General features: G+C 67.4%; 48 protein-coding genes and 3 pseudogenes (1 of these 51 running past the window's edge). 23 read left to right on the forward strand and 28 right to left on the reverse strand.

Translation table 11 applies throughout. The features are described from left to right. Together OC373_RS00005 and OC373_RS00010 are read right to left on the reverse strand one after the other, a co-directional pair. Nucleotides 1–232: pseudogene (locus OC373_RS00005) on the reverse strand (efflux transporter periplasmic adaptor subunit); the annotation flags it as partial. Nucleotides 233–245: 13 nt separating this feature from the next. After that, on the reverse strand, nt 246–392 hold the full coding sequence (locus OC373_RS00010; protein WP_261996690.1) for a hypothetical protein: 147 nt from the start codon (nt 390–392) through the stop codon (nt 246–248). Between the two features lie 80 nt (nt 393–472). Here OC373_RS00010 and pip point away from each other — a divergent pair, with 80 nt between their 5' ends. Beyond that, a complete protein-coding gene (gene pip / locus OC373_RS00015) occupies nt 473–1420 on the forward strand; it encodes a prolyl aminopeptidase (RefSeq protein ID WP_261996691.1) in 948 nt (315 codons plus the stop codon). A 9-nt stretch (nt 1421–1429) separates the two neighbouring features. Beyond that, nucleotides 1430–2182, forward strand: a complete 753-nt coding sequence (locus OC373_RS00020; protein WP_070474045.1) for a sulfite exporter TauE/SafE family protein — start codon at nt 1430–1432, stop codon at nt 2180–2182. A 10-nt stretch (nt 2183–2192) separates the two neighbouring features. Here OC373_RS00020 and OC373_RS00025 read toward each other — a convergent pair whose 3' ends face one another. Continuing rightward, nucleotides 2193–2726 (reverse strand): serine hydrolase domain-containing protein, encoded by a 534-nt coding sequence (locus OC373_RS00025; protein WP_261996692.1) that lies wholly within the window; start codon nt 2724–2726, stop codon nt 2193–2195. A gap of 357 nt (nt 2727–3083) precedes the next feature. On the opposite strand from OC373_RS00025, the gene OC373_RS00030 reads away from it, so the two are divergent. Further along, nucleotides 3084–4307 carry an MFS transporter gene (locus tag OC373_RS00030; RefSeq protein ID WP_261996693.1) on the forward strand — a complete coding sequence of 408 codons (1224 nt, stop codon included), beginning with the start codon at nt 3084–3086 and terminating at the stop codon, nt 4305–4307. Between the two features lie 10 nt (nt 4308–4317). Here OC373_RS00030 and OC373_RS00035 read toward each other — a convergent pair whose 3' ends face one another. Together OC373_RS00035 and xth are read right to left on the reverse strand one after the other, a co-directional pair. Next, nucleotides 4318–5115 (reverse strand): helix-turn-helix transcriptional regulator, encoded by a 798-nt coding sequence (locus OC373_RS00035; RefSeq protein WP_261996694.1) that lies wholly within the window; start codon nt 5113–5115, stop codon nt 4318–4320. A 101-nt stretch (nt 5116–5216) separates the two neighbouring features. After that, nucleotides 5217–5993 (reverse strand): annotated as a pseudogene (gene xth, locus OC373_RS00040) (exodeoxyribonuclease III); the annotation flags it as partial. A 181-nt stretch (nt 5994–6174) separates the two neighbouring features. Between xth and OC373_RS00045 the strand changes: the two are divergent. From OC373_RS00045 to OC373_RS00060, 4 genes are all read left to right on the forward strand, one after another. Next, nucleotides 6175–6795, forward strand: coding sequence for a DNA-3-methyladenine glycosylase (locus tag OC373_RS00045; RefSeq protein WP_261996696.1), 621 nt, complete (start codon nt 6175–6177; stop codon nt 6793–6795). Further along, nucleotides 6792–7370: a M23 family metallopeptidase gene (locus tag OC373_RS00050; protein WP_070425193.1), complete on the forward strand. Its 579-nt coding sequence runs from the start codon at nt 6792–6794 to the stop codon at nt 7368–7370. Before OC373_RS00045 ends, OC373_RS00050 begins: the two co-directional genes overlap by 4 nt. A 90-nt stretch (nt 7371–7460) precedes the next feature. After that, complete coding sequence (locus OC373_RS00055; protein ID WP_261996697.1) at nt 7461–7955, forward strand: ferritin-like domain-containing protein; 495 nt, start codon at nt 7461–7463, stop codon at nt 7953–7955. A gap of 111 nt (nt 7956–8066) precedes the next feature. Then, nucleotides 8067–9146: a catalase family protein gene (locus tag OC373_RS00060; protein ID WP_261996698.1), complete on the forward strand. Its 1080-nt coding sequence runs from the start codon at nt 8067–8069 to the stop codon at nt 9144–9146. 41 nt (nt 9147–9187) lie between these two features. Here the strand turns inward: OC373_RS00060 and OC373_RS00065 are convergent, their stop codons facing one another. From OC373_RS00065 to OC373_RS00100, 8 genes are all read right to left on the reverse strand, one after another. After that, nucleotides 9188–9811 (reverse strand): hypothetical protein, encoded by a 624-nt coding sequence (locus OC373_RS00065; RefSeq protein ID WP_261996699.1) that lies wholly within the window; start codon nt 9809–9811, stop codon nt 9188–9190. 3 nt (nt 9812–9814) lie between these two features. Further along, nucleotides 9815–10156 carry a type II toxin-antitoxin system prevent-host-death family antitoxin gene (locus tag OC373_RS00070; RefSeq protein ID WP_261996700.1) on the reverse strand — a complete coding sequence of 114 codons (342 nt, stop codon included), beginning with the start codon at nt 10154–10156 and terminating at the stop codon, nt 9815–9817. Nucleotides 10157–10249: 93 nt separating this feature from the next. After that, a complete protein-coding gene (locus tag OC373_RS00075) occupies nt 10250–12544 on the reverse strand; it encodes a GH92 family glycosyl hydrolase (protein ID WP_261996701.1) in 2295 nt (764 codons plus the stop codon). Nucleotides 12545–12734: 190 nt separating this feature from the next. Next, entirely contained in the window at nt 12735–14222 is a 1488-nt protein-coding gene (gene proP / locus OC373_RS00080; RefSeq protein ID WP_261996702.1) for a glycine betaine/L-proline transporter ProP, read from the reverse strand. A 392-nt stretch (nt 14223–14614) separates the two neighbouring features. Continuing rightward, complete coding sequence (locus OC373_RS00085; protein WP_070425199.1) at nt 14615–14944, reverse strand: thioredoxin family protein; 330 nt, start codon at nt 14942–14944, stop codon at nt 14615–14617. 10 nt (nt 14945–14954) lie between these two features. Beyond that, complete coding sequence (locus OC373_RS00090) at nt 14955–15368, reverse strand: host attachment family protein (protein ID WP_019184575.1); 414 nt, start codon at nt 15366–15368, stop codon at nt 14955–14957. Between the two features lie 116 nt (nt 15369–15484). Then, nucleotides 15485–16570, reverse strand: coding sequence for an alpha/beta hydrolase (locus tag OC373_RS00095; RefSeq protein ID WP_261997321.1), 1086 nt, complete (start codon nt 16568–16570; stop codon nt 15485–15487). Nucleotides 16571–16740: 170 nt separating this feature from the next. Continuing rightward, nucleotides 16741–17460: a hypothetical protein gene (locus OC373_RS00100; RefSeq protein ID WP_261996703.1), complete on the reverse strand. Its 720-nt coding sequence runs from the start codon at nt 17458–17460 to the stop codon at nt 16741–16743. Between the two features lie 419 nt (nt 17461–17879). Between OC373_RS00100 and OC373_RS00105 the strand changes: the two genes are divergently transcribed. From OC373_RS00105 to OC373_RS00170, 14 genes are all read left to right on the forward strand, one after another. Next, complete coding sequence (locus OC373_RS00105; RefSeq protein ID WP_261996704.1) at nt 17880–18878, forward strand: aldo/keto reductase; 999 nt, start codon at nt 17880–17882, stop codon at nt 18876–18878. 153 nt (nt 18879–19031) lie between these two features. Next, complete coding sequence (locus tag OC373_RS00110) at nt 19032–19709, forward strand: DUF3348 domain-containing protein (protein WP_261997322.1); 678 nt, start codon at nt 19032–19034, stop codon at nt 19707–19709. 10 nt (nt 19710–19719) lie between these two features. After that, on the forward strand, nt 19720–22125 hold the full coding sequence (locus tag OC373_RS00115) for a DUF802 domain-containing protein (protein ID WP_261996705.1): 2406 nt from the start codon (nt 19720–19722) through the stop codon (nt 22123–22125). Beyond that, nucleotides 22122–22769, forward strand: coding sequence for an OmpA family protein (locus OC373_RS00120; RefSeq protein WP_261996706.1), 648 nt, complete (start codon nt 22122–22124; stop codon nt 22767–22769). Before OC373_RS00115 ends, OC373_RS00120 begins: the two co-directional genes overlap by 4 nt. A gap of 19 nt (nt 22770–22788) precedes the next feature. Continuing rightward, nucleotides 22789–23364 (forward strand): DUF2894 domain-containing protein, encoded by a 576-nt coding sequence (locus tag OC373_RS00125; RefSeq protein ID WP_261996707.1) that lies wholly within the window; start codon nt 22789–22791, stop codon nt 23362–23364. 295 nt (nt 23365–23659) lie between these two features. Further along, on the forward strand, nt 23660–25303 hold the full coding sequence (gene mdcA / locus OC373_RS00130; protein WP_261996708.1) for a malonate decarboxylase subunit alpha: 1644 nt from the start codon (nt 23660–23662) through the stop codon (nt 25301–25303). Between the two features lie 10 nt (nt 25304–25313). Then, nucleotides 25314–25634, forward strand: a complete 321-nt coding sequence (gene mdcC / locus OC373_RS00135; RefSeq protein WP_070425209.1) for a malonate decarboxylase acyl carrier protein — start codon at nt 25314–25316, stop codon at nt 25632–25634. Then, a complete protein-coding gene (locus tag OC373_RS00140; RefSeq protein ID WP_261996709.1) occupies nt 25631–26527 on the forward strand; it encodes a biotin-independent malonate decarboxylase subunit beta in 897 nt (298 codons plus the stop codon). Before mdcC ends, OC373_RS00140 begins: the two co-directional genes overlap by 4 nt. After that, nucleotides 26518–27222 carry a biotin-independent malonate decarboxylase subunit gamma gene (gene mdcE, locus OC373_RS00145; protein ID WP_261996710.1) on the forward strand — a complete coding sequence of 235 codons (705 nt, stop codon included), beginning with the start codon at nt 26518–26520 and terminating at the stop codon, nt 27220–27222. Before OC373_RS00140 ends, mdcE begins: the two co-directional genes overlap by 10 nt. Before the next feature lie 3 nt (nt 27223–27225). Then, nucleotides 27226–27864, forward strand: a complete 639-nt coding sequence (gene mdcG, locus OC373_RS00150; RefSeq protein ID WP_261996711.1) for a malonate decarboxylase holo-[acyl-carrier-protein] synthase — start codon at nt 27226–27228, stop codon at nt 27862–27864. Beyond that, nucleotides 27861–28724, forward strand: coding sequence for a triphosphoribosyl-dephospho-CoA synthase MdcB (gene mdcB / locus OC373_RS00155; RefSeq protein ID WP_261996712.1), 864 nt, complete (start codon nt 27861–27863; stop codon nt 28722–28724). The genes mdcG and mdcB overlap by 4 nt, the downstream gene beginning before the upstream one ends. Continuing rightward, a complete protein-coding gene (gene mdcH, locus OC373_RS00160) occupies nt 28721–29638 on the forward strand; it encodes a malonate decarboxylase subunit epsilon (protein ID WP_261996713.1) in 918 nt (305 codons plus the stop codon). The genes mdcB and mdcH overlap by 4 nt, the downstream gene beginning before the upstream one ends. 87 nt (nt 29639–29725) lie before the next feature. Continuing rightward, nucleotides 29726–31069 carry an SLC13 family permease gene (locus OC373_RS00165; RefSeq protein WP_019184589.1) on the forward strand — a complete coding sequence of 448 codons (1344 nt, stop codon included), beginning with the start codon at nt 29726–29728 and terminating at the stop codon, nt 31067–31069. Nucleotides 31070–31144: 75 nt separating this feature from the next. Further along, the gene (locus OC373_RS00170; protein WP_261996714.1) at nt 31145–31864 is read left to right on the forward strand and encodes a GntR family transcriptional regulator; all 720 of its coding nucleotides are present in this window, start codon (nt 31145–31147) and stop codon (nt 31862–31864) included. A gap of 4 nt (nt 31865–31868) precedes the next feature. Here OC373_RS00170 and OC373_RS00175 read toward each other — a convergent pair whose 3' ends face one another. After that, complete coding sequence (locus tag OC373_RS00175; protein WP_070425216.1) at nt 31869–32114, reverse strand: hypothetical protein; 246 nt, start codon at nt 32112–32114, stop codon at nt 31869–31871. Nucleotides 32115–32503: 389 nt separating this feature from the next. On the opposite strand from OC373_RS00175, the gene OC373_RS00180 reads away from it, so the two are divergent. Further along, nucleotides 32504–34843: an ATP-binding protein gene (locus tag OC373_RS00180; RefSeq protein ID WP_261996715.1), complete on the forward strand. Its 2340-nt coding sequence runs from the start codon at nt 32504–32506 to the stop codon at nt 34841–34843. A 120-nt stretch (nt 34844–34963) separates the two neighbouring features. Here OC373_RS00180 and OC373_RS00185 read toward each other — a convergent pair whose 3' ends face one another. From OC373_RS00185 to OC373_RS00250, 14 genes are all read right to left on the reverse strand, one after another. Further along, entirely contained in the window at nt 34964–35623 is a 660-nt protein-coding gene (locus tag OC373_RS00185) for a YadA-like family protein (RefSeq protein ID WP_261996716.1), read from the reverse strand. A gap of 211 nt (nt 35624–35834) precedes the next feature. Next, the gene (locus OC373_RS00190; RefSeq protein ID WP_261996717.1) at nt 35835–39218 is read right to left on the reverse strand and encodes an ESPR-type extended signal peptide-containing protein; all 3384 of its coding nucleotides are present in this window, start codon (nt 39216–39218) and stop codon (nt 35835–35837) included. Between the two features lie 69 nt (nt 39219–39287). Next, on the reverse strand, nt 39288–39983 hold the full coding sequence (locus tag OC373_RS00195; protein WP_261996718.1) for a pilus assembly protein: 696 nt from the start codon (nt 39981–39983) through the stop codon (nt 39288–39290). Nucleotides 39984–40000: 17 nt separating this feature from the next. Continuing rightward, nucleotides 40001–41131 (reverse strand): CfaE/CblD family pilus tip adhesin, encoded by a 1131-nt coding sequence (locus OC373_RS00200; RefSeq protein ID WP_261996719.1) that lies wholly within the window; start codon nt 41129–41131, stop codon nt 40001–40003. Beyond that, on the reverse strand, nt 41128–43851 hold the full coding sequence (locus OC373_RS00205; protein ID WP_261996720.1) for a TcfC E-set like domain-containing protein: 2724 nt from the start codon (nt 43849–43851) through the stop codon (nt 41128–41130). The genes OC373_RS00200 and OC373_RS00205 overlap by 4 nt, the downstream gene beginning before the upstream one ends. A gap of 49 nt (nt 43852–43900) precedes the next feature. Further along, on the reverse strand, nt 43901–44404 hold the full coding sequence (locus tag OC373_RS00210; protein WP_261996721.1) for a fimbrial protein: 504 nt from the start codon (nt 44402–44404) through the stop codon (nt 43901–43903). 264 nt (nt 44405–44668) lie between these two features. Further along, complete coding sequence (locus tag OC373_RS00215) at nt 44669–45298, reverse strand: response regulator transcription factor (RefSeq protein ID WP_261996722.1); 630 nt, start codon at nt 45296–45298, stop codon at nt 44669–44671. A gap of 222 nt (nt 45299–45520) precedes the next feature. Then, nucleotides 45521–46291 (reverse strand): 2,3-dihydro-2,3-dihydroxybenzoate dehydrogenase, encoded by a 771-nt coding sequence (locus OC373_RS00220; RefSeq protein WP_261996723.1) that lies wholly within the window; start codon nt 46289–46291, stop codon nt 45521–45523. Then, nucleotides 46288–50199, reverse strand: a complete 3912-nt coding sequence (locus OC373_RS00225; protein WP_261996724.1) for an amino acid adenylation domain-containing protein — start codon at nt 50197–50199, stop codon at nt 46288–46290. Before OC373_RS00225 ends, OC373_RS00220 begins: the two co-directional genes overlap by 4 nt. Beyond that, nucleotides 50196–50447, reverse strand: a complete 252-nt coding sequence (locus OC373_RS00230) for a phosphopantetheine-binding protein (RefSeq protein WP_070425225.1) — start codon at nt 50445–50447, stop codon at nt 50196–50198. The genes OC373_RS00225 and OC373_RS00230 overlap by 4 nt, the downstream gene beginning before the upstream one ends. Continuing rightward, a complete protein-coding gene (locus OC373_RS00235) occupies nt 50444–51079 on the reverse strand; it encodes an isochorismatase family protein (RefSeq protein WP_070425226.1) in 636 nt (211 codons plus the stop codon). Before OC373_RS00235 ends, OC373_RS00230 begins: the two co-directional genes overlap by 4 nt. After that, nucleotides 51079–52731, reverse strand: coding sequence for an AMP-binding protein (locus OC373_RS00240; protein ID WP_261996725.1), 1653 nt, complete (start codon nt 52729–52731; stop codon nt 51079–51081). The genes OC373_RS00235 and OC373_RS00240 overlap by 1 nt, the downstream gene beginning before the upstream one ends. Before the next feature lie 16 nt (nt 52732–52747). Continuing rightward, on the reverse strand, nt 52748–53926 hold the full coding sequence (locus OC373_RS00245; protein WP_261996726.1) for an isochorismate synthase: 1179 nt from the start codon (nt 53924–53926) through the stop codon (nt 52748–52750). Continuing rightward, a complete protein-coding gene (locus tag OC373_RS00250; RefSeq protein ID WP_261996727.1) occupies nt 53923–55122 on the reverse strand; it encodes an MFS transporter in 1200 nt (399 codons plus the stop codon). Before OC373_RS00250 ends, OC373_RS00245 begins: the two co-directional genes overlap by 4 nt. 550 nt (nt 55123–55672) lie before the next feature. Here OC373_RS00250 and OC373_RS00255 point away from each other — a divergent pair. Next, nucleotides 55673–57671: pseudogene (locus OC373_RS00255) on the forward strand (ribonucleoside-diphosphate reductase subunit alpha) (its annotated part continues 302 nt past the right edge of the window); the annotation flags it as partial.

A 57671-nucleotide genomic window follows, 5' to 3' on the forward strand; every position in this document is an offset into this window, starting at 1 on the left:
CTTCGGTGAACAGCCGCTTGGCCACGATGCCGTTGACCTGCGGGCGCACTTCGGCGACCAGGAAGGCGTTGGTCCGGCCCGGCAGTTCACGGGTCAGCGAAACACTGGTGCGATCCAGCCTGCTGTAGTGGACCGCTGGCGGTTCGCGTGGATCCCCCACACCGGGCGAGCCGCATCCCGAGAGAATCAGCAGCATCAGTCCACAAAGCGCATGGCAGTGATGTTTCGTCATACATCGGTTCCTTTCATTCAATAGCTCTCCTGAACGTCGAACGGCGCATCTCCGGCGTCGATGCATCGCCTGCCCAAGGCAACGGTGCATGGAACGGCAAGCGCAGGCGAAATGCCATGCGAGACGTCGCATTGAGCACGCTCAGGAACTTGCGATTCATGGGTCGCTCAGGCCTGCCACGCCGATCCGCATACGCTGCAGCGGTATCATTGTTGTTGGACTCTTCGAGTGACCCACTCCATGCGCAGCCTCTATCCCGCGATCACCCCGTTCCGCACGCATCACGTGCCCGTGGACGAGTTGCACACCCTGTTCGTGGAGGAGTGCGGAACTCCGGACGGCATCCCGGTGGTGTTCCTGCATGGCGGACCGGGTGCCGGCGTCTCCCCGGTGCACCGTCGTTTCTTCGACCCGGCGCGCTATCGCATCGTATTGATCGACCAGCGTGGCAGCGGCCGCTCCACGCCATTCGGCGAGCTGCGCGACAACACGACGCAGCACCTGGTCGCGGACGTGGAGCTCATCCGCGAGCTGCTGGGTATCGACCGCTGGCTGGTGTTCGGGGGATCGTGGGGCTCCACGCTGGCACTGGCCTACGCCCAGGCACATCCGGAACGCGCAACCGGTGTCATCGTGCGCGGCGTGTACCTCGGCCGCGCCGAGGAGAACCGCTGGTTCGCCGAAGCCGACGGCGGTGCGCGCTGGGTCTTCCCGGAGCGCTGGGCGCGCTACGAGGCATACATCCCTGAAGAAGAGCGCGGCGACATGATCGCCGCCTACTGGCGGCGCCTGGACGGCCCGGACGAAGCGACCCGCATCGCGGCGGCGCAGGCCTGGCTGGGGTGGGAGGATCACGCCGCCACGCTGGATCACGATGTGGATGCGGTGTCCGCTGATGATCCGCTGCATACGCTGGCCAAGGCGCGCATCGAGGCGCACTACTTCCGCAACCACGCCTTCCTCGAACCTGGGCAGCTGCTGCGGGATATCGACCGCATCCGGCACCTGCCGGGGGTGATCGTGCAGGGCCGCTACGACATCATCTGCCCGGCGCGCAGCGCGTGGGATCTGGCCTGCGCCTGGCCTGAAGCATCGCTGCAGATGGTCGTGTCGGGCCACAGTGCAACGGAACCTGCGACCGCAGATGCGCTGGTGCGCGCCACCGATGCCTTCGCCGGCAGGCAGTAAGGAGCGGCAGTGGATTCGATTTACCTGGTTGTCGCGCTGGGCGCCATCGTCGCCGGCTTTGTGCAGGGTCTTTCCGGCTTCGCCTTCGGGCTGGTGGCGCTGTCCTTCTGGGCCTGGGTGCTGGACCCCAGGCTCGCGGCGACGCTCTCGGTGTTCGGTGCCCTCACCGGCCAGCTGCTGGCGGCCTTCACCGTGCGCCGCGGCTTCAACCTGAAGACCCTGCTGCCTTTCGTTCTGGGTGGGTTGGCCGGCATCCCGCTGGGCGTCTACCTGCTGCCCCTGCTCGACATGAACTGGCTCAAGGCGATCCTGGGCACCTTGCTGGTGCTGTGGTGTCCGGCCATGCTGCTGTCACGCCAGCTGCCGCGGGTCACCGCCGGCGGGCGCGCGGCGGATGGCGTGGTGGGGTTCGCCGGCGGCATCATGGGTGGACTGGGTGGCTTCACCGGCACGCTGCCGACGCTGTGGTGCACGCTGCGCGGCTACGAGCGCGATGTGCAGCGCTCCGTCGTGCAGAACTTCAACCTGTCGATGCTGCTGGTCACCATGGGCACCTACGTGGGGACGGGCATCGTCACCCGTGACATGCTGCCGATGTTCGCCATCGTTGCGCCGGCCATGTTGATCCCGACCCTGCTCGGCACCCGTGTGTACATCGGCATCAGTGATCTGCGCTTCCGCCAGATCGTGCTGAGCCTGCTCACCGTTTCCGGGATCGCGTTGCTGGCGTCTTCGCTGCCGGCACTGCTGGGCTGGCGCTGAGCCGAGCCGGTTACAGCGGCAGGCGATTGCCGACGAAGTTGACCACGTTCTCCATCGCATCGGGATCGACATTGCTCAGCCCGATCACCACATAGCCCTGGCTGGGCAGCACGATGAGCGCGGCATTCGCGCCGGGCGCCCCGCCCTCGTGGCCATACTGGCGCTGCTCGTCCTCGCCACTCACCATGAAGCCGTAGCCGTACCAGCCCTTGGTGTTCTGCGGCGAGGTGGCTGCCTGCACCGCCGCGGCCGGGATCAGCCTGCCAGCGCGCAGCGCTTCGGCGAAGCGGAGCAGATCCCGGGCGGTGCTGTAGCCGCCGCCCGCCGACGTGCCTCGCAGCGGCAGGGTCCGCAGTGTCTTGAGGGAGGCTTTGCGGGTCTCGAACGCGTCGTCGAAAATCTCGCCCAGGCCGCTGGTGTGGTTGAGCAGCTGGCGGATCGTGACTGCCGTGGCTACCGCCTGGTTGGGGTAGTCCTCCAGGTGGCTGGCAACCGTATCGTCCAGCGAAAGCCTGCCAGCCTCGGCCAGCTGCAGGATGCCCACTTAGGCCGCCAGCCAGCGAGTGAAGATCTGCTCGGCCTGCGCAGGGTCGATGGGCGCCCCGGCCCAGCTCGAGGTGCTGAAGAGCAGCAGCACCACCATGAGTGTTCTGATCGGCAACATCCTGTCCTCCTTTCCGCTGGGCTGCCGTCCGGCAGTCGGAGGGAGTATGCCGCGTCGCGGGACCACCTGGGCCGTACCGCCTGCTTTTCAGAGGGTCTGCCCTGATTGCGACGACCACCGCCCATATCGCGAGAGACGGGGCCCGAGTCGCGGTCTACGCTTGTCGCCTATCCGCTTCCGGGTGCCAACGCCGCTGATACCCAGGCATCGGCACCCTCCCGCTCCTGATCCCGGCCCATGACCACTGAAACCGCTGCCCCGCCCGTCATCCCCACCGAACCGATCACCCCGGCCCCCCAACAGGGTTTCGCGATCCGCATCGTCGGCGCTGCCGCCTTCGCGCACCTGCTCAACGACATGATCCAGGCCGTGCTGCCGGCGGTGTATCCGATGTTCAAGAGCGAGTTTTCGCTCACCTTCGGCCAGATCGGCATCATCGCCCTGGTGTACCAGGTCACCGCCTCGCTGTTGCAGCCGTGGGTGGGCATGTACACCGACAAACGGCCGCTGCCGTACCTGCTGCCGTCGGGCATGATCGCCACCTTCGTCGGCATCGCCCTGATGGCGGTGGCGACCCGCTACGAAATGCTGCTGGTTGCTGCGGCGATCGTCGGCATCGGTTCGGCCACCTTCCATCCCGAAGCCTCGCGCGTGGCGCGCATGGCCTCGGGCGGCCGCTTCGGCACCGCGCAGTCCACCTTCCAGGTCGGTGGCAATACCGGCTCGGCGATCGGGCCGCTGCTGGCGGCCTTGATCGTGATCCCGCACGGGCAACGTGCCATTGCATGGTTCATGCTGGCGGCTGCGTTGGCCATCACCGTGCTGTTCCGTCTCACCGGCTGGACCGTGCAGCACGGCCAGGCAAAGATGAAGAGCCTGGCCAAGAGCCATGGCGTCGGGTTGAGCCGCGGCAAGGTGATCCAGGCCATCGCAGTGATCGCGGTGTTGATGTTCGCCAAGTTCGTCTACATCGCCTCGTTCACCAACTACTTCACCTTCTACCTGATCGAGCGCTTTGGCCTGAGCGTGCAGCAGAGCCAGATGTACCTCTTCATCTTCCTGGCCTCGGTCGCGCTGGGTACCTTCATCGGTGGTCCGGTCGGGGACCGGATCGGGCGCAAGGCGGTGATCTGGATCTCCTTCCTCGGCGTTGCTCCGTTTGCGCTCGCCCTGCCGTACGCCAACCTGATGGGCACCGCAGTGTTGGCGGTGGCGGTCGGGCTGGTGATGTCCTCGGCCTTCGCGGCGTTGGTGGTGTACGCGCAGGAAGCGGTACCGGGCCGCGTCGGCATGGTGTCGGGGCTGATGTTCGGTTTGATGTTCGGCATCGGTGGCATCGGCGCGGCCGGGCTCGGGAAGCTGGCCGACGTGCACGGCATCGTGTGGGTCTACCACTTCACCTCGTATCTGCCGCTGCTGGGGCTGGCGACAGCGTTCCTTCCGAAGACCACGATGCGCTGAGGCGCGCGCCTCAATGGAAGGACTGGCTCGGCAGCTGGCCGAAGCGTTTCTTGAACATGGCAGTGAAGGCGCTCGGACTGGCGTAGCCCAGCGAGAGCGCCACGTCGATCACCTTCTCACCGTGCGCCAGCTGCTCCAGCGCACGCAGCAGTCGCGCCTGCTGGCGCCATTGCCCGAAGGTCATGCCCAGCTCGCGTGCGCACAGGCGCTGGATGGTCTTGACGTCCACGCCCAGCCGGCGCGCCCAGTCCTGCAGGGTGGAGGGATCGTCCGGCGTGGATTCCAGCTGCTGGCCAATGGTGCGCAGCCGAGGGTCGGTCGGCTGCGGCAGATGCAGCGGCAGCACCGGCAACAGCTGCAGCTCATCCAGGATCAACTGCATCAGCCGCCCGTCGCGGGAATCGGCTTGATACGGCGGCGCGACGTCCATCGCCGCATGGATCAGGGCGGCCAGCAAAGGCGTGACCGAGACCGTCGAGGCGCTGGCTGGTGGCTGGGCGATCGCCTGCGGCAGGATGTACAGGCTGCGCATGCCGACCGCGCCGATGCAGCTGACCTTGTGGCCCATGCCAGCGGGAATCCAGATCGCGCGTGTGCTGGGCACCACCCAGCGCCCTGCCCCGGCCTGCACCACCAGCACGCCGGATTCGGCGTAGACCAACTGGTGCCGGTCCGGATGGTGATGCAACGCGATGATCGTGCCAGCCGGATACTCACGCGCCCGGCAGAACACCGGGGTCTCCGGGCCGGCCGGCAGCCGCTTGCCCTCGCCGACGCCCGGGGCGATGTCCTTTCTCCGATATGGCATGGCAATACCCTCGCAAACGGCCTGCCCGAGGACTCTACAGCGTCGGCGGTGTTTTCGACATCCCGCTGCGGCTATCGGGGCTTGGGTGGCGCCACGACCTCGACCCAGGTGGGTGCATGGTCGCTGGGTTTTTCCAGCGCCCGCACCCAGCGGTCCACCCCCGCATCTTTCAGGCGGGGCGCGAGCACGGGATTGAGCAGAAGATGGTCGATCCGCAGCCCGCGGTCGCGCGCGAAGTGCTCACGGAAGTAGTCCCAGAACGTGAAGATCTGTGCATCGCCATGCACCGCGCGCAGGCTGTCGGTCCAGCCTTGGTCGAGCAGCGCCTGGTAGGCCTGGCGGACCTCGGGCTGCAGCAGCGCGTCCTTGCGCCACGATTTGGGATCGTAGATATCCGCATCCGTGGGCACGACGTTGAAGTCGCCGATCAGCGCGACCGGATGCGGCAATGCGACCAGCGTTTTGGCGTGCCTGTGGAGCCGCTGCATCCACTTCAGCTTGTAATCGAACTTCGGGCCCGGCTGCGGATTGCCATTGGGCAGATACAGACCCGCCACGATCACGCCATGCGCGGCCGCTTCCAGATAGCGGCTCTGGTCGTCTTTCGGGTCGCCGGGCAGCCCGCGGCGGCTTTCGATCGGGTCCTGGCCGCGCGCAAGCAGCGCGACCCCGTTCCAGGATCGTTGTCCCTGCCAGATGCAGCCGTACCCCGCCTCGCGGATCGCTGCCTCCGGAAACGCCTCTTGGGTGGCCTTGAGTTCCTGCAGTGCCACGATATCGGGCTGTTCGCGCGCGAGCCACGTCAGCAGATGCGGCAGCCGTGTCAGCACACCATTGACGTTGAAGGTGGCGATTTTCAGGCGCTTTCTGGCAGGCATGGCGCGTGGCTGGCGGTGGCGGTGTCTGCCATCGAGGATTGCCCTGTTTCGATCAACCTGCCGCGAATGTGGGGCGAGCGTGGCGTGACGATGGCGGCGCGTTGATCGCGCATTGACCCGCGGCGCGTCACAGTAAGCGCTGGTTCCACACTGGCAAGGTGCATCCATTGCGCGGAAGGTCATGAAGACGTGGAAGGTTCTGCCGCGGCGTTTCTATCAGCGGCACCCGGCCGAGGTAGCGCCGGAACTGTTGAACAAGCTGCTGGTGCGCGATGACGGTCGCGCCGGGCGGATCGTGGAGGTGGAGGCGTACGCGGGTGACCAGGATCCGGCAGCGCACTCCTATCGCGGGATGACCGCGCGCACCGCCACGATGTTCGGCCAAGCCGGCCATCTCTACGTGTATTTCAGCTACGGCATGCACTGGGGCTCGAACGCGGTGTGTGGGGACGTCGGCCAAGGCTGGGGCGTGCTGCTGCGCGCACTGGAACCGGTGGCGGGGCTGGAGCTGATCCGCGAGGCGCGTCCGGCGATCAAGCGCGAGCGTGACCTGGCCAGTGGCCCGGGCCGCCTGTCGCAGGCGATGGGCATCACCAAGGCCTTGGATGGCGCGGATCTGGTCCGTAACGACCGAGGCATCCGCATCGTGTCCGATGGGATGGCGCCCCCCGTCGCACCGGTGATCGGGCCGCGGATCGGGATCAGCAAGGCGATCGAGTTTCCATGGCGCTGGCATGTGCCCGAGCACCTGCATGTCTCCGGGCGCACGGGTACACGCAAGACCGGGAGGACGGTGTCATGAGCGCTTCGCCGCCCGCCGCCTCCCCTGCACGCCGCCTGCGGCGCGGGTTGCTGCGGCTGTTCGTGCTTGTCGTCTGCATCGTGGTGGCCGGCGTGCTCTGGAACAGCCCCATCGCGGAATCACCGCGGGCACTCTGGCGCCTGTCACAGATGCCTGCACCGACCGCGCTGCCCGTCCCCGTGGCGGGCGTGGCCGCACGCCAGGTCGCCGACACGTTCGGCGCACCGCGTGGACGCGACCGCACGCATGCCGGCGTGGACATTTTCGCCAAGCGCGGCACCGAGGTGCGCAGCGCCACCCCGGGGATCGTCGCCGACATCCGTGAAAGCGGCCTGGGCGGTCGCCAGGTGTGGGTGATGGGGCCCGCGCGCGAGCGCTATTACTACGCGCATCTGGATGATTGGCGCGAGGGCCTGGCACGTGGCGATGTCATCGAACAGGGCACCGTCCTGGGCTACGTCGGTGATACCGGCAATGCCAAAGGCACTCCGCCGCATCTGCACTGGGGCATCTACGGAGCCGAGGGTGCCTACGATCCGCTGCCGCTGCTCAAGGCCTGGCCGGACGCGCCCTGAGGTGCGTGCAGAGCGCCTTCACAACAAAGCGCGCTGGACTAACACCCACGCGCCTAGCGTCGGATGCTCAAACCCAACGGCAGTACCTCCATGGCGATCAAGACCGCAGAAGACCTGTTCATCCACGAGCTCTCGGATATCTACAGTGCAGAGAAGCAGCTGACCAAGGCGCTGCCCCGACTGGCGCGCGCCGCCTCCAATCCCGACCTGGCCGCCGCATTCACCACGCACCTGGAAGAGACGCAGGGCCAGATCGAGCGCATCGACCAGGTGGTGGAGCTGCTGGGGATCCGGCTCAAGCGCATCAAATGCGCCGCGATGGAGGGGCTGGTCGAGGAAGGCAAAGAGGCGATCGACAGTATCGAGGAGGGCCCGGTCCGCGATGCCGCACTGATTGGTGGCGCGCAGAAGGTGGAGCATTACGAAATCGCCTCCTACGGCACGATTGCCGCGCTGGCCAAACAGCTGGGCTACAAGGCAGCCGTGCCGCTGCTGCTGGAAACGCTCAAGGAAGAAAAAGATACGGACGAGAAGCTGACCCTGCTGGCCCTGGCCGGCGGCGGCAATGCCAAGGCCGCCGCCTGACCGTTCCGTTTCTCCTCCGGCATTGTGTTGTGCGGGGGGGCTGGCCTCCCCGCGCAGCGCGTTTCGCTTTCCACGCTTGATCGCCGCCCTTGATCACAAACAGGAGCCTGCATGTCACTGCCCCCGCCCGTTCTTTACCACGCCTCGCTCGAGCATGCCGACGAAGAGGAGGCCACGCATATCCGCGAACTGACCGAGGTGTTCGCGCGCATGGCGCTGACCGTCGCCGAGCAGGAAGGCCACGCCCACCGTGCGGTGCACGCCAAGGGCCAAGGGTTGTTGAAGGGCCGGCTACGTGTATTGGACGGGTTGCCGGCCGAGTTGCGACACGGCCTGTTTGCGCGGCCGGGCAGCTACGACGCACTGGTCCGGCTGTCTTCGCCACCGGCCGAGCAGTTGCCAGACTCGGTTTCCACCCCGCGCGCGATGGCGCTCAAGGTGATCGGCGTGGAAGGCCCGCGCGCCGAGGGTGCGGAGGAGCAGCACACCCAGGATTTCCTGATGGTCAACGGTCCGGCGTTCAACACGCCCGGCGTCGCCGGCTTCCTGCGTTCGGCCAAGCTGCTGGCCGCCACTACCGAGCGGATGCCGCGTACCAAACGCATGATCTCAGCCACGCTGCGCGGCGCGGAGGCGGCGCTGGAAGCCGTCGGCGGGGAAAGTGCCACGCTGAAAGGCATGGGCGGCGAGCCGCAACACCACCCGCTGGGCGAAACCTTCTTCAGCCAGGTGCCCTTCCTCTATGGCCCCTACATGGCCAAGTTTTCGCTGGCCCCGATCTCACCGGCGCTGCTTGCGCTGACCGGCGACAAGATCGGCTCGGACGAAGATGCCCAGCGCGAGGCAGTGGTGTCCTTCTTCACCGACCTGCCCAATCCGGTCGAATGGGAGCTGCGGGTGCAGCTGTGCCGCGACGTCGAACGCATGCCGATCGAGGATGCGTCGGTCGCGTGGCCGGAAGCAGACAGTCCGTTCCTGCCGGTTGCACGCCTGAGCGTTGCGCAGCAGGAAGCGTGGCAGCCTGCCAGCTCGCCGGGCATCGAGGACACACTGGCGTTCGCCCCGTGGCACGCGCTGGCCGAGCATCGCCCGCTCGGTGGCTTGAACCGTGCGCGTCGCGTGGTGATGGCCGCTTCGCGTCAGTTCCGTTCGCGGTTCAATGGGTGTCCGATCCACGAACCGGTGGGATGACACTGAGCCTGTTGTTGCTGCTCAGGCCATTGCAGTAACGCTCACGCCAGAGTATGCAGCTCCATCGCGCGCATCACGATCGGCTTGGCCCAGTCCGGCGTCTGCAGCAGCTCGATCGCCGAGGCCGGGTAGTGCAGCCCGTTGCGATCCAGCTGCAGCACCGGCAGCGGTTCGGCGCCGTCGGCATCGGCCGGGGCGCTGTTGTCGTAGACATGCAGCTCGGCCAGGTGCGGCAGCAGGGCCAGCAGATTCTCGCGCGAGGAATCGTAACGGGCGCGGATCTTGTCGGCGGGGATGTCATGCCCGCCCCGGCTGACCCGGGCGGCGACGCGTTGCATGTGCAGCTCCACGCTCTGCAGGCCACAGAACCAGACTGCCACGTGGTGACGGTCGCAGGCCTCGCGCAGCAGGCGCGGGATGGTGTTGCCGCCCAGGGTGGTTTCGAAGGCGAAGTCGCTGCCCTCGTCGATGGCCTGCCGCAAGCGGCGCGCGCCCTCGTTCCACGCGGCGGCATTGGCATCCCCCAGCGCCCAGCCGGCCTCCACCAGGCGGCGGGTGAACGTATCCGGGTTGAACCAGGTCAGGCCTTCTTCTTCCAGCCACATGCCCAGCAGCGAACTTTTGCCGGCGCCATTGACGCCGGCCAGGACCAGAATCCGCCCCATCGGTCAGAGCGGACTGCCGAGGGCGACCTTGCGGCCGCGGCGGATCGGCTGGCCCAGCACCTTGCCCAGCCCGCCATCGCGGCCGAGGCTGGCCAGGGTGGTATCGAACGCGGCGCGCAGGCGTTCCAGCTCGCCCATGCGCTCATCAAGGTCGCCGCCGGCCGCCTTGGCCAGCAGTTCCTGGTAGGTCTTGATGTCCACGATCACCGCTTCGGGATGATTGTGGTTGGTGATCACCAGTGCCTGCTTCTCGCGGACGGTCCGCATCAGGCTGGGCCAGCCGCGGGTTTTGACCGAGGAGGCAGTGGCCTTCTCAAGGCCGGGCAGATCCAGTGGCAGGGTCATGGCACGCTCCAGGACGGGATGGGCCCACTATACCCCTTCTGGCCAAATTGGACATAAATCCCATTTTGGCCAGAAGGAGGCCGCGGCCACCCGTCAGCGGGACATCGAGTACGGCTGCTCGGCGCCCTGCCCCGGCCAGGCCTTGTTCGGCTCGGCCTGCAGGGTGAAGCGCAGTTCGCCGCCGGCCAGTATCTCGTCGTGGCGCAGGAAGGTGCGCTGCAGCGGTTGGCCGTTGAGGGTGACCGAGCCGACGTAGTCGTGGCCCTTGCCCAGCCTTTCGGTGACGATGGTGAAGGTCTTGCCGTTGGGCAGGTGCAGCGCCGCCCTGGGCAGGAACGGACGGCCGATGATGTACTCGCCGCTGCCCGGGGCCACCGGGTAGAAGCCCAGTGCAGTGAACACATACCAGGCCGACATCTGGCCGAGATCGTCATTGCCCGCCAGGCCATCGGGCCGGTCGGCGTACTGGGTGTCCATGATCTGCTTCAGCCGCGCCTGGGTGCGCCATGGCTGGCCGGCATGGGCATACAGGTACGCCACGTGGTGGCTGGGCTCATTGCCATGCGCATACCAGCCGATCAGGCCGGTGATGTCTTCCATGTGCTCGAAGATCGACGGGTCGACCTTGGCCTCGAACACCTCGTCCAGCCTGGCGAGCAGTTTGTCGCTGCCCCCATGCGCGGCGGCCAGACCGGCCACGTCGTGCGGCACATACCAGGAGTACTGCCAGGCATTGCCTTCGGTGTAATCGGTGCCGTAGCCGCTGGCGCTCGGGTCGAACGGCGTGCGGAAGCTGCCATCGCGCTTGCGCGCGCGCATGAAGCCGGTGTCCTTGTCGAACGCATTGCGCCAGTTCGTGGCGCGCTTCTCGAACTCGCCGGCGACCTTCGTGTTGCCCATGGCCTTGGCCATGCGCGCGATGGTCCAATCGTCGAAGGCGTATTCCAGCGTCTTGCTGGCGGCCTCGCCTTCTTCATCGATCGGCACCCAGCCCAGTTCGCGATACTGCGCGATGCCGTCGTACGGACCGTAGTTGGCGGTCGCCACCATGGCGGCCAGTGCCTTGTTCTCATCGAAACCACGGATGCCCTTGAGGTAGGCATCGGCGATCACCGGCACCGCGTGGTAGCCGATCATGCACCACGTTTCCTGGCCGTGGAATGCCCACACCGGCAGCATCCCGTAGGCACTGTTGTGCTGGTGTGCGAGCAGCGAATTGATGAAATCGCTGTTGCGCTTTTCCGGCTGCACCAGGGTCAGCAGCGGATGCAGGGCGCGGTAGGTATCCCACAGCGAGAAGGTCGAATAGTTGGTGTAGCCCTCGGCGCGATGCACGGCATTGTCCGAACCGCGGTAGTGGCCATCGCTGTCCATGAACACGGTCGGCCCGAGCAGGCTGTGGTACAGCGCGGTGTAAGCACTGCGGCGGTCATGCTCGGGGCCGTCGATATCCAGCACCGACAGCGCCTGCGTCCACTGCGTTTTTGCCTCGGCGCGGACACGGTCGAAATCGAAACCGGGCACTTCGCTTTCCAGGTTGGCGATCGCACCGGCCTCGCTGACCGAGGAAATCGCCACCGTCACCACCAGCGGTGTATCCAGCTTGCCGAAATCGAAGGTGCCGACCAGCTGGCGCCCTTCAATCTGCGCACGCTGCGCGGGGCTCTGGTGCCCCGGCGGCGGGAAGCCCTTGTAGGCGATGTCGGTCTCGGTGTTGTGGAACTCGTGACCGGTCAGCGGCCGGGAGAAACGCATCGCGAAGTACAGCTGCCGGCCCGGCGCCCAGCCGCGGGTCTCGCGGAACCCGGTGATGGTGCCGTCCTCGCGGGCGCGCAGGCGCGACCACAGGATCTTGCCGGGGTAATCGTAGAGGCTGGTGCGCAGGTCCAGCAGCACACGCGCCGGCTGGTTGGCCGGGTAGGTATAGCGGTGCACGCCGACGCGGGTGCTGGTGGTCAGCTCCGCGCGCACCTTCGGATCATCCAAAGTGACCGCGTAGTAGCCCGGTTCGGCGCGCTCGTCGTCGTGGCGGAAGCGCGAGGTGTAGCCGCTGCCGGGCTTGTCGGGGTCGCCCCGCTCCAGGCTGGCATCGGTGCGCACCGGCATCAGCAGCACATCGCCAAGATCGGAATGGCCGCTGCCGGAGAAGTGCGTATGCGAGAAGCCGACGATGCTGGTGTCGTCATGCCGATACCCTGCGGCCCAGCCATAGGCCTTCTCGCGCGGCTGGATGCGGGTATCCGGGCTCAGCTGGACCATGCCGAACGGCACCGTGGCACCGGGATAGGTATGGCCCTCGCCCGCCGTGCCGATGAACGGATCCACCGCCGCGTACGCGCGCTCGCCGACCTTCGCCGCTGCCGCCGTGGCGGTCCCGGCCACCAACATCGCCCCTACCGCGAGCCCCAACCACCGTACCGTCCCCGTTTTTGTCATGGCGTTGAATTTAGATCGATTCAGGTGAGGTTGATCCTAGCACTGGCCGATCGGGCTGACATGTTGCGGTGCGGGTGTTACCGGCGCCGGCCCTCCTGGCCGGCGCCATGGCGGCGCAGTGGGTGACCGGACCGGACCGGCGTTACGCCGGGCGCGCATCTTCCGGCACCGCTGCCACCGGCAGCGTCGGCTGGGTCGCATCCACCGTGACCGGCTCATCGCTGCGCATAAGGGCACGGGCTTCGGCTTCGCTGGCCACCGCCGGCGGCGAACCCCGCAGCGGCATGCCGGCGGTCTCGCGCACGAACAGCATGGTGATCACACCGATCACCGCCGCCCCCATCAAGTAATACGCCGGCACGAGCGGATCACCGGTGCGCTCCACCAGCCACGCAGTGACCAGCGGCGTGGTGCCACCAAACAGCGAGACCGACACATTGAAGGCGATCGACAGCGCGCTGTAGCGCACCGGGGTATAGAACAGTGCCGGCAGCGTGGACGGCATCGAGCTGGTGAAGCACACCAGCGCCACGCCCAGCAGCATCAGGCCCAGGAAGATCAACCAGTCATTGCCGCTGCCGACCAGCTTCAGGCAGGGGATCGCCAGCAGGAACAAGGCGATGCAGGCACCGATGATCATCGGGCGGCGGCCCAGGCGATCACTGAACAACCCGCCCAGCACATTGAGCGGCATCATCACCAGCATCACGATGATGATCAGCAGCAGCCCCTTGCTCTCGGCATAGCCCATCGTCACGCTGAGGTAGCTGGGCATGTAGGTCAGCAGCATGTAATCGGTGACGTTGAACACCAGCACCAGGCCAACGCAGATCAGCAGCTGCGCCCAATGCACGCGGAACAGCGCACCCAGGCCGGGGCGTTCGTGATCGCGCTTCTCGGCCTCTTCGGCGTACGCACGGAACGCCGGCGTCTCTTCCAGCTTCATGCGCATGTACAGGCCGAGCAGGCCCAGCGGACCGGCCACCAGGAACGGGATGCGCCAGCCCCAGTCCAGCATCTGCGTGCTGCTCAGCGCCATGTGCAGCGCGGTGACCGTGCCCGCGCCGGCGATGTAGCCGCCCAGCGTGCCGAACTCCAGCCAGCTGCCCATCAGGCCGCGGTTGCGGTCGGTCGAATACTCGGCGATGAAGGTCGCCGCACCCCCGTACTCACCACCGGTGGAGAAGCCCTGCACGATCCGGGCGAGCAGCAGCAGTGCCGGGGCCCAGATGCCGATGCGGTCATAGGAGGGAATCAAGCCGATGCTGAAGGTGCCCAGCGCCATCAGGATCATGGTGAAGGCCAGCACTTTCTGGCGGCCGTACTTGTCGCCGAGTGGCCCGAACACCAGCCCGCCCAGTGGACGCACCAGGAAGGCCACGGTGAAGGTGGCGAAGGTAGCGATCAGCTGCGCGGTCGGGCTGCTGTCGGGGAAGAACACGTGACCCAGCGTGACGGCAAGATAGCCATAGACACCGAAATCAAACCACTCCATCGCGTTGCCGAGTGCGGCCGCACCCACGGCCTTCTTGAGCATCGGGCGATCAACGACGGTGACTTCGTCGACGTGCATCTGGCGGCGGCGTTTGAACCAGCCGAAATGGGCATGTGCGGCATGCAGGTCCTGCATCTGCTTTCTCCTGGAAGCAGGCCATCACGGCGCCCGAGGTCCCGCGCACGGCACAGGAAATACCGCCTCTGATGACACAGCGCGACGCGCGAAGAGGGGTTGCAACAGACGATCCCGGACGGCCGCGTGGACTCAGCGACGCTGCGGGATGGATGACCAGGAAGCGGGCAATGGCCCGGGGGTGATCAAGCGGGCCATGATACTACAAATGCCGCCGACGTTCCCCTCGCCGCTCGTCCGGAGCGCGTGGAACAGCCTGTTTCAGGCATTCTCAGCGGTCTTGCACGTGATGAACGCACGCAGGCGCAGCAGGTCGGAATCGCGGCGTACTGCGCGCCAATGCACGTATCGCACGACGCATCCTGTTGGCCTGCGCGACCCGCATTCTTCCGTTACTGACCGCGTTCGAGCGCATCGATCAGCGGCGCCAGATCCTCGCGCTCATGCGGCCGTACCGCGCGGGCGATCTCCTGGCCATCGCGCAGCAGGATCACGGTCGGCCAGAGTTTCACGGCAAAGGAGCGGCCCAGTGGCCGCCCCTTCCCGTCCTCGACCTTCAGGTGCGTCGCGTCATAGCCACCGAGAAACTTCTGCAGCAGTGGCTGGGCGGCGCTGCAATGGCCGCACCAACCGGTGCCGAACTCCAGCAGCATCCATCCGCTGCCCGCATCGATGTCGGCACGGGTGATGTCGGAGGGGCTGTACTCGCGGGCGAAGGCCATGGGCGGTGTCTCAGGACAGGGCGCGCTGGATATCCTCCAGCGGCGCATTGGTGAAGTCCTTGGCGAGATCCTTGAGCAGGCGTTCCTGCGTTTCCTTGTGCAGCAGCGGACGGATACGGCCCAGGGTCTGCGGATCGGCGATCAGGATCAGGTGCGCGTAGCGGTTCTTCAACGCGTCTTCATTCAACTGTGCCGCCACCTGCTTGGCAAACGTGGCCTCGTTGAGCTGGGAGATGGTCATCTCCTGCGGCACCGAGCCGGACGGGCCCTGCCCGGACGCGCCCGTATCGCTCACGGCCTGCAGCTGCAGTTCCCCCTCCTGCTTGAGCTGCAGCTTGTGCGCGGTGCCGACGTTGGTGAACACGCGGGCCGAGCCGCCATCGGCTACAACGACCAGGGTACCTTCGGGAATCTGCTGACTCATCATCTACTCCTTATGGGGAAAACCGAGCGCGGGTGCACTCGGGTTCCACCGTAGGCAACCGAATGTATGCGCAGTGCATACGGATGTATGCATGGTGTATGCAGCCCCGTCGCGCCCTACTCCGCGGGCGGTCCGGGCAGGGCCATGCCCAGGTGCCGGGCGAAGAAGCGCGCCATCACCCGGTACGCCTGCTGGCTTTCCGGCAGCCGGGCGTCGAGGTGGAAGGCGTGGCCCAGCCCGTCCCAGACGTGCAGGTCCGACTCGCGCCCCAGGTCCACCAGCCGCGAATGGGTATAGGAAACGTTGCTCAGCTCGGCTGCCCGGGTTGCAGTGATGAACAGCGTCGGCGGAAACTGCGCGAGCACCGCATCGGAGAAGACCGGCGACACCAGCGGGTCACGGAAGTCCACCGGGCCGTAGTAGAGGTCTTCCATGATCGGCAGGCTGCCATCGGCGTGCGGCAGCAGTGCATCGGTGACGGCAGCGGCCACGTAGCGCGAATCGCCGCCGTAACGCGCATCGCCACCGGCGCAGAACAGCCCGGCCGCTGCTGGCATCGGCAGCTTTTCCTTGGCGAACCACGCCAGCGATTCGCCGGTCAGCACGCCGCCAGCCGAGCAGCCGAACACGCCGATATGCGCTGCGGGCCGCGTTTCCAGTGCCGCGCGGTAGACCGCCGCCACGTCCTCACTGGCGGCGGGAAACCGATGCTCCGGTCCCTGCCGATACTCTACGGCGACAACCGTGGCACCGGTCATCGCCGCGACCGGGATCGCCTCAAGCAGACCGATGCTGTCGGCGCGGCCGAACACGAATGCACCACCGTGCAGCTCGATCAGCAGGCGATGCTGCGCCGGGTCGGCCGGTGCGCTGCGCGGCTCGACCCGCACCACCGGCACCCCGTTCCAGGTTTCGTGGTGCAGCTCGACCGGATAGCGCTCGCGCAGCGCCTTGATCTCGCCGTAGGCCCAGTCATCGGCGCCCTTGCGGATGTTCGCCAGCTCTTTGAGCACGGTGGCGTTATCCATCTTCGCGACCGGATCACCGTTGACGACGGCGCTGCGCATGGCTGCCTGTGCTTCCGGACTCAGATACGGGGACAGCGGCAGCGCGAATGCCGACACGCTGCGTACGCCTTCCGCTGCAGGAGGTACGGCCGCTTGCGCAATGCCAGTCCCACTGACAGCCAGCAACAGCGCCATCGGCGCGAATACCCTGGTCCCCACCATCTGCTGAATTTCCATGCTGAATCTGGAAACAGGATAGCCGTTATCCCGCCCAGTTTCGGCGGGATTCTTAAGCGCGCTCCGCGAGCTGGGGGCTTCCCTGCTTGCCCCGCTACCAGTTGGCTGAATGCATCAGAGCGCAGTGCTCACTTACGCTCTCCCCGCGTCTGCAGCCATCGCCATGCCAGCACAGCAGTAAGCACGAGCAGCACCAGCACAGCCAATGGATTCCAAGACGTTTCCGAGAGCGCCAGCAGCTGCTCTGGAGACTGCTCAGCGATCATCATCATGCCAAACCCGCCGATACACAGCGATCCGACCCCGAGCGCGATGTCCCGCTGACCAACCCTGTCTCCATGCGGCGCGACCTCTTTCAGTTCACGGATTCCTTCAATACGCCCATGCACGTGGTGGCCCTTGTAACCCGCCACGACGACACCGACAGAGATCATGTCGTCCGGATTGAGCATGCACGGTGAGATGTGGACGCGGTCGTCCACTACGCTGACAGCGACCTCGTTGCGCAGCGACTCAGGGCTGACCTTCTCAAGATGACAGCTGATGATTTCCTGGGCATCAGGAAAACGGATCCCTAGCGGCGTGGTGATTTCAGCCGCCCGGATGGCCGAGTTGCCAACATTTTTGACGGTCAACCACAGCATGGCCACATCGGGCACTCTCTTGCCGTGAAAGAACACCTCGACCGCGGCGGAGGCGTTCTCGTTGATTGAAACCAAGTGATTTACGGGACTGACCTCGTAACGAATCGCCGGCCTGCGGCGATTGAGAAACTGATATACCTGCACCAAGCCCAACGTAAGCGCGATGTACACAGCGATCCAGCCTGAATCCAAATACTTATCCACCCGCCATCCTTGAACGCGCCTGATTGAGCGGAATCGTAGCCGATATCTGCCCAAGCGCAGATGGTTCACCCTCCATGACGCGCCTGACTGCACTGCCGGCACCCGCATTCGTTCGCGCCGCCTGCCCCCCCGTGCTGCAGGACTATGCAGTCCGATCTTCCCGCCCATGTGGCGCGCTCACGCAATGGCGCCCAACTACAGCGACACGCAGCGCACGGGATCTGCCACGCCGCCTGTTCCTGTATCGCCCGTTCCTGCAGGCCAAGCGCATTGTCGACGCGCGCATCCGGGCGAGGCCACAATGCGCAAGCCAGGCTGATCCTTGCCCGCCGCGCAACACTCTTTCGCCCATCGACGGCTGTTTGAGCCAGAGCGCTCCGCGCAGACTGGGCGGCCTTCCGCTTCGTACCTACCCCCACATGAGCATTCACCTTCCCGGCCGTGTCGGCTTCGGCACCGCGCCCCTCGGCAACATGTACCGCGCCATTCCCGAACAGGAGGCACTGGCGACCGTTCACGCCGCCTGGGACCAGGGCATCCGCTACTTCGACGCCGCCCCGCTGTATGGCGCCGGCCTGGCCGAACGGCGGCTCGGCGAAGCGCTGCAGCACTACCCGCGCGATGCTTATGTGCTGAGCACCAAGGTCGGCCGCCGTCTGCTGGATGAAACCGAAGACGCCGCCAGCCGCGACCTCGGCGAGAAAGGCGGCCTGTTCGAGCATGGCCTGCCCAACAAGATCGTCTATGACTACAGCGCCGACGGCACGTTGCGCGCCATCGAAGAAAGTTTGAAACGCCTGAAGACGGACCGCCTGGACATGGTCTGGATCCACGACCCGGCCAAGGATTTCCATGGCGAGAACTGGCGCGCCGTGTTCCACCAGGCCATGTCCGGCGCCGCGACGGCGCTGACCCGCCTGCGTGAGGAGGGGGTCATCAAGGGTTGGGGCCTGGGCGTCAACCGGGTCGAGCCCTGCGTGATGGCGCTGCAGCAGGCCGACCCGGATGGCTTCGTGCTCGCCGGGCGCTACACCCTGCTGGATCATGATGAGGCACTGGCCAGCCTGATGCCGGCCGCCGAAGCGCGTGGCGCCCGCATCGTGGTCGGTGGTCCATACAACTCCGGCGTTCTCGCTGGCGGCGCGCATTACGAGTACCAGAAGGCCGGGACCGACGTGCTGCATCGGGTCGGGCGCCTGCAGCAGGTAGGCGCACAGTTCGGCGTGGACATCCGTGCGGCGGCGCTGCAGTTCCCGCTGGCGCACCCGGCCGTGGCCGGCGTGATTCCCGGTGCCAGCCAGCCCGGCCGCATTGCAGAGAATCTCGCCTTGGCCATGGTCGCGATTCCGCCGGCGTTCTGGAGCGCGTTGCGCGAACAGGGCCTGGTCTCGCCGCACGCGCCGTTGCCGATCGACTGAGTTGGCGCACAGCCGCCGCTGACCAAGATCATGCCAGCGCTGGCAGTACTGGCAGTGCTGGCAGCGCCGGGAGCGCTCGGCGCCGTGGCTGAACCCTGCGCGCCGGCGGCCCGCGGCCGTTACGGTGTAAAATTCGTCGTTTTAACCGGAACAATGGCCAAAACCGCGCAACGGACGCCTGTCCCGGGCCCGGCCTTCATCCGGCTGCTGGCCCGTCTGGCTGAAAGCAAACTGTCCTCGACGGGCCCGGCCCTGTCGGAGCGGCTCAGCGAATGGGTGGACTGGACGCGGGCGGTGACCTTGTCCAAAGCGCTCGATGGCCGGCTGCCGCCTGCGGTGGAGGGGCCGGATTTCGATGCCGACGAGGATGCGGAATGCCAACGGATCCGCGCGGTTTTGGAAACCACCATTGTTCAGGAACCTGAGCCTTCCAGGCCGGTTCGGCGCGCGGTCGAGGCCGAAGCGACCGAAACGCCCATCGAATTCGCCGTGTACCGCGAGCGCTACGTTACCGTGCAGCGTTCCATGCTCGGCGCCACCAGCCGCCTGCGCGGGCGGCTGCGCGACATGCTGACCCGCCGCTCACCCGAGCTGGCGCGGCTGGCCGAGGTGGATGCGCTGATGGAGCAGACCCTCAGCGCCCGCGAACACGCCCTGTTGGCCAAGGTGCCGGTGCTGCTCGGGGTGCATTTCGAGCGCCTGCGCGACGCCGGCAGCGACGCGGCCTGGCTGGAGGTGTTCCGCCGCGACATGCAGAGCCTGCTGCTGGCCGAGCTGGATATTCGTTTTCAACCGATCGAAGGCCTGCTTGCAGCGCTTCGCACCCACTAACCGGGACGTCATGTTCAGAACCAGTCTTCACTACGTTGTTTTCCTGCTTGGCCTTGTCGCGGTGTGCTGGATCGGGGCCGGTTATGCCAGCACCAATCCGGTCGGTTTCGCTGTCGCCGCGCTGATCGCCGTGTGCTACCTCGCCGGTGGCCTCGAGCTGTATCGCTACCGGCAGGCGACCGCCTCGCTCGCCGCAGCCAGTGCCCGTGCCGGCGAGGCGAGCTCCGGCCTGACCACCTGGCTCGGCCAGCTGCACCCCAGCCTGCGCAATGCGGTACGGCTACGCGTGGAAGGCGAACGCGTCGCCCTGCCCGGCCCGGTCCTGACCCCCTATCTGGTCGGGCTGCTGGTGCTGCTGGGCATGCTCGGCACCCTGCTCGGCATGATGGCCACCCTGCGTGGCACCGGCCTGGCCCTGGAAAGCGCGACCGATCTGCAGGCCATCCGCGGCTCGCTGGGCGCGCCGGTGGAAGGCCTGGCGGTCGCCTTCGGCACCTCGATTGCCGGTGTCGCCACCTCCGCGATGCTGGGCCTGCTCTCGGCGCTGTGCCGGCGTGAGCGGCTGGAAGCGGTGCAGCGCCTGGACGTGGAGATCGCCACCACCCTGCACACGCACTCGCAGTCCTGGCAGCGCAATGAGGCCTTCCGGCTGCTGCAGCAGCAGGCCGAACTGATGCCGGCGCTGGTGGATCGGCTGCAGGCCATGACCACGGCGATCGAACAGCAGAGCAGCGCCTCGGGCGAGCAACTGCTGGCCAACCAGCAGCGTTTCCATGCCAAGGCCGACGAGGAATACGCCCGCCTGACCGCCGCGATCAAGGAGTCACTCAAGGATAGTGTCGCCGAGAGCGCACGTGCGGTCGGTGCCGCCCTGCAGCCGGTGATGGACACCACCCTGGCCGGCATCGCCCGCGCCAACGCTGCCATGCACGAAACGGTGACCGATGCGGTGCAGCGCCAGCTGACCGGCCTGACCGACGGCTTCGACGCCAGCCGTGTCGCCACCGCCGCGTCCTGGCAGGCCGCGCTGGACAGCCAGCAGCAGACCAATGCTGCATTGACCGCCGACCTGCGCGCCGCGCTGGACGGATTCGCCGCACAGCACGACCAACGCGCGCTTGGCCTGCTCGAGGCGGTCTCCGCGAAGCTGGTCAGCACGGCTGACGGTTGGCAGGCGGCCCAGTCCGAACAGCAGCAGATCAACACCGCCATGGCGACCGAGCTGCGCAGTGCACTGGCCCACTTCGCCGAGCAGCATGGCGAGCGCTCCAGCGCCTTGCTTGAGGCGGTCTCGGCCGAACTCAACGCGACGGCCAGCCGTTGGCAGGATGCACAGGCCGCGCAGCAGCAGACCCATGCCGCCCTTGCGGATGACCTGCGCAGCGCGCTTGGCAGCTTCACCGAAACGCACCAGGCCCGGGCCACCGGCCTGATCGATTCGGTCGGCAGCCGCATGGAGGCCACCACCGCGCAGATCGCCGAGGCCTGGCAGCAGGCGCTGGCCCGCCAGGATGCCGCCGCGACCGCGCTGAGCGAGCGGCATCAACAGGCCCTGGATGCCGCTTCCGCGACACTGCAGGCGCAGGCGGTTTCGCTTGGCGAGGCGATGCAGCACTCGCATGCGCAGCTGCAGGACGCCCTGGAAGCACGCGATCAGCAGCGCCTGCGCGCCTGGACCGATGCCTTCACCGGCATGAGCGCCAACCTCGGCGAGCGCTGGGAACAGACCGGCGCCAGCGTGGCCAGCCGCCAGCAGGAGATCTGCGACACCCTGGCACGCACCGCCAATGACATCACCCAGCAGGCCCAGGCGCACGCCAGCGAGACGATCAGCGAAATCTCGCGGCTGGTGCAGGCCGCCTCGGAAGCGCCCAAGGCTGCGGCCGATGTCGTCGCCGAACTGCGCGGCAAACTCTCCGACAGCCTGGTCCGCGACACCGCCACGCTGGAAGAACGCAGCCGCCTGCTGGCCACCGTGGAGACCCTGCTGGATGCGGTCAACCACGCGGCCAACGAACAACGCGTCGCCGTCGATGCGCTGGTCTCCACCTCGGCCGAACTGCTGGAGCGCGTTGGCACCCGTTTCACCGACCACATCGAAGCGGAGACCGGCAAGCTCGGCAACGTGGCTGCGCAGGTTACCGGCAGCGCCGTGGAAGTGGCGAGTCTGGCCGACGCGCTCGGCAGCGCCGTGCAGTCCTTCGGCACCGCCAGCGACGGCCTCAACGAGCGCCTGGCCCAGATCGCCGCTTCGCTGGATGGTTCGCTGGCCCGCAGTGACGAGCAGCTGGCCTACTACGTCGCCCAGGCGCGTGAGGTGATCGACCTCAGCGTGCTGTCCCAGAAGCAGATCATCGATGAGCTGCAGCAGCTGGCCGGCCGCCGCGGCAGCAAGGCCGGGGCTGCCTCGGCATGAGCGACGAGATCGAAGTCGAGGCCGACGGAGGCGCTCCGATCTGGGCCGCCTTCGGCGACCTGATGTCGGTGCTGCTCGGCGCGTTCGTGCTGATCTTGGTCGGCGTGGTCGCGCTGCAGCTGGAGCTGACCAACCGCCTGGATGAAGAGGTCAAGCAGCGCCAGGCCGAAGTGCAGCGCCGCCAGACGCTGGAGCAGGCACTGGCCGGCCCGCTCGCCGCCGGGCGCGTCACGCTGGTGGACGGCCGCATCGGCATCCGCGGCAACGTACTGTTCGCGTTGAACTCCGACCAGCTGCAGCCGGAGGGCCTGGAAGTGCTCAAGAGCCTGGCCGGTCCGCTGAAAGGCTACCTGGCATCTCGCGAGGAGATCCTGATGGTCAGCGGCTTCACCGACGACCAGCAGGTGCGCGATGGCAACTGGCGCTTCGCCGACAACTGGGAGCTCTCTGCCGAGCGTGCGTTGACCGTGACCCGCACCCTGATCGCCGAGGGTGTGCCGTCGGACGCGGTGTTTGCCGCGGCGTTCGGTTCCGAGCAGCCGGTGAGTTCCAACGCCGACGAAGACGGCCGCGCCAAGAACCGTCGCGTGGAAATTGCCCCGATCCCCAAACCCAAGGCGAGCAAGGCCGCGGATGCCCCGTAACGCCGTCGCAACCGCTGAGATGCTCCAGCGTTGGCGAGCGGACAAGCTCGACCAGCTCGACCGCACGCGCTATGCCCTGATCGAGGCGTTGCATGCCCGCACGCAGGCGCACGACGGTGAGGTGCGGGCACTGCTGCAGGCGAAGCTGGATGCCTTGGTGACCAGCTACGCCGAGCGGATTGCCGAGGCGCCCACCGCGGCGCAGCCTGGGCAGGGCCCGTCACCCGGGCGCATCGGCCTGCAGGCGCTGGTCACGGAATTGACCGGCCAGCACAACCCGGCCTACCCCGAGCTGCCGGTGCTGGCCGACGTTCGTGCAGGCTGGGCCACGCTTCGAAATGCCAGCCAGCTGAAGGAATCGCTGGCGCAGGTGCCCACCAACGGCGGCCCGCTGAATTCCGGCGTCCTGGTCCATCGGGCCCTGACGCTGATGAAAGAAACCTCGCCCGGGTACCTGACGCATTTCATGGCGTACCTGGATGCGCTATCCGGGATGGAGCATCTGCATCAGTGGGGCGTACTCGTGGCAACGCCGAAAGTGGCGCCGCGGGGGGCGAAGCCGCGGCGGCCGCGTGCGGGCAAGGGAGCGGGCTGATCCAGGCGTTCCATCTGCGTGCCTTGATGGCCGCACGACATTGCCCCGATCAACGCTGAGCCGAGGTCGCTCCAGCAAGGTATTGCCCGCTTTGAACAAACCTGCCTGCGCGTTCGCCAGCCATCACGCTCAGCACCGACAACGCGATGCTCGGCGCATTGGACGCTGAAGATGGCCAGGAGAGCCGGCTCTAACTGAATACGACAGGCCCGGAACTGGCCTCCTCAGGCCTCTTGCCCCGGCCAAACTCGGGTGATAGCTTTGTAATTACAGCGTAATTATGAAGAGGCGGCAGATGGCTCGAGACTGGAACACGCTAGCGGATCGCCGCCAGGCAAGGCTGCAGCGGGCCGCCGATGCCGGGCTCGGGCGCCTGCTGCCCCATGCCGAGGTTCCCCGCCTGCTGCACACCGTGCTCGAACCGGGCGACCGGGTCTGCCTGGAGGGCAACAACCAGAAACAGGCCGATTTCCTGGCCGAGTGCCTGGCCCAGCTCGATCCGGCGCAGGTCCACGGCCTGCACATGGTCCAGTCGGTCCTCTCCCTTCCCTCGCATCTGGATGTGTTCGAGCGGGGCATCGCCCAGCGCCTGGACTTCTCCTTCTCCGGCCCGCAGAGCGGTCGGCTGGCCAATCTGGTTGCCGAGGGACGGATCGAGATCGGGGCGATCCACACCTATCTGGAACTGTTCGGCCGCTACTTCATCGATCTCACTCCGCAGGTCGCCCTGGTCGCCGCGCAGGCCGCCGACCGCCACGGCAATCTCTATACCGGCCCCAACACGGAAGACACCCCCGTGATCGTGGAGGCCACCGCGTTCCGTGGCGGCATCGTCATCGCCCAGGTGAACGAAATCGTCGATACCCTCCCCCGCGTCGACATCCCGGCCGATTGGGTCAACTTCGTCACCGAAGCGCCACGGCCGAACTACATCGAGCCGCTGTTCACCCGTGATCCGGCGCAGATCTCCGAGATCCAGGTACTGATGGCGATGATGGCCATCAAGGGCATCTACGCCGAGTACGGCGTGCAGCGGCTCAACCACGGCATCGGCTTTGATACCGCCGCGATCGAACTGCTGCTGCCCACCTACGCCGAGTCACTCGGCCTGAAGGGCAGGATCGGCACGCACTGGGCGCTCAATCCGCATCCGGCACTGATCCCGGCGATCGAGTCCGGTTTCGTGCAGTCCGTGCATTCGTTCGGCTCCGAGCTGGGCATGGAACGCTATATCCAGGCGCGCTCGGATGTGTTCTTCACCGGCAGCGACGGCAGCATGCGCTCCAACCGCGCGTTCTCGCAGACCGCCGGCCTGTATGCCTGCGACATGTTCATCGGCTCAACGCTGCAGATCGACCTGCAGGGCAACAGTTCCACCGCCACCCGCGACCGCATCGCCGGTTTTGGCGGCGCGCCCAACATGGGCTCGGATGCACGCGGTCGCCGCCATGCCAGCCCGGCCTGGCTCAAGGCCGGCCAGGAAGCGGCCCTGCCGGGGCAGATGCCGCGCGGGCGCAAGCTGGTCGTGCAGATGGTGGAAACCTTCCGCGAACACATGGCGCCGGCCTTCGTCGAGCGCCTGGACGCCTGGGAGCTGGCCGAGCGCGCGAAGATGCCGCTGCCGCCGGTGATGATCTACGGCGACGACGTCACCCACGTACTGACCGAAGAAGGCATCGCCAACCTGCTGCTGTGCCGCAGCCCCGAGGAACGCGAGCAGGCGATCCGTGGCGTGGCCGGCTACACCGCAGTCGGCCTGGGCCGTGACCGCGCGATGGTCGAGAACCTGCGCGACCGCGGCATCATCCGCCGCCCCGAAGACCTGGGCATCCGCACCCGCGATGCCAGCCGCGACCTGCTCGCCGCGCGCTCGGTCAAGGATCTCGTGCGTTGGTCCGGCGGGTTGTACAACCCGCCCAAACGCTTCCGCAACTGGTAAGGGGCACGCCATGGAAACCCTGCGTTATCGCTTCCCCGGGCAGCACGATCTCACCGAGCGCGACCAACACGCGCTGGTCGGCGTGGTCGCCTCGGGCAATCTGGAAGTGCTGATCGAACCTACCCCGCTGGACGGCGCGATGGAGATCGAGGTGATCACCTCGGCCACCGGCTTCGACACGATCTGGCAGGCGGTGCTGGCCGATTTCGCCGCGCGGCATCCGCTGCGCAACGTGCGCCTGTCGATCAACGATGCGGGCGCCACACCCGCCGTGGTCAGCCTGCGACTGCAGCAGGCACTGGAAACCCTGCAGGAAGGAGACGCTTCGTGAGCAGTCACAGTTTCTACGAAGCAGACGCCCGCGAGCGGATCGCCGGCCTGCTCGATGCAGGCAGCTTCAGCGAATTCGTCGGCCCGGCCCGCCGCATCATCAGCCCGCACCTGGCGCAGCTGGATCAGCCCGGTGCATTCGATGACGGCATCGTGGTCGGCGCGGGCAGCCTGAGCGGTCGTCCTGTCCTGATCGCGGCGCAGCAAGGCCAGTTCATGGGCGGTGGCGTCGGCGAAGTACACGGCGCCAAGCTCACCGGGCTGCTGGAACGTGCCGTCGCGGTACGGCCGGATGCGGTGCTGCTGTTGCTCGACAGTGGTGGCGTGCGCCTGCATGAGGCCAACGCCGGCCTGGTCGCCATCTCCGAGATCATGCGTGCGGTGCTGGCCACGCGTGCCGCCGGGATTCCCGTGTTTGCACTGATCGGCAGCGGCAACGGCGCCTTCGGTGGGATGGGCATCGTCGCCCGCTGCTGCACGGCGGTCGTGATGTCCGAAGAAGGCCGGCTCTCCCTGTCCGGCCCGGAAGTGATCGAGACCGTGCGTGGCGTGGAGGAGTTCGACTCGCGCGACCGCGCCCTGGTCTGGCGCGTCACCGGCGGCAAGCACCGCTACCTGATCGGCGATGCCGTGCAGCTGGTGCCGGACCGCATCGACGCCTTTGGTCAGGCGGCACGGTCACTGATCGACACCCACACCGGGTCCGACGACCCGTTGCAGGCCCTTGAGCAGGCGCACACCCGGCTCGATGCACGCATCAATGCCTACGGGGACTGCCGGGATGGCATGGAGGTCTGGCGCCTGCAGGGCATCGCCCATGCCGATCAACTGCCGCTGCTGGAAACCGCTGACTTCCTGGAAGCGGCAAAGAACCGGAGCCTGCCATGGAACTGACCCCCCTGCTCGACGCACTGTTCCCGCGGGGTCACGCGGTCACCCGCAACGACGATGTGCTGGGCGGCACCGCGACTACGGCACTGGGCGAGGTCACCGTGATCGGTACCGCGAACAAATTGGAGGTCGGGGTCGATCACGCACTGGCGTTGGCCGCCACCGTGCTCGCCAGCACCCGCGCGCACCCGCAGCGGCCGATCGTGATGCTGGTCGATACCACCGGCCAGCGCCTGGCACGCCGCGATGAAACGCTCGGCATCAACAGCTACTTCGCACACCTGGCCGGCACCCTGGATCTGGCCCGCCGCCGTGGCGCGCCGCTGGTGAGTCTGGTCTATGGCGAATCGGTCAGCGGCGGCTTCCTCTCGTTCGGGCTCATGGCCGACCGCATCTACGCCCTGCCCGAAGCGCAGGTGCGCGTGATGGATCTGCGCGCGATGGCGCGCGTCACCAAACAGCCGCTTGAGAAACTGCAGGCACTGAGCCAGAGCTCGCCGGTATTCGCGCCGGGCGTTGAAAATTACGTGCGCATGGGTGCGGTGGAGGCCGTCTGGGAGGGCGATCTTGCACAGGCGCTGGTTGATGCGCTGCAGGCGCCGGGCACCGGCGATCAGCGCCGGGAACGCGGCGCGGAGCGCGGCGGCCGCCTGCTGGCCCGCGACGTCGCCGCCGCCGTCGCCGCGGGCGAGGCCTGAGCCATGCGCCGTCACGACCTGGTCTGGCTCGATCCGCAGGCACCGTGGCAGGTTCTCAGTGCGGGCGCCGAGGCGCGGCTGCGGGCATGGGCACAGGCGCGACTGCCCTTCGTGGTGGCGCGGCGCGACCCCACCAGCGACGAACACCAGCTGCGGTTGGGCGTTCCCCTGCCATTGGCCGAGCACCGCCAGCGGTTGTCGCTGCGGGTTGATCCGTCCGCCGTCCTGCGCAGCGCGCCACCGCCGCTGCTGACCGAGGTCGCGACGGATATCGGCGCGGGATGGCGCGACCGGCTCCACGGCCTTGCCACCGAAACCGCCACCTTGCCGGTAGCACCGCGCGTGTTCGGCAGCGCGGCGTGGCAGCACCTGACCGGCCTGGGCTACCTGCATGACGGCTCGGATCTTGACCTGCTCTGGGACGTCACCGGCACCGGGCAGGCCGAGACGATCGTCGCCGTGCTGCAGCGCTGCGAGCGGCGATCGCCCACGCGGCTGGACGGCGAGCTGCGCTTCCCGGGTGACCGTGCGGTCAACTGGCGCGAGTACGCCAGCGGCGCCACGCGCCTGATGGTCAAAGGCAACGATGCATGCTCGCTGGTGCCGCGCGAGGCACTCACCGCTTGGCAGGTCGCCGCATGAACGCCGTTCGGCAGCCCCTGCCGGCCACCGCTGTGCCCCGCTCTGCCGATGCGCGCCGTCTCGGCCGCCTGGCCATCGCCAGTCTGCACGCCGAGCTTGCCTGCGCGCCCAAACCCGGCCTGGTCACGCCGCTCAGTCGCGGCAGCCACACCGACATGGACGCGGGCACCTTCCTGCGCAGCCTGTTCGCGCTGCGCGGTTACTTCGTCGCTATCGCGCACGCGGGCTGCAGCGAAGTGCCGTTCGCCTCGTTGCGTACGCTCGGCATCGCCGCCGAAGCCGCGATGCTGCGCGCCACCGGCGGTATCAATACGCATCGCGGGGCGATCTTCAGCCTCGGGCTGTTGGTCGCACAGTCCGCCCGCCTTCGCGCCAGCGGCGAAGGCGCACCGTCGGGCGAGGCCGTGTGTCGCGGTGTCGCCCAGTGGCGGTCGGCGCTGCTGGAGGCCCCGTTGAATCCGCACAGCCCCGGTCAACGCGCCCGCCGGCGGCACGCCGTGCCCGGTGTCCGCGAACAGGCGGCCGCAGGGTACCCGCTGCTGCACGCGCTGGCCCTGCCAACCCTGCAACGCGTGCTGGATGCCACCCAGGACGCCGAAGCGGCGCAGGTGGAAACCTTGATGACGCTGATCGCCCACACGGTCGATCTCAATCTCCTGCACCGCGGGGGTGAAGCCGGGCTGGCGTTCGCCCAGCACCAGGCGCACGGCTTCCTCACGGCGGGCGGTGTCCAACAGGCCGATTGGCGGGAACGTGTCGCCGCCATCGGTGACGCGTTCGAGCAACGGCGGCTCAGCCCCGGCGGCAGCGCCGATCTGCTGGCCTGCACGTGGTTCCTGCACCTGCAGGCGCACGCATGAGCCTGGTCCTGCTCTGCCCGGGCCAGGGTGGCCAACACCCGGGGATGTTCGCGCGCGTTGGCGACGACGCCCGCGCCCAGCCCATTCTCGCGCAGGCCAGTGAAGTGCTGGGCACGCCGGTGGAGGCTCTTGCGGCAGACGAACACCGCTTCCGCAACGCCCTCGCCCAACCGCTCGTCTGCGCCGCGGCGCTGGCGCACTGGGCCGCGTTGCGCGACCGATTGCCCACCATAACGGCGGTGGCCGGTTATAGCGCCGGTGAGTTGGCCGCCCATGCCATCGCCGGCAGTTTCGACAGCACTGCTTGCCTGCAGCTGGCCGCACGCCGTGCCGCGCTGATGGACGCCGCCTCGCCGGCCGATGCCGGCCTGATCGCGGTGATCGGCTTGGCGGCCGACGAGATCGCCCTGCTGTGCGCCGAGCACGCGGTCCATCTCGCCATCGTCAACGGCCCGGACCACGTGGTGCTGGGCGGCCTGCGCAGCGCGCTGGAGGCCGCCGCCGCTGCGGCCGTCCGGCACGGTGCACGCACGGTGTCACTGCCGGTGGATGTTCCCGCACATACCCCGCTGCTCGCGCCCGCGGCGCAGGCATTCGAAGCGGCCCTGGGTGAGACCGCACTGCAGCCGCCGCGGCTTCGCCTGCTCGCCGGCATCGACGGGAGCAGCGTCGTCGATGTCGCACGTGTGGTGCACACATTGGCCGCGCAGATCGCCCGGACGGTGCAGTGGCAGCAGGTGCTGGCGCAGGCGGTGGAGCGCGGCGGAAAAGTATTTCTGGAGCTGGGCCCCGGCTCGGCGCTGGGCCGGCGGGTACGCGAGCTGCATCCGCAGCTGCAGGCCCGCTCGGTAGAGGATTTCCGCACGCTGGAGGGCGTGCGCGAATGGGTGGACGCCGCATGCGCACGCGCATGAGGGGCCACGCAAAGGTGTAACACCAGCAGTCCCCGGGTGGCGGGTCGCCATCATGCTGCACGCGTATCAAGTGTCTCGGGAGGGCGCATGAGTCCGCAAATCGCAACGATCATCGGCTTGGTGATCATGTTCATCGTGGCCACGGCCCTGCCCATCAACATGGGTGCCGTGGCATTCGCGCTGGCCTTCATCATCGGCGGCCTGTTCGTCGGGATGGAGGGCAAGGAAGTGTTGGCCGGCTTCCCGGGCGACCTGTTCCTGACCCTGGTCGGCATCACCTACCTGTTCGCCATCGCGCAGAAGAACGGCACCATCGATCTGCTCGTGCACTGGGCGGTCAAGGCGGTGCGTGGGCACATCGTCGCCATACCGTGGGTGATGTTCGTGGTCACCGCCGTGCTGACCGCCTTCGGCGCGCTCGGCCCGGCCGCAGTGGCCATCATCGGCCCGGTCGCGCTGCGCTTTGCCAAGCAGTACAAGATCAATCCGCTGATGATGGGCCTGCTGGTGATCCACGGCGCGCAGGCCGGTGGCTTCTCGCCGATCAGCGTGTATGGCGGCATCACCAACCAGGTGGTGCAGAAGGCCGGCCTGGAAGTCACGGAAATGGCGGTGTTCCTGACCAGCCTGGGCTTCAACCTGCTGATGGGCATCATCTGCTTCTTCGCCTTTGGCGGGTTGGCCCTGATGCGTCGCGCGCCGACGGCGACCGAACCGCTGGTCGCCGGCAGCCAGGCCTCCTCGCGCCAGTTTGCGATCGAAGGTCACGGCGCCCTGGTCTCGGCCGGCGGAGGCACGCTCTCCAATGATCCCGATGCGCTGGATGACGTGCGCATCAACCGCGAGCGCGTGTTCACCCTGATCGGCCTGCTCGGGCTCGGCATCGCGGCCCTGGTCTACAACCTCAACGTCGGCCTGGTCTCGATCACCGTCGCGGTGGTGCTGGCCCTGCTCTCGCCGAACTCGCAGAAGGGCGCGGTGGATGGCATCAGCTGGTCGACCGTGCTGCTGATCAGCGGCGTGGTGACGTACGTGGCCGTGCTGCAGCAGGCCGGCGCGGTGGACTACATCGGCCATGGCGTGGGTGCGATCGGCATTCCGCTGCTGGGCGCGCTGCTGGTCTGTTATGTCGGTGGCATCGTCTCGGCGTTCGCCTCTTCAGCGGCGGTGCTGGGCGCAACAATCCCGCTGGCGGTGCCGTTCCTGATGCAGGGGCATCTGAGCGCGGCCGGTGTGATCTGCGCGCTGGCGATCTCCTCCACCGTGGTGGACGTCAGCCCGTTCTCGACCAATGGCGCGCTGGTGGTTGCCTCGGCGGCGAAGGAAGAGCGCGAAGCCCTGTTCCGCCGCTTCCTGGTCTACAGCGGCCTGGTGGTGGCGTTCGGTCCGCTGCTGGCATGGCTGCTGTTCGTCGTGCCGGGCTGGATGTAAGCACACGGCGGGCCTGCACCGGCAGGCCCGCCATGACCCGGTAGAATGCTGCACACCTGTCCATGAAGCCCTGCCATGTCCCTGGCCCCTGGTCCCCGCCTGTCGAAGAAACGCGTGCCGCTTTATGAAGAAGTGGCCGAGCGGCTGCGCCAGAAGATCTACGACTACGAACTGCCACCGGGCGAATGGATCGACGAGCCACTGCTCGCCGAAGAACTGGGCATCAGCCGCACCCCGCTACGCGAGAGCCTGAAACTGCTGGCCGCTGAAGGCCTGGTGCAGCTCGATGCGGGCCGCGGCAGCCGGGTCACCCGGCTGACCCTGGAAGACCTCAACCAGCTGTTCCCGGTGATGGCCATGCTGGAAGGCCGCTGCGTGCATGAAGCGGTCAAGCGGATCGATGAAGCGGGCGTGGTCCAGCTGCAGGCGCTGCACGATGCCATGGAAGCCGCTGCAGCCGCAGGCGATCTGGCCGAGTACTACCGGAACAACTATCTGATCCACGAAAGCCTGCAGACCCATGCCGGCAACCCGTGGCTGATCCGCGTCACCCACGACCTGCACCGCATCCTGAAGATGCATCGCGGCCGCCAGTTGCTCACACCGGGCCGCATGGCCCAGTCACTGGCCGAGCATCGCGCCCTGATGGCCTGCATCCGCAACCGCGATGCCGAAGCCGCCGAACAGATGATGAACCGCCATCTGCTCAGTCAAGGCGAAGCACTGGCGGCCTATGTGGCCGCCGGTGGCCAGCTGAACGTGCCTGCGCCGCTGCCTCGCCAGGGCGGGATCTGAGCGCTCAGGCCAGTTCCACCGTCAGCCGCGTCAACGATTGCCCCAGCAGGTGAAGCCGGATCTGGTCCAGGCTGGTGAAGTAGCACGCCGTATCGGCGCCGGCCAAGCGGTAGATGCCGCGCTCGCCGCCCAACAGAACGAATTTTTCCTGGTCCACCAGGTACTGGGCGACCGGCGGCACACCCTGTGCCTTGAGCGCATCGATATCGATGGGTTCAAGGGCGTCCAGATCATGTAGTGCTGTGGTCATGGGAAAAGAAACTTCGCGACGGGGATGCCAGCTTAGGTGGCACACACGCAGCAACGCGTGGAACGATCGTGAGGACGGTGCGAGTGTCCAAGGTGATGCAGGCAGCTCACCGAACGCATCGTCGCCCGCTGCGCGATGCACGTTGATGACCTTCGACTGCCATGCCGATCGAGCCAATGGCCGTGAAGGGCGCGTGGAGGCCTGCGAGACGCACTGCGCAGACCCAGCGCCTCGTGCCGGATACGACACCCCATCGTCGGAAACGCACATTGAGCGCCTCCTGGTGTCGTGCAAGGCTGGATTCGTGGCTGCGCGCACCAGCTTCCACAGCACCGTCGGCGCCTTGCCGGTGCCGTTCTTGTGCGTGGATCGGGTGCGAGCGTACTTACATGAAAAACATCGCGGGTAAACGTCGGGTCGCGTTGCAGGCCAGCCTGCTGGCGACCATCCTCCTCGCTGCCGGGGCGCTGCTGCTCACGCTGTTCCCCGCCCATTCGGATCGGCAGCCGCCCTTCGTGCTGGCCGCCGGCCCGCAGTTGGGCGGCCCGTACGGGCTGGGCGGGCCTTCCTCGCTGGGCGGTGCACGTGCCTACGTGGAGGCGGTGGAGGCGCTCTCGGGCATCAAGATCCAGGTGGCCGGCGCCACCACCTTCAGCGACGCACTCGGCCTGCTTGCGCAGCAGGAGGTGGACGGGCTGGCGTTCGCGCTGCCGGGCACCGCGGCACTGTTGCCCACGGCCACGGTGATTTCACCGGTCTTCTATGCCGGCGATTCGGTTCTGCTCACCCGCAGCAGCTCCCCCGTGCGGGCCCTGTCCGCCCTGGAGGGCAAGCGTGTCACCGTGATCGGCAACGGGGAGTACCACGGCTATCTTGCCGCTCACCACCCCGCGATCGAGGTGTTTCCTCTGCCTGCCGCGGCAGACATGGTGGCCGCGGTGGACAGCGGCACCGTGGACGCGGCGCTGGGCATGGACGCCATCCTGATTCCGCTGGCACGCCGGGGCAACAGCACCACGCTGGCGGTGCATCCGGCCAGCGATGGGCCCTCCGTGCGAATCCGGGTCGCCTCCCATCCTGCGCGTGCCGCCGAGATGGAACGGGCCCATCAGGCGTTCCGCGCGTTGCCACTGGACACCCAGCAGGATCTGGTCGGCCGGTGGATGGATGCCCTGTATCGCTCGCCTCCCACTCTCCATGCCGTCCTCTCTTTCTATCGCACACCGATCATCGTGCTGGTGCTGTCCATCCTTGGTGCGGCCTTCGTGATCATCCAGGCCTACCGCAACGCGCGGGCGACCGCGGCGCTGCAGGCCAGCACGGCGCGCATGTTGACCCTGGTCAATCACGAAGTGCGCAATGGCGTGGCCTCGGTCATTTCCGCCATCGACCTGATTGAATCCACCGTCCCCACCCCGGCCGCCGCACCGGTGATCGCATCCGCCCGCGCGGCCACCTCTTCCCTGCACCACACCTTGGCCAATGCGCTGGAATTCATGTTCCTGGATCGCCACAGCCATGCACCCGTGGAGTGGCAGCCCGGCGCGGCTACCGTACTGGCCGGCTGCCTGAGCGCCTCCCGGCCGGTGGCCGCGGCGAAGGGCACCGCCCTGCTGTTCGATCTTGACCAGCCGGTGCTGGAGCACGCGAGCTGCGACACCCGCGCCCTGCGCCACATCGCCAGCAATCTGATCTCCAACGCCGTGAAGTTCTGCGATGCCGGAACCGTGTCGGTGCGCCTGAGATTCGAGGCAGGCGTGGGCGAGCGCGGCCGGATGGTGCTGCGTGTGAGCGATACCGGCGAAGGCATCAGCGCCGAAGATCTGAACGACATCTTCGGCGCCTTCAGTACCACCCGTGACGGCCGGCAGCGCGGCGGGACCGGGCTGGGGCTGTCCCTGTGCCGCCGCATCGCCACGGCGCAGGGCGGGCAGATCACCGTGCGCAGCCAACCAGGCGTGGGGTCCACCTTCACCGCCACCCTGCCCGCGCAGCGGCGCACGGAGCAGGCGCCGGCCCTGCCCGGCCACCTGTCCGCCCACAACGACCGGCCCGCGCGCGCCCTGGTCATCGAAGACCAGCCCCTGATCGCCGACGTCATCAGCCACCGGCTGCGCGAGCGCGGGTTCGAGGTGCGCTGCGCCGCCAGTCGCCATGAGGCACTGCAGCAACTGGCGCAGGCCGGCCCCTTCGACCTGATCACCCTGGACGATGCACTGCCGGATGCCACCGGCCTGGAAACGATCGAGGCGATCCGCGCCCTGGAGCGGGCGCGCGCGTGGCTGGGCGCCCGCGTGGTCTCGATCTCGGCATCACCCGACGTCACCCGTCCCCCCCGCTACCGGGCCGCCGGCATCGCAGCGACGTTGTGCAAGCCCATCGACTGGCCTGCGTTCGATGTGGCCACGCACTGCACGGCCATGAATCCGGCCAGGGCGCTGCGGCCGGCGGCGGCGACGCCGTTGGATGTGCTGGCGGTGTATCGCACGCAGATCCCCCAGGATATTGCCGCACTGCGCGAGGCCATCGTGGCCCACGAATGGCGGCGGGCGCTGGCGATGAGCCACCGCATCCGCGGGGCGGCCTCGATGGTCGGCGATGCGGCCACGCTGGTCACGTTGGACCAGATCGACGGCTGCCTGAAGCACCATGCCATCAACGGCGACCCCGGCGCCGCGGACCTGGACGAGATCGACCGCCTGCTGGCGCAGATGGACCCAGGCACCTGAGCCCACGGCGGCGTGGCACCTGCCCGCCCGGGCCCGCACGGCACGACACAAAAAGAAACTCCCCGGTCCGCAATGACGGACCGGGGAGCGCCGGTGTTTCCCTGCAATGGGCGGGGAGGATTACCAGCCGATGCCTACACCCAGCCCCACGCTCTGCTCACCGCTGTTGGTGAACGCCCCGTTGAGGCTGAAGGTGGCCGAGCCACGCTCATTGAGCACCCGCTGATAGCCGACCGCCAGTGCCGTCTCGCCATCGCTGTAGCCCACGCCAGCGCCCAGACGGTTGTACGTCGCCAGGCCCGCCGTGTTCATCGCCATCGCGCTCTGCGCACTGCTCATCGCCGCCATGCGGTTGAAGCGCTTGTCCATCTTGTCCAGGCGGCGTTCGAAATTGCTGATCGCCCCATCGGTGTACTCGTTGGCGCGAGCCAGCATCTTCTCCAGATCGGCGGTGTTCACCTGCGGGGTCGGCGCCGGCGCGTCGGCCGGCGCAGGCGTGCCACCGCCGTCGGCACTGGCGATGCCGCCACCGGCACGGCCTGCGGAAGCCGCCGCCGGATCACCCGATGCGCCGGCAGGGCCCTCGGCCTCCGGCGCGGCCGGCGGCGTGGGTGCACTGGCCGACGCCAGCGCCCTGCCCTCCGGCGTGGCATCAACGCGCTGTTCCAGCCCATCGATGCGACCGTCCAGACGCTGCTCCATGGCATGCAGCTGACCACCGTTGACCGCATCGCGGCTGCCCGGTGCAATCAGGCCGTTGGCCACGTTACCGAGGACCATGCCGTTGGCGCCGGCGAGGTTGAGCTGGTTGAGGCCATCGCTGCGGGTGGCGGGGCTTTCCTGGAAGACAGCGCGGAGCTGGTTCTCAATCCGATCGGAGCGATTTTTTCCCGCTACGACCGCACCATCGAGAACATTAAGGGCGTCTTCAACGTTGTTCTGGCTTCCGCCCTGCATTCTGTAGGTTGGAAGGATAATGTTTCCGCCCGGATCAATGGCCGCCCCCCCCTCCCAGTGCTGTTAATGAATCACCGAGCTGCCCCACAGTGACGGCGTCTTCAGGCCCCCGCCCTCGAGCCAGATTGACGATTCGTCGTTTCCTAGTCAGGTTTCCAACAGAAACCACATTCTCTTCGGTCGCGGTCGATGATGCGCCCAATGCAACAGAATACTCTGCACCCGACTCAATTCTTGCAAATCCGCCAAGCGCCACGCCTTCATTGCTATGAACCGATGACCCGATACCCAGAGCGAACCCATTTTCCGCGGAGCTATCGACGAACGACGCGCGCCCTAAGGCGACCGATCCCTTTCCTCGAGCCCTAGAGAAAGCTCCTATAGCAGTTGCTCCATCAGTGCCTTCACCAGCCTCAGCGCCATCACCAATGGCTACTGAGAACTCTCCTGCCTTGGCGTCAATACTTTCGTCATCGTGCCCGATAGCTATGTACCTAGCCGTCTCTTCAACCTGTGACAGACGCTGATTGGTAGCGAACAACTGCCCACCGTTCACAGCATCGGTACTCCCAGCCGAACTGATATCGCCGGCTGCCACGCCGCGCACCTTGCCGCCGTCCATATCGATCGAACCGTCGGCTGCGTAACGGACCACGCCGTCCAGATCGGGATCGAAGTTGTCAAACTCGGTACGCAGGTCATCCAGATCCCGCCGGTTGCCGGCGATACGGGCCTCGTGTCCAGCCAGCTCGGTGGCGTGGCTGGCCAGCAGAGACTGATTCGCAGTGACCTTCTGATCGACGCCAAACAGCTGCTTGCCGCTCACCGCCTCGGTGCTGCTGGCGCTGAGCGTTGCGTCAGCCACGCCCATCAGCTTGCGATTGGCGTTGGATTTGTTGCGCACGTCCAGCATCGTACCGGTGTTTTCACCACCCAGGCGCACGTTGCCCGTGGCCGATACCTGGCCGACCAATCCACCGAGCACATCCGCTTTGGCCAGCGCATTATCGGCGGTCGTCTTGGCAGTGTTGGCCGTCGTCTGCGCGCTGGTGGCCGTGGTGCGGACCGAAGCCACTTCCACATTCGTCGCATTGAGCTGCTTGCCGCTCACCGCTTCGGTGCTGCTGGTGCTGAGCGTTGCGTCAGCCACGCCCGTCAGCTTGCGGCTGGCATTGGACTTGTTGCGCACGTCCAGCACGGTACCGGTGTTTTCGCCGCCCAGGCGTACGTTGCCGGTCGCTGAGGTCTGACCGACCAGCCCGCCCAGAGCATTGGCCTTGGCCAACGCATCGTCGGCAGCGGTCTTTGCTGCGCCCGCTGTCGTCTGGGCGCTGGCGGCGGTGGTGCGGACCGAGGCGACCTCGACATTGGTCGCATTGAGCTGCTTGCCGGTCACGGCCTCGGCGCTGCTCGTGTTGAGCGCGCCATCGGCCACGTTGACGATTTTCCGCTTCAGCGTGCCGTTGCCCACCGAGATCTGGTTCCCTGCGGTGGTCTGGGAGCCATTGCCCAGCGCCACGCTGCCGGTGTGGGCCGCTACGGCGCGGTCACCCAGGGCCACAGCGCTCTCCGCGCGGGCGCTGGCCAGATTGCCCAGCGCGGTGGAGAACGTGCCGGATGCCGATGCTTCACGGCCGATGGCGGTCGCCTGGCTGGCGCTGGCGGTAGCCTTGTAGCCGGCTGCGGTTGCGTGGGTGGCCGCTGCGTTCGCATCGTTGCCCAGCGCCACTGCGCGATCGCCGATGGCGCTCGCACGCAAGCCGGTGGCGACCGCCCCATTGCCACTGCGGCTGAGTGCGCCAATGGCGACTGCGCCAGTGGCGGCGGTGCTTTTCTCGCCCTTGTCATTCACGCCGGCACGTGCGTCTGCACCCATCGCCACACCATTGCCGTTGTACGCCTTGGCCGCCGAACCCAGTGCGGCGCTGGCCGTGCTTCCACTGCCTTCAGCCACCGCCGCTTGACCCAGAGCGACAGCTGCAGCGCCGATACGGCCTACGGCAGCATCTGCCGACGCTTTTGCGGCATTGGCGGTGCTGGTGGCGGTGCTCACGCTCTGGTTGGTGGCATGCAGCTGCTGGCCTGTCACCGCATCCGTGCTGCCAGCGCTCAACACGCCATTGGCAATATTCTGGATGCGGCGCTTGGTGCCTCCGGCGTTGGCCACGTCGATCACCGTACCGGTGTTCTCCGCGCCCATGCGGATGGCACTGCTGGACGAACTCTGGGTCACCAGGCGTGCGCCCGCCGCGGCCTCATCTGCCGTTCTCTGTGCGCGGGTAACGTTCTCGTTGGTGACATACAACTGGCCACCGGTAACGGCGTGATCACTACCGCGTGCAAGGTAGGCGTCTTCGACACCGACGACACGACGCTTCCGGCTGCTGCTGCCAACGGCGACCTGCCAGTGGCCGGTGGTGACCGAGCCGCTGCCCAGGGCAATGGAGCTCAAATGCTGGGTGTTGGCGCCGCGGCCGATGGCAATCGAATCCTGGGCGAATGCGTCGGTGATCCGGGCGCCCTGCCCGATGGCAATGGAGCCGGTGGCCGCGGTCTGGGCATCGCGACCGACGGCAAGCGACGAGGCTGTCTGCGCTTTGGCCCCCTTGCCCATCGCCAGCGCATTGGCGGCGGTGGCCTGGGCACCACGGCCCATTGCCAAGGCACCTTCTGCGGTTGAGCGGGCCTCGTGCCCGACGGCTACCGCATCGTATTCCGCACGGCTGTTACCGCCCAGCGCTACTGCGCCAGACCACCCGGCCGTGCCTGCATATGCATTGCCACCGATGGCGATCCGGGACACGCCAGCACTGTTGTTGACCGTGTTGGCACCGCTGCCGACGGCAATCGAGTTCTCCGAATAGGCTTTCGCGTTGTTGCCGAGCACCGTGGTACCGACACCAGACGCTACCGACTCTGCACCAACCGCCGTTGCGTAGCCCCCATTGGTGATCTGCACGTTGTAGCCAATGGCAGTGTTGTTGGTCCCTCGGCTGGTGATGACGCTCCCGTAGGCCACAGAGCGGCTACCGCTCAACGTTGATCGCGAGCCCAGCACGGTCAGCAGGTCTCCATCAACAGTGGAGTCCCGGTAGTAGTGATCTGTCGTCAGCGCGACCTGCCGGATGGCCGGCTCAGCCAGCTCGTCCGCCAACGGCACACCGCGTGCACCGCTGATGGCCGCCCGGCTTCCAAACGCGGCCTGCAATGCCCACGCGTCCAGCACTGGAATATCCTCCGGCTCGTCGACCGGATCCTCCTCGGCAGCCCAGGCACCCGGAGTTGACAGGGTAAGCGCCAAGGCGAGTACACCGGCACCGACCAGCTGGCTGGACTTGCCTCTGGTGGCGCTCAGTTCACTGGCCACCACCCAGCATTGCCGTGCGGTGGACCATAGGCGACGGTAGATCTTGTTCATCGAACGCTCCTTAACAACGGTGTCAAAAACACACCCGCCACGAGAATCCGCGTAGCGGGCGTGGAAAAATCAGGGGGTGAGGGTGGTCACGTGTTCGCGATAGCCATCGCGCGTGAGCCGATAGCGCAGCTGCACGGTGTGGCCGGGCACCACCGTGAAGGGCAGCGCAAGGGAGCTGCCGGGATACAGGCTGTGCGATACGTCATGGGCGGTGCAGCGGCTGCCCTCGCAATCGGCGATGCTGGTGATGCCCAGGCGCAGCGTGCCGTCGTTGTGCAGCACATCGCCCTGCACTCGCGGCTGCACGGTGCCTTCGGCCGGCAGCACATTGACCAGCGCTCCCCAGACCAGATTCACACCGATACTGGCCTGCGCACCGTCACCGCCCTCGATGCTGGTTTCCTCGGGCCCACGCACCCCTTCGAAGTAGACGCGGTAGGCTGTCTCGGCCTCCACCGGCTGCAGCGGAATCAGCCGGATCAACCGGTTGCCGCCGCCCGCCAGGGCGAATTTCCCGGGTGTGATGGCGATGGCCGCCTCACCCGGCTCGACCTCCACCTCGTGCTCCTGGTCGCTGGCCGGATCTACGATGCGCCGCAACGAGGCCTGGATGTACTGCGGTTGGGTGGACTGTGAATAGATGCGCATCTGGGTACTGCGCTTGCCATCCACCGAGGCGCGCATCGGGTGCACGGTGAGATTGGCCTGGGCCGGCAATGCCAGCAGCAGCGTCAACGGGATGAGGCAGGCGGCGAGTCGTTTCATGCGGCTTCCTGGTGGGATCAGGGGGTGGTGGTGGGCACACGCAGCTCCACCTGCAGCTCGCCGAAGTAAGTGCCGGCCTGCTGGGTGGAAATGGGGACGCGGGGAATATCGAAGGTGATCGGCGTGGGCACGCAGAACACCGGCTGCCTCATGCCCGGCAGGATCACCAGCCGCAGCTGGGCGCTGTCGATGCCGTGAAGCTGCTGCTCCACGCCGTTGGGCATCCGCACCGTCGCGCCGCTATGGGCGAGGCTGACGCTGTAGTCCAGGCGCCGCGTGTCGTCGGTACCGCCGTCGGTGTGCCAGAGCGAGTAGCCGCTGGGACCGGGGGGATGCCCGCCACGATCGCGGACCGTCACGCCGAGATACTGCGCCTGTGAACCGAGGCCGTCGTACAGGCACATCTCCAGCACCGTGCGTCCACCCACGGTCTGCCCGATGGGATCATAGGCAGCGTTGAGCTGTACCAGCGGGCTAACGTTGTGAAATGCGGGGAAGTAGATCGAGACGGCGTTTCGATCAGTGATGGTGAAGTCGAAGTTAAAGCGATAGGTCGCGACTGAACCCCCATCAGGTTCGTCATGCAAGGTCATCACTAAAACGGCGTCCCAGTGACCAGCCACCAGCCGAGAAAGCTCGTTCTCCGGCAAGACCAAACCAACGCGTGTTCCAACTGTGGGGTCGCCCCCGCAGGCATCTCCCACTGCTATCCAAGGCGGACGAATGGGTGAAAGCCAGTACGTTCCGCATACACGCGTATCCATCGCGCGATTAATCCACCCGCGCACGCTTATGTTCGTGGTCATGCCCGAGCGCCGTTCCCGCGCTTGAACGGAGATGAGCCCTGCGCCGTCGCCAATGGCGGATATCCCGCTTGTAGGGCACGCACCCGTGGCGGAGTCGCTGGACGACGCGCATGTGAGATGAAGTTGTCCGTACTTCAGTGACCTATCCACGCTGTAACCGAGAACGAATTCCGGAAGCCAGATCGACATGTCCCCAGGCATCGCCGAGCGATCCCACGTCATTACGATGTTCTGCGTGGCACTCACCGGGTGGGTTTCCGGCGGCCGCTGCCCCCACGCCTTCGGCATCACCAACAGCGACGCCAGCACCAGCATCACGGCCCACACGCCACGCCGGTTCATGGCGTACCTCCAGTGGCGGCGGTCTGCGGCACGGCGGCGATCAGCGCCTGTTCCTGAAGCAGGCGGGTGACCCGGGCCTGCTGGCGGATATCGGCGGGCAGCTGGGCGACGTTCAACGGCGCGCACTCCACCTGGCCCACCAGCATCACGACATTGCGGCGCTCGCGAACCTCCAGCGGGCACTGCAGCAGGGTGTCGTCCTGCAGCAGGTACAGCGTGCGTTCGCGGCGCGGGAAATCGGCGACGAAGCCACCGTTGGCGCCGGTACCGGGCACCGGCGCGTTGAGGATGCGGGCGCCGCGCAGTGGCGCGCCGGCGATGTCGCGGGCGCTGCCGATGAAGGTGTAGGTCACCTCGATCGGTACCGGCATCTGCACCAGCCGGCCGGGAGAGAGGAACAACGGCCGTGCGCCGCCGACGCCGGTCACGCGGATGGCGGCATCGCTGGTCAGCGCGCTGGCATCCTGCACTTCGGCGCGGTGGGTCTGGTAGGCCGGCAGCGGCAGCAGGCGGCGTTCGCCCAGCGCCAGGCGCTGCCGGCGCAATCCGCCCACCTGCAGCTCGGCGGCCACGCCGGTCAGTTCCAGGTCGTCGGTGTCATCCACCTGTACGGCCAGGCCGGCGTCGGCGCCCAGGCCGCCGCCCCAGTAGAAGCCGCGGCGGCCCAGCGCCAGCCCGGAGCTGTGCGTGGCGCTGTAGGCCATCTCATTGCCACCGCGCTGCTGGTAGTGCGCCAGGGTGGCGCCGGTGTGGCCGATGCTGTTCTGCAGTTGGGCACTGAGCGCGGCACTGTAGCGGTCGTTGTTGTTGCCGCGCAGGTCCAGCGAGGCCTCGCGGTACTGCGTATCCATTTCCTGGCGGACAGTCTGGCCGGCGCTGTAGTTGACGTCCGGCCGCAGGTGCTGCGGCTGGCGGAAGTCGATGCCATAGCGGCGTTGTGAACTGCCGCGGTCGCCGCGTTGCAGGCGGGTCAGGCTGACGTTGAGGTAGATGCCGCGGTCGCGGCCGTCGCGCAGGCTGCTGCGCGTGTCCTGCTGCCACAGGCCGAGCCGGGTGGAGACACTGAACGCCTGCCAGCGCTGCACGCGGCTGTAGCTGGCCTGCCAGGTGCGGCTGAGCTGCGGCTCGCGCGTGTAGCGCTGCTGCCACGGGGGCAGCAGCGGGTCGAGCCCGGCCATTGGATCCTCGATGTCGCCCGGCAGCAGCGAGCCACGGCTCCAGGTCTGGCGGCGGGTATAGGCCATGTAGGCGCTGCCACCGGCAACCGGCAGCGCGACCGAGGCGCTCAGCGAATCGGCGCAGCCCAGGCGGTCGCGCGCATCATCCTCGAACACACAGGCCTTGCCGCGTACCCGCTGCTGGTAGAGATTCCACGAGGCGTGGCGGCGATAGGAGAGCTGGTGCTGCTGGCCGCTGCTGCCGTCGCTGCCCTGCAGGCCACTGAAGGTGGCACGGATGTCCTGGGTGGCGAAGGCATGGCGCAGGTCCACACGCAGTTCGCCATAGCTGAAGCCGCCGAGGTCGGCGACGCCGGCGGTGACCGCCGTGGTGCGGCCGAGTGGCACGCGCAGGCCGGCCATGGCGGCCATCTCGCCGTCGAAGCGGTCGCTGCGGCGCTCGTTGCGGCGGCCGCCCTGCAGGAACCACTGCACGCTGCTGTTGGTCCAGTCGCCGCCCTTGTCGAACGGGGCGTCCTCGCTGCGCACCAGCTGGCCATCTTCGTAGATGCGCAGGGTGACGGTGTAGTTGCCGAACGGGAACCGGCGGGTGTCGAGCTCGTTGATGCCAGCCTGCAGGTAGAAGGTCTGCAGCAGGCGCTCGCCATCGAAGGCGTCCACCCGCGCATCGCGCGCCAGCAGCACGGTCAGTGGCAGCGCCTGCACGGCGGCATCGGCATCCACGTAGGCCTGGGTGGTGCCCACGCGCAGGCCGGCGAAGCGATCCATCGGCAGCATGCTGAAACTGAAGGTCCCGCCCTGCGGGCTGGACAGGTTGCGGCGGTCCATGCGCCCGGCCTGCAGATAATGCTGCTGGCCCAGGTCATGGCGGTAATAGGCGTTGTCGAACTGGAAATCATCGTGGCGGCGGCCACCGCGGTACTGCTGGCTGTTGAAGTTCCAGTCCACGGCAAGGTGGCCACGTTGCAGCACGCCCAGCGCACCCGCGCCTTGGGCGGTCAGTGCCTGGTAGCCGCGGCCACCGCTGAAATTGAGGGTCTGCTGGTGCAGGAACGCGTTCTCGGCGTTGCTGCTGACCTGATGGAAGCGCTCGGCAGCCGGCTCGGCCGCGATCCACTGGCGGGCGACGAACAGGCGCACCGCGCCCTCGCCTTCGTCATAGAGGGCACGCACGGTGTTGGGGTCCTCGGGGGGATCGAGATAGCCACAGCCGGCACTGCCCCCGCCATAGCGGCAGGCGAGATGGCTGTTGCGCGGCAACGGCTGCGACAGCGCGGGCAGCAACGCCGCCTGCGCCTCGGGGGAAAGATCCAGCGCCTGCAGCACGCGCGAGGGGTCTTCCAGCTGCACGTGTTCCAGGGTCACGCGCACCGGCGAAAGCCCGGCCGAGCGACCGAACAGGCGCACATCGAGTTGTTCGATCTGGCCTTCAACCAGATCCTCGAAGCCGGGCGGAACGCCGCGTGCCGCGACCAGGGGTATGGCCAACGACAAGGCGAGCGCGACCGCCAGCCGAGTGACGGCCGGTACAGGAACTTTCATGGGTGTCATGCCTGAGGCGGCCGGCCCGTTGCCGGGCCGGCGCGGAGTGTTACGGCGAAGCGGTCTTCTGCTTCATGGCGATGCTGACGATGCCCTCGTAGGTACCGGCGACGGTCAGCGGGGCCTTGGTAGCCTGGGCGATATCCAGGTCCATGATGAACGAAGCGCCCGGCAGTGCACCGTCGAAGATCTCCGAGGCCAGGAAGTCCTTGGGCGCCACGGTCAACGGTGTCTTGTTGAGGCTGACGGTCAACGGGACCGCGGGTGCAGTACCGGTTTTGATGACGAGCATCGGGTCGTGCATCACATTGACTTCGATGTCCTTCGTCTCGTCGTTGGTGAACACACGAACGCGCTCTCTGACAGCGGCCAAGCCATCACCCGGGATGTGGACCATTTCCATCGAGTCAGGCAGCGGGCTGCCGTCAGCCTTCAGCAGGGCCAGCGACAGGTCGACGTTGGTGTAGACCATGATGTGGGATTCGGCAGCGTTGGCCGACAGCGAGACGGTGGCCAGCGCGGCGGCCAGGGACAGCTTCCTGAGCAGAGTCATTGCGTTCTTTCCTTGCGTAATGAGTAGTGAGACTGACCGCAGGCAAGAGAAGCCGAATGTCGGCGCCTGCGGACAGGACGCAACGATAGAGATGCAAGCTGCGTTGCACCATGCAACAACTTGACAAAAATGAAATGCGTGCAGCATCTGACGATCGAATGGAAAAATGGGTGCAATCGCACGCGCCGATCGCCCGCAGATCGACGGTGTCGCCGGCTCTCATCAGCGGCATTCCGGATGCACAGCTGCTCCCACAACGGCGGCTCAGTGCCCGCCGGGAGACAATCCAATGGACTTTGCGTAGTCGAGCAGCTCATAGTCCGAGCGCAGGCCCAGCCGACGCATCGCCGCGCCTTTCTGGCGGCTGATGGTGCTGATCGTTCGCCGGTGCACATCGGCGATTTCCTTGACACTCAGGCCGTGCGCGAGCAGCCGGATGACTTCGCTCTCGCGCGAGCTGAGCCCGGTGCGGTTGCGGCCGGAGCGCAAGCGCTGGGCGAGATCACCGGAGAAATAGGTACGGCCGCCGAGGACGCAGTCCACTGCGGCCAGCAGGTCGGACAGGCCGCCGGTTTTCTCCAGGATGCCCTCCACGCCCAGCCGGACCACCGCTCGAAGCACCTGCAGGTTGGCGAAGGAGGTGACGACGATCAAGCGCACATGGCCGTAATCACGGCGGATGCTTTCCAGCATGCGTACGCCATCGGGGCGACCACCCCACGGCATGGACAGGTCGGTGATGACCAGGTCGCACGTCTTTTCCGCCAGCAGGGCTTCGAGTTGCTCGGGATCCGCTGCTTCGCCGATGACCCGTACCCCGGGGTGCCGGGCGAGCAGGCACTGGAGGCCCACGCGTACCACTGGATGATCGTCCGCAATCAGTATGTTTTTCATGCAAGAGCCCGTGAAGTGAAGTTACACGCGCACGGCGCATGGCCTCGCCACACTGGGCGATGACGAATGCGTTCTGAAACTCTCGCTCAACGGCCTGCCGGCAGGAACGCGGCAGGCCGTTGTGATTGTTTCGGGTGAACCTTAGGCGAAGCGCTGCACCCCAAACTATGAATCAAGTTGCATAAACGTGAATCTGCGGCGTAGTTCCTTTCCAGCCGCCCGTCAACCGCGCAGCGTTGCGCCGCCGTCGACATAAAGATCGCTCATCGCGATATGGCCGGCCTGGTCGGAGAGAAGAAACATGACCGCGTACACAATGTCATCCGGGCGGGCGATTTTCTGTAGGGGAATGCCTACCTTGTATGTCTCCAAACTCCCTTCAATCACGCGCTGCTCGCCCTCGGGTCCGGCCCACATCGCGGTCTGCATCGGGGTCAGCGTTGAGCCGGGCGCCACGATGTTGCAGCGGATGCCGAGCGGCGCCAGTTCCAGGCCGAGGCAACGGGTGAACATGGTCGCGGCCGCTTTGGATGCCGCATAGGCCGCCATCCCGTGCCGGGGTACGCCCGCGGCATTGGAGCTGACCGTGACGATGGCGCCTTTCCGCCGCGGCGACATCACCCGTGCGACGGCACGCGAAACGTGGAACACGCCATCGGTGTTGACCGCGAAGACGCGGCGCCATTGCGCGTCATCCGTCTCCACCACCGTGCCGGTCTGCAGGACACCAGCCACGTTGATGGCAAAGCCGATCGCGCCGATCCTGGCCTCGATCCAGGTAACCAGTGCCTCCACCGCAACCGGATCACTCACGTCGAGCGCGCAGGCATGGATGCGCGGCTGCCCTGCCCGCGCGGTGAACACGGGGGCCTCAAGATCCGTGGCGATCACGGTGCAGCCGCTGTCGTGAAGGTGCTCGGCCAGTGCCGCGCCGATCCCGCCGCCCGCGCCGGTGACCAAGGCGATGGTGCCGTCGAATCCAGTGAGTTTCATGCGGGTGTCCTGATCGTTTCAGAGCGCTGAAGCTGCGCATCGAGCCACGGCGCGATCTGCGCCACGGCATCGCGGCCGGTGAGTTCAGCGTGCAGGAAAGGAAGTTCGACCGCTTCGACGCTGGCGGAATGCGCCTGCCACAGGGCCGATTGCAGCTGCGGGCGGTCGAGGTGGTCGCGGCCGGCACGGACGTGCAGCAGCGGACCGTCGTAACGTGTGTGGTGATGGGCGCGGATCAGCCGGTTGGTGCCGGTGACCGCACGCACCACGCCATCGAGGACCACATCGGGGAGGTTGCCCAGCGCGCTGTCGCCCCGGCGCAGGAACGCCAGGATCCGCTCACGGCTGTCCAGCTCGGGATGCGCCTCCGGGTCATGGCCGGCGATGGCCAGCAGGGCGCGCAGCGCGGCGATCGGATCCGGCTCGGGTTCGGCACGCCAGCACTCGCTGGGATAGGCATCCAGCAGCGCCAGTACGCCGACCTCGTGGCCGAGCGCGCGCAGGTGCACCGCCATCGCCTGGGCAAGAATGCCGCCGACCGACCAGCCAAGCAGATGCACCGGGCCGGGCCGGCCCAGCGCGAGGATGCGCTCGGCGTAGCTGGCCGCCAGTGCCTCGATACTGGCCGGCAGTGGCTGGGCAGGATCGAGCACGGGCGACTGCAGGCCCTGGACTTCGCGGGCCGGGGCGAGCGCCCGGGCCAGGTCACGATAATTCCAGGCGATACCACCGGCCGGGTGGATCACGAACAGCGGCGCCAGCGCCGGGTCCCCAGCGGCCAGCTGGATCATCGGCGCCAGCCCGTGATCGGTGGCCGCTGGCGGTGCGTCGATACGGGCGGCCAGCGCCGCAACCGTGGGGGCGGCGAACACCGCGCCGAGGCCGAGATCACAGTGCCAGCGCTGCTGGATCGCCAGCAGCAGGTGCACGGCGCTGAGCGAGTCACCGCCCAGGGCGAAAAAGTCGGCGTCGGCACCAACCGTGCTGCGCAGCCCCAGGGTCTCGGCGAACAGCTGCGCCAGCGCCTGTTCGGTGCCGGTGCGCGGCGCCACACCGTCGAACACGCGCTGCGCCGGCGCCGGCAGCGCGGCACGATCCAGCTTGCCATTGGCGGTGACCGGCCAGTGCTTCAGTGCAACGAATGCGCTGGGCACCATGTAATCCGGCAGGCGGGTGGCCAGGTGGGCGCGCAGCTCATCCGCCTGCGGGCTGCCCGCATTGAGGTAGGCCACCAGCCGCGGCTCGCCGGGGCGATCTTCGCGCAGCAGGACGTCGGCCCGGCTGACGCCGGGTGCCGTGCGCAGGGCGGCGTCGATCTCGCCAAGTTCGATGCGCAGGCCGCGCAGCTTGATCTGATGATCGTTGCGACCGAGGTATTCCACCGCCCCATCCTCACGCCAGCGTGCCACATCGCCGGTGCGATACAGCCGGTTGCCGGGTAGGAAGGGATCGGCCAGGAAGCGCTCGGCGGTGAGGTCGTCGCGGCCGAGGTAGCCGCGCGCCAGCTGCACCCCGCCCAGGTACAGATCCCCTGCGACACCGGGTGGCAGCGGCTGCATCCGCGCATCAAGTACGTACAGCTGCGTATTCCAGACCGGGAAACCGATCGGCACGGGCTGGGAGGCGTCGCTGCGGTTGGCCGGCCACCAGCTCACATCCACGGCGGCTTCGGTCGGCCCATACAGATTGTGCAGTTCGGCCTGGACCGTGGCATGGAAGCGGTCGCGCAAGGCGGCATCCAGCGCTTCGCCACTGGTGAAGACCCGGCGCAGTTGCAGCCCACGGGCCGCTGGCGCAGCCAGGAACGCGGCCAGCATTGACGGCACGAAATGCAGCGTGGTGATCGAGTGCTCGCGGATCAACGCGGCCAGGGCGAGCGGATCGCGGTGCGCCTCGGGCGGTGCGACCACCAGGGTGGCGCCGCTGATCAAGGGCAGGAAGAACTCCCAGACCGAGACATCGAAGGTGGCCGGGGTTTTCTGCAGGATACGATCGTCCGGCTGGACACCGTAATGCGTGCGCATCCATTCCAGGCGATTGACGATGGCGCGGTGCTCGATCAGTACGCCCTTGGGCTCACCCGTGGAGCCGGAGGTGTAGATGACGTAGGCGGCATCGTCCGGCTGCGGCACGGTGCCGAGCGGGCCGTCACTGGCGTGCGGCCACTGCGTCGGCGGGAGCACGGTCATTCCGGGGAACCGGTGGCGGTCCTGCTCCAGCGCCAGTACGCAGACCGGCCCGGCCTGGCGCAGGATCCGCGCCAGGCGCTCATCGGGGTGGGCCAGGTCCACCGGCAGGTAAGCGCCGCCCGCGCGCAGCACGGCGACCAGCGCGATGACCAGTTCAAGCGAGCGCGGCAGTGCCACGACCACCCTCGCCTCGCGGCCGGTGCCCTGTGCCTGCAGGTGCAGCGCCAGCGCCCGGCTGCGTTGCTCCAGCTCGGCGAACGTCAGCTGCTGCGCGCCGTAGACCACGGCCACGGCGTCGGGCGTGCGCGCCATGCGAGCGGTGATCAGCGCGGCGAGGCTGACCTCGGGCACCGGATGTGCGGTGGCGTTGACCTCGTAGAGATAGCGCTGGGCCTCCTCCGGCGTACACAACGGCACCGAGGCGATGGGGCCACCGGCAGCCTGCACGTCCAGTGCGGCCGACACGAAATGCAGCAGGCGTGCGGCGTGGGCCCGCACCTGCGCGGGCGTATACAGCGCCGGGTTGGCCTCGATCTCCAGATCGAGCACGGCGGCGCCGTCCCCCCGAAAGCCCAGCGTCACGTCGTCAACCGGGCCGGTGGACAGAATCTCCAGCGTCGCGTGCACGCCGTCCAGCTGCAGCGGCCGATAGAATGGCTGCACATTGACCAGCGGGCCATGCAGGCGACGCTGGCCACCGATCAAGCCGAGATCGCGACGCAGTTGTTCACCGCGGTAACGTCCATGGCGACGGCCGCGCATCAGCCGCAGGGCGACGTCGCGTACGAAGGTGTCCACGCTGCCCTCGCCGGCCTTGAGCCGCAGGGGCAGTACATTCATCACCATCGCCGGGACGCGGGCCGAGACGCTGCCCAGGCGGCCCATGAACGGGACGCCGATCACCGCCTCGGTTTCGCCACTGATGCGGCGGCAGTACTCGGCGCCAAGCGCGGTGAGCAGATCCGGCCAGGGCTGGCCGATGGCGGCGGCTGCGGTGTGCAGGCGCGCCCGCAGTGTCGGACCGATGGGCTCCACGTGGCGCAGTGCATCCGCCGCCGCGGCCCCGAGGCCAGCCTGCAGACCCGCGGCCGCCGGTGCATCGGCCATGAGCTCACGCCAGTACGCGGCGTCGCGCGTGCGGCGCTCGCTGTCACGATACTGCGCGTCTTCATCGAGCACCGGCGCCAGCGGCGCCAGCGCGCCCTGTGCGGCGTTGCCTGCGTACAGCGCGCAGACCCGCTCGGTGAGCAGGCCCATGCCGTAGCCATCGGTCGCCAGGTGATGCACGCGCAGGTACCAGACGCTGCGGCCCTTGCCGAGCAGGAACAGGCGCTGCTGGCTGAGCCGGTCGCGGGCGGGATCGACCGGGCTGAGCCGGTCGCGCTGCATCGCCTCGCGGGCGGCGGCGGCCGGGTCCGGGTGGCCGGACAGATCCACCACCTGCAGCGCGGGCGTGTGCTGCCGGTCCACCCACTGTTCGGGCAGGCCCTGTGCGTTTTCGACGATACGCAATGCCAGCGCGTCGGATTCATGCGCGGCCTGATCCGCAGCGCGCACGAATGCAGCCACGTCCAGTCCGCCCTCGATCCACACCGCATGGGCGGTATTGAAGGCGGGATTGTCCGGCGCCAGGCGCTGGGCGTACCACAACCCGGCCTGGGCCTCGCTCAGCCCGCGAACGAGGCGCGCGTCCGGACCCGGCACCGCGACTGCGTTCATGCGCCAGCCGCGGCCTGGGCCTGCAGGCGCTGCACCACCGTCCACCAGCCGCCCAGCGTGGCGTGCTCGGCCAGGTGGCTGAACTCCAGCGGGATACCGGTGTTGCCCCAGGCCAGTACCAGCCCCAGTACCCGCATCGAATCGAGCCCCAGGTCCATCAGGTTCTCATCGTTGCCGATGTCCTCGGGCGCTTCGCCGATCATCTCGGCGACATCGGCGCGCATGCGCTCCAGGGTGAGTGCGGTCATGCGAGCGTCTCCAGCAGGTGATCGGTGGTCATCGGGATGCCGCAGGTACGGGCGATCCAATGCAGGGCCAGGTCGTGGTCGGCGCGCGAGAAATCGGCGACGGCATCGGCAGCGATGAAGCTCTCGATGTCGCGCTGGAAGCCTTCGGCCACGGTGGCGGTGCAGCCGATGTGCGCATAGACACCGGTGACCAGCAACTGGTCGCGGCCACGGGCGCGCATCATCGTTTCCAGGTTGCTGCGCTGGAAGGCGCTGTAGCGGTGCTTGACCAGCACATGGTCGCCCGGCAGCGGTGCCACGGCTTCGATGATGGCTTCATGCTCGTCGGTTGCGGACATGCCCGGGCCCCACAGATCCGCCTGCAGGCCGCGATCGCGGCGGTCCTGGTGGCCGCGCTGGGCGGTATAGAACACCGGGATGCCACGCGCACGGCAGTGCGCGAGCAGGCGCGCGATGTTGGCCACGGCCGGCGCCAGCGGTGCGGCATCCGGCGCGAACGCGGCCAGGAAGTACCGCTGCATGTCATGTACCAGCAGCGCCAGGCGCTCGCTCTGCGGCTGCCAGGCGCCGCGCGGGGTGGGCAGCTCGGCCTGGGTCGGCAGGGGGTAGGGTTGGATCGTCGGCAGCGCCATCAGCGCGTTTCTCCTGTCTGTTGCATGAAACGTTCGCGCAGCTGGGCACGCAGCTCGCGGCGGCTGATCTTGCCGACCGCCGTGGTGCCGAAGGCATCGACGAACACGATCTGGTCCGGCACCTTGAACGCGGCCAGGCCGCGGCTGCGCACCCAGGCCTTGAGGCTGGCGGCCTTGGTCGGTTCACCCTGGGCAATGATGAAGGCGCAGCTGCGCTCGCCCAGGTAGGCGTCGGGAATCGAGACCACGGCCGCATCGAACACGCTGGGGTGCGCCAGCAGATGGTCTTCGATTTCTTCGGCGGAAATCTTCTCGCCGGCCCGGTTGATGTGATCGCTGGCCCTGCCCTGCACGACCAGATAACCGCCGGGCAGGCGCTGCACCATGTCGCCGGTACGGTAGAAACCGTCCTCGGTGAAGGCGCGCGCATTGGCGGCCGGGTCATTGTGGTAGCAGCGGATGGTGTACGGGCCACGGGTGAGCAGATGCCCGGTCTCACCTTCTGCGACGGGATGCCCGTGGTCGTCGACGACCAGCACCTCGTCGTCTTCGCTGATCGGGCGGCCCTGCGTGGAGACGATGATCTCTTCGCTGTCGTGCAGGCGGGTGTAGTTGACCAGCCCCTCGGCCATGCCGAACACCTGCTGCAGCGTGCAGCCCAGCCCGGCGATCACGCGGCGTGCCGCTTCCGGCACCAGCTTGGCGCCACCGACCTGCACTACCTGCAGGCTGGACAGATCCTGTGTGGTCGTCGCGGCCGCCTGCGCCCACAGCAGGGCCAGTGGCGGCACCAGGCCGACGCAGGTGACCCGTTCGCGTGCGATCAGGGCGAACGCAGTTTCCGGGCCGGCACCCGGGCTGAGCACCACCCGGCCACCGGCATACAGCGTGCCGAAGAAGCCGGGCGAGCTCATCGGGAAATTGTGCGCGGCAGGCAGCGCGACCAGATAGACGCTGTCCTGGGTGATGCCGCAGATCGCATTGCTGGCGCGGAATGAATACAGGTAGTCGTCATGCGTGCGCGGTATCAACTTGGACAGGCCGGTGCTGCCGCCGGAGATCTGCAGGAACGCCACGGACTGCGGGTCCGGGTCCGGTGGCAGCTGCTCAAGATCGCCTGCCAGAGCCTCCAGCGCGGTGAACCCGCCGCCCTCGCCCACGATGATGACGTGCTGCACTGCCGGCACCTGCGCCTGGAGATCGCGCGCCAGCGTGCGGTAGTCGAAACCGTCGTAGCTCGCTGCAGCGACATAGGCACTGGCCTCGGCCTTGCGGGCGAAATGCGCGACTTCGGTGATGCGGTGCGCAGGCAATGCGTAGACCGGAATCAGCCCGGCACGGAACAACCCGCACACCACGGTGATGAACTCGGGCACGTTGCCAAGCTGGACCACGACCCGGTCGCCCGGGGCCAGGCCCTGCGCGAGCAGGCCGGCGCCGATGCGGCCGGCTTCCTGCCACAGCTGGGCATATGTCAGGCGGGCATCACCCCCGACCACCGCGATATCCCCGGCAAAGCGTTCGGCACGCTCGCGCAGGAAGCCTGGGAAGGTCTCGCCACGCCAATGGCCGGCGGCACGATAGCGCGCGACCAGGGCCGGCGGCCAGACCTGGCGCAACGGCACCCGGGAGGAAGAGAAGGATGCGTTCATGGACAACTCCCGCACATCAGAATGGACGAACGTCATGGACGCCGAGCGCGGTCAGCAGGGCCATGAACTTGGCAGCCGTTTCGGCCACTTCGAGATCGGGTTGCGAGCCCGCGACGATGCCGGCACCGGCATACAGGCGCACCTGCGTGCCCTGCACGCGCGCGCAGCGGATCGCCACGTACCAGTCGCCATCGCCCTGGGCATCGGTCCAGCCGACAGCGCCGGCATAGAAACCGCGCGCCACCGGCTCAGCCTGGCGGATCAGCGCCAGTGCGGGGTGGCGTGGTGTCCCGCACACCGCCGGCGTGGGATGCAGCAGTGCCACCAGCGCGGCCGAGGAAACCGATGCGTCCTTGAGGGTGCCGTGGATGCGCGTGCCCAGGTGCCACATGGTGGCGGTGGCATGCAGCGTGGGCTGGGGCTGCGCCTCGACGCGATGGCACAGGGGCGTCAGCGCTTCAACGATGGCCTCGACCACGTGGCGGTGCTCTTCATGGTCCTTGGCCGAGGCCAGCAGCGCCTCGGCGGCGCGGGCATCTTCGGCAGGATCGGCCGAACGACGTGCCGAGCCCGCCAGCGGATGCGACAGCACGCGCTCGCCACGTTTGGAGACCAGCAGCTCGGGAGTAGCGCCGACCAGCCAGGCAGGACCGGGGCCGCCTTCTGAAGGCACCGGCACCACGTAAGTGGCTACGCTCGGATCCCTGCCCAGCCGCGCGGCCAGCACCCGCGGGTGCAGTGGCTGCGCGGTGGTGACCCGCAGGCTGCGGGCCAGCACGACCTTTTCCAGCGCACTATCGGCGCGCTGCAGTTCCGTGACGGCGGTGGCGACCGCGCCTGCATAGGCCTGCGCAGGCGGTTCAGCCAGCACGTCACCGACCACTGTGGGGGTTTCAACGCGGACCACCGCGGGTTGGCCGGACACGTGATCCGGCTGGTACAGCGCATCGGCCTGCTCGGGATCGAACGGCACCGCGCCGACCAGCAGCCGCGGGCCGGAGCGCGGTGCGGCGAAGAAGGCGTCTACACGTTCGGCCAACGAGGCGGTGGGGCCCGACGGCAAACGCGCACGCACGCCCTGCGCTTCGAGTGCCTGCTGCGGGCTGCGCAACAGGAAGTACGGGGTGTCGGCCATGTCGATGGTGGGCGCGTGGGTCAGCTCGTCCGCTGCCTGGTTGATCAGCATCTCGTTCATGCGGCACCCCGCTGGCGGTGCATCGCGGCAGAGACCGCCAGGACCAGCAGCACCGCGCCGACCAGCAGATACGGCGCGCTGGGCGACCACCTGTACAGCAGTGTGCCGATCATCGGCCCGACCACCATGCCCATGCCCTGCACCGAGGCCACGGTGCCGGCGGCGGCGCCCTGCTCGTGCGCCTCCACCGAATCGGCGGCCAGCGCCTGGAAATTGGGGAACACGAAGCCCATCCCGAACGCCGCGACCGCATAGCTGGCCAGCAGCTGCCACGGCACGCTGACCAGCGCGACCGACGCAAAGCCGAGACCGGAGATCAGCGCGCCGACCACGATCCAGCGCGTGGGGCGGATGTCCTTGAGCTTCATCACCAGGCCCTGGGCGAAGATCAGGCCGACGCCGACCGCGGTCAGCGCCAGCCCGGCCATGCGTGCGCCATCTGCCGGCGACAATTGAAGGCGGTCGATGGCGAAGAAGCCGACCGCGACCTGGGCGATGGTCACCGAGATCATCGCGGCGAACACGGCCAGCAACGGCAGCCGCAGGCGTGCATCGCCCAGCCCCAGCGTTGGCTTGGGGCCGCTGTGCGTCGGGGCGATCGGCGGTGTGTTCGGCAGGCGCCACCAGATCATCAACAACGACAGCAGCGGCAACAGCGCGGCCACATACAGCGTGAGGGAGAGGTTCTTGTAGGCGATCCAGCCGGCGGCGGCAGGACCCAGCACCATGCCCAGCGCATTGGCGGTGCCGAGCTTGGCCATCACGCTGCCGCGCTGCCCCGGCGCAGCCTGGTCGGCAACGATGGCTGCGGCGGTCGGTGGCACGGCGGCGTAGAACAGACCGACCAGGGCGCGCGTGCCGACCAGCACCAGCACCGAAACCCAGATGGCCGGCGGTGAAGTCAGCGCCACGTCCACGAAGACCGCCAGCCCCAGATAGATCACTGCGTAGGCGGCCAGTGCGATCAACAGCACGCGCTTGCGGCCGATGCGATCGCTGAGCGCCCCCCAACGGCGGGCGGCGAGCATCCACAACACGCCGGCCGCGGTGACCGACAGCCCGGCGTGCCATTCGGCCAGGCCCAACACCCGCACCACCGGGCCGATCACGGACACGAACGCCATCATTGCCATGGTGCCGAGCAGCGCGGCGGAAACGAGGGCGGGCAAACCGGATACGACAGGACGTGCAGACATTGAACACCACAGCCAATAAGAAGTTGAACCACGCGGTGCGCCGAGGCGCGCGCGGTTCTGCCATCCGGTTGCGAATGCATCACCGCCCTGTGATCCATCAAATGATAACGGCTCGCATTTGCGTTTGATAGTGCAGTCTGTACGGGATGTTCATGTCGCCGGGCCCGCCGCCCCCTGCGACAAAAAAGCACTACATCTACGGTTGACGATCCACCACGACCCCACTATGTTGTGTCCATCGGCTCCCCGCTTCCGCCAGGCCCGGTGCACCGTCACGACGCCGCGTCGCAGTAGAACGCCCCGTCGTATCCCCTGACCGGCGCCTGGAAGCAAGGCCCGTTGCCACCGATGTGAGCCTGCGGCGACGTATTCCTGCACACGCAGGGCCTGCCCACCAATCACGCCTTCTGTCCGGCTGCCGCACGGCTCTGCCGCGCCGCCTGCTGGGCACTGCGCCATGCATGGAGAACGCATGAACACCGACGACACCGTCGCCTCGACCGCCACCCCACCCACCGACACCGCCCTGGATGCCGCCACCGGCGGTGAAACACTGTGGATCACCAAGGAGGGCGGCAACCGACGCATGCCCTTCGACCAGGCGCGGCTGGAACGCACGGTGCACAGCGTGCATGCCGAGTTCCCGCAGCTGGAGGTGGCCGACTATCTGCGCAGCGTGCTCGGGCAGATCGCCCGGCGGCAGCAGCTCAGCGCCGATGAGATGGTGGACCTGCTGATCCGCGAGGCCGAATCACGCATCGACCTGACCGCGCCGGACTGGGAGCACTTCGCCGCCCGCCTCTACCTGCGGCGGCTGTACAAGCGCGCCAGCAAGAACCGCTTCTACGATGCCACGCTGAAGTACGGCTCGTACGTGGGGCTGCAGGAAAGCCTGGCCGACCGCAACGTCTACTCGATCGACATCCTCAAGGCGTATTCCAAGGATGAACTGGAGGAAGCCGGGCAGATGATCGAGCCCGAGCGCGACACGCTGTTCGCCTACAACGGGCTGTACCTGCTGGCGACCCGTTACCTGGCCACCGATCACTCGCGTGCGGTGTACGAGCTGCCGCAGGAACGCTGGCTGACCATCGCGCTGTACCTGATGCAGCACGAACACGAGCATGGCGAACGCTCGCGGCGCCGGCGCATGCTGCTGGTGCGCGAGGCCTACTGGGCGCTGTCCAACCTGTACATGACGGTCGCGACGCCAACCCTGGCCAATGCCGGCAAGGTTGGCGGCCAGCTGTCCTCGTGCTTCATCGACACGGTGGACGACAGCCTGCAGGGCATCTACGACTCCAACACCGACGTGGCACGCGTCTCCAAGCACGGCGGTGGGGTGGGTGCATACCTGGGCTATGTGCGCTCGGCGGGCTCATCGATCCGGGGCGTGGCCAATTCCTCCGGCGGCGTGGTGCCGTGGATCAAGCAGCTCAACAACACTGCGGTGAGCGTGGACCAGCTCGGCCAGCGCAAGGGCGCGATCGCGGTGTACCTGGATGTCTGGCATCGCGATATCGAGGCCTTCCTCGATCTGCGCCTGAACAACGGCGACCAGCGCCTGCGCGCGCACGACGTGTTCACCTCGGTGTGCCTGCCCGACCTGTTCATGGAAGCGGTGGAGCGCCGTGGCGACTGGTACCTGTTCGATCCGTACGAGGTGAAGCGGATCAAGGGCTGGTACCTGCAGGATTTCCACGATGAGCAGCGCGGCCAGGGCAGCTTCCGCGAGAAGTACGAGGAGGTCGTGGCCGACGAACGGATCAGCCGGCGCACGATCAAGGCCATCGACCTGTTCAAGCGGATCATGGTGAGCCAGCTGGAGACCGGCAATCCCTTCATGTTCTACCGGGACGAAGTGAACCGGAAGAACCCGAACAAGCATGCCGGCAGCATCTACTCCAGCAATCTGTGCACCGAGATCCTGCAGAACATGAGCCCCACCCGCATGATCCAGGAGATGATCAGCGGCGACCAGATCGTGACGACCAGACAGGCCGGCGATTTCGTGGTGTGCAACCTGTCCTCGATCAACCTGGGCCGTGCGGTCACGGCCGCACCGGACCTGCTGACCAGCGACGTGCTCGAGCGCCTCGTGCCGATCCAGGTGCGGATGCTGGACAACGTGATCGACCTCAACCAGCTGCCGGTGCCGCAGGCGACCATCACCAACCGCAAGTACCGCGCGATCGGGCTGGGTACCTTCGGCTGGCACCACCTGCTGGCCCTGCAGCAGATCGAGTGGAACTCGCCCCAGGCCGAGGACTACGCGGACAGCCTGTACGAGCGCATCAACTACCTCACCATCCAGGCCAGCATGACCCTGGCCAAGGAAAAGGGACGCTACAGCGCGTTCGTCGGCAGCGAGTGGCAGAACGGCGAGTACTTCCGCGCCCGTGGCTATGACAACCCGGCCTGGCGCGAACTGGCCGCGCAGGTCGGCGTCAACGGCCTGCGCAATGGCTGGCTGATGGCGGTGGCCCCGAACATGAGCACCGCCCAGATCGCCGGCTCCACGGCCTCGATCGACCCGGTGTACGGCGCGT

It is taken from the genome of Stenotrophomonas sp. Ste96 (assembly GCF_024519495.1).
In the GTDB taxonomy this organism is placed as follows: domain Bacteria; phylum Pseudomonadota; class Gammaproteobacteria; order Xanthomonadales; family Xanthomonadaceae; genus Stenotrophomonas; species Stenotrophomonas bentonitica_A.

What these genes read in the sequence shown, in the direction of transcription:
- OC373_RS00010 (WP_261996690.1), bottom strand. Translation starts at nt 392, where the DNA reads ATGAATCGCAAGTTCCTGAGCGTGCTCAATGCGACGTCTCGCATGGCA.
- pip (WP_261996691.1), top strand. Translation starts at nt 473, where the DNA reads ATGCGCAGCCTCTATCCCGCGATCACCCCGTTCCGCACGCATCACGTG.
- OC373_RS00030 (WP_261996693.1), top strand. Translation starts at nt 3,084, where the DNA reads ATGACCACTGAAACCGCTGCCCCGCCCGTCATCCCCACCGAACCGATC.
- OC373_RS00035 (WP_261996694.1), bottom strand. Translation starts at nt 5,115, where the DNA reads ATGCCATATCGGAGAAAGGACATCGCCCCGGGCGTCGGCGAGGGCAAG.
- OC373_RS00045 (WP_261996696.1), top strand. Translation starts at nt 6,175, where the DNA reads ATGAAGACGTGGAAGGTTCTGCCGCGGCGTTTCTATCAGCGGCACCCG.
- OC373_RS00050 (WP_070425193.1), top strand. Translation starts at nt 6,792, where the DNA reads ATGAGCGCTTCGCCGCCCGCCGCCTCCCCTGCACGCCGCCTGCGGCGC.
- OC373_RS00055 (WP_261996697.1), top strand. Translation starts at nt 7,461, where the DNA reads ATGGCGATCAAGACCGCAGAAGACCTGTTCATCCACGAGCTCTCGGAT.
- OC373_RS00060 (WP_261996698.1), top strand. Translation starts at nt 8,067, where the DNA reads ATGTCACTGCCCCCGCCCGTTCTTTACCACGCCTCGCTCGAGCATGCC.
- OC373_RS00065 (WP_261996699.1), bottom strand. Translation starts at nt 9,811, where the DNA reads ATGGGGCGGATTCTGGTCCTGGCCGGCGTCAATGGCGCCGGCAAAAGT.
- OC373_RS00070 (WP_261996700.1), bottom strand. Translation starts at nt 10,156, where the DNA reads ATGACCCTGCCACTGGATCTGCCCGGCCTTGAGAAGGCCACTGCCTCC.
- OC373_RS00075 (WP_261996701.1), bottom strand. Translation starts at nt 12,544, where the DNA reads ATGTTGGTGGCCGGGACCGCCACGGCGGCAGCGGCGAAGGTCGGCGAG.
- proP (WP_261996702.1), bottom strand. Translation starts at nt 14,222, where the DNA reads ATGCAGGACCTGCATGCCGCACATGCCCATTTCGGCTGGTTCAAACGC.
- OC373_RS00085 (WP_070425199.1), bottom strand. Translation starts at nt 14,944, where the DNA reads ATGGCCTTCGCCCGCGAGTACAGCCCCTCCGACATCACCCGTGCCGAC.
- OC373_RS00090 (WP_019184575.1), bottom strand. Translation starts at nt 15,368, where the DNA reads ATGAGTCAGCAGATTCCCGAAGGTACCCTGGTCGTTGTAGCCGATGGC.
- OC373_RS00095 (WP_261997321.1), bottom strand. Translation starts at nt 16,570, where the DNA reads ATGGCGCTGTTGCTGGCTGTCAGTGGGACTGGCATTGCGCAAGCGGCC.
- OC373_RS00105 (WP_261996704.1), top strand. Translation starts at nt 17,880, where the DNA reads ATGAGCATTCACCTTCCCGGCCGTGTCGGCTTCGGCACCGCGCCCCTC.
- OC373_RS00110 (WP_261997322.1), top strand. Translation starts at nt 19,032, where the DNA reads ATGGCCAAAACCGCGCAACGGACGCCTGTCCCGGGCCCGGCCTTCATC.
- OC373_RS00115 (WP_261996705.1), top strand. Translation starts at nt 19,720, where the DNA reads ATGTTCAGAACCAGTCTTCACTACGTTGTTTTCCTGCTTGGCCTTGTC.
- OC373_RS00120 (WP_261996706.1), top strand. Translation starts at nt 22,122, where the DNA reads ATGAGCGACGAGATCGAAGTCGAGGCCGACGGAGGCGCTCCGATCTGG.
- OC373_RS00125 (WP_261996707.1), top strand. Translation starts at nt 22,789, where the DNA reads ATGCTCCAGCGTTGGCGAGCGGACAAGCTCGACCAGCTCGACCGCACG.
- mdcA (WP_261996708.1), top strand. Translation starts at nt 23,660, where the DNA reads ATGGCTCGAGACTGGAACACGCTAGCGGATCGCCGCCAGGCAAGGCTG.
- mdcC (WP_070425209.1), top strand. Translation starts at nt 25,314, where the DNA reads ATGGAAACCCTGCGTTATCGCTTCCCCGGGCAGCACGATCTCACCGAG.
- mdcE (WP_261996710.1), top strand. Translation starts at nt 26,518, where the DNA reads ATGGAACTGACCCCCCTGCTCGACGCACTGTTCCCGCGGGGTCACGCG.
- mdcG (WP_261996711.1), top strand. Translation starts at nt 27,226, where the DNA reads ATGCGCCGTCACGACCTGGTCTGGCTCGATCCGCAGGCACCGTGGCAG.
- mdcB (WP_261996712.1), top strand. Translation starts at nt 27,861, where the DNA reads ATGAACGCCGTTCGGCAGCCCCTGCCGGCCACCGCTGTGCCCCGCTCT.
- mdcH (WP_261996713.1), top strand. Translation starts at nt 28,721, where the DNA reads ATGAGCCTGGTCCTGCTCTGCCCGGGCCAGGGTGGCCAACACCCGGGG.
- OC373_RS00165 (WP_019184589.1), top strand. Translation starts at nt 29,726, where the DNA reads ATGAGTCCGCAAATCGCAACGATCATCGGCTTGGTGATCATGTTCATC.
- OC373_RS00170 (WP_261996714.1), top strand. Translation starts at nt 31,145, where the DNA reads ATGTCCCTGGCCCCTGGTCCCCGCCTGTCGAAGAAACGCGTGCCGCTT.
- OC373_RS00175 (WP_070425216.1), bottom strand. Translation starts at nt 32,114, where the DNA reads ATGACCACAGCACTACATGATCTGGACGCCCTTGAACCCATCGATATC.
- OC373_RS00180 (WP_261996715.1), top strand. Translation starts at nt 32,504, where the DNA reads ATGAAAAACATCGCGGGTAAACGTCGGGTCGCGTTGCAGGCCAGCCTG.
- OC373_RS00185 (WP_261996716.1), bottom strand. Translation starts at nt 35,623, where the DNA reads ATGGTCCTCGGTAACGTGGCCAACGGCCTGATTGCACCGGGCAGCCGC.
- OC373_RS00190 (WP_261996717.1), bottom strand. Translation starts at nt 39,218, where the DNA reads ATGAACAAGATCTACCGTCGCCTATGGTCCACCGCACGGCAATGCTGG.
- OC373_RS00195 (WP_261996718.1), bottom strand. Translation starts at nt 39,983, where the DNA reads ATGAAACGACTCGCCGCCTGCCTCATCCCGTTGACGCTGCTGCTGGCA.
- OC373_RS00200 (WP_261996719.1), bottom strand. Translation starts at nt 41,131, where the DNA reads ATGAACCGGCGTGGCGTGTGGGCCGTGATGCTGGTGCTGGCGTCGCTG.
- OC373_RS00205 (WP_261996720.1), bottom strand. Translation starts at nt 43,851, where the DNA reads ATGAAAGTTCCTGTACCGGCCGTCACTCGGCTGGCGGTCGCGCTCGCC.
- OC373_RS00210 (WP_261996721.1), bottom strand. Translation starts at nt 44,404, where the DNA reads ATGACTCTGCTCAGGAAGCTGTCCCTGGCCGCCGCGCTGGCCACCGTC.
- OC373_RS00215 (WP_261996722.1), bottom strand. Translation starts at nt 45,298, where the DNA reads ATGAAAAACATACTGATTGCGGACGATCATCCAGTGGTACGCGTGGGC.
- OC373_RS00220 (WP_261996723.1), bottom strand. Translation starts at nt 46,291, where the DNA reads ATGAAACTCACTGGATTCGACGGCACCATCGCCTTGGTCACCGGCGCG.
- OC373_RS00225 (WP_261996724.1), bottom strand. Translation starts at nt 50,199, where the DNA reads ATGAACGCAGTCGCGGTGCCGGGTCCGGACGCGCGCCTCGTTCGCGGG.
- OC373_RS00230 (WP_070425225.1), bottom strand. Translation starts at nt 50,447, where the DNA reads ATGACCGCACTCACCCTGGAGCGCATGCGCGCCGATGTCGCCGAGATG.
- OC373_RS00235 (WP_070425226.1), bottom strand. Translation starts at nt 51,079, where the DNA reads ATGGCGCTGCCGACGATCCAACCCTACCCCCTGCCGACCCAGGCCGAG.
- OC373_RS00240 (WP_261996725.1), bottom strand. Translation starts at nt 52,731, where the DNA reads ATGAACGCATCCTTCTCTTCCTCCCGGGTGCCGTTGCGCCAGGTCTGG.
- OC373_RS00245 (WP_261996726.1), bottom strand. Translation starts at nt 53,926, where the DNA reads ATGAACGAGATGCTGATCAACCAGGCAGCGGACGAGCTGACCCACGCG.
- OC373_RS00250 (WP_261996727.1), bottom strand. Translation starts at nt 55,122, where the DNA reads ATGTCTGCACGTCCTGTCGTATCCGGTTTGCCCGCCCTCGTTTCCGCC.